We start from the raw sequence: 52,816 nt of genomic DNA, 5'->3' as shown, positions 1-52,816 counted from the left end.
TAATTATTAGTAAGTTACAGGGTAATGTATTAATAATTTTTAAAGTGATATTAGTGAAATAAAAAAACCGGCTTTAGTCGGTTTTTTTATGTCTAATTTTTATGGCGTTTGATTTTATATTCAATACTGTACATTGAGTAGCGTGATAACGCCCTCACAGTATTATGAAAGCGTTAATAACAGGTAGAAGGGGAAAGTGAATCGTTTTATTTGCTTTGTACAGTTGGTGAGAGCATCGCCATACTTTCATCTGCGAAACCAACACCCGCTTCGTTATAAAAGTTAAATACTTTATCAATACCGTAAGCTTGTAACTTTTCACGCTCATCATCAAATCGAGCAATAGCGGCTATTTTTCCTGGATAATTAGCCAGTTTCAACTGCGCAGTAATATGCATACTGTCTTGAACTGAGGGCAGGGCTAATAACACTAGTTCTAATTTAGATAAATCAATACTCTCCCAGAAATAAGCATCTTCCGCGTCGCCGTAATAGGCTTTTACGCCTTCTTTGTTTAGCCAGAGAACTTTTTCTTTATCAGCATCAATTCCCCAAACTTGTTTTTCTAAATGGTTATTTAACGCATGATAAGCCCCCATTCCTACACGGCCCATGCCAATAACCATAATGCTCGCATTACAAGGTTGCATGAAATTGTCTTCGGCTAATACAATTGGGTTTTCAAAGCGTTTGAAAAACTCTTTTTTATTGGTGAATATTTTGTGAGCATAACGATAGAGCACGTTTGTAAGAATAAAAGAAAATGAGACAGATAACGCTAAGATGACTAACCATTGATTACTTAGCCAACCTGCTTTTACGCTAATGGCGGCAACAATTAGACCAAACTCACTATAGTTGCTTAACGTTAAAGCTGTTAAATAAGCGGTACGACACCTTAGCTTTAATAAACTGAATAAAGCAAAAAACAGCATAAATTTTATAGGCAATAATACAATTAATAAAAGAGCTAACCCCACCATTTGCCAATCTGGCAATGCAGTAAAACCAATTGATAAGAAAAAACCTATTAAAAATAGATCTTTAAAACTCATTAAAGATTTATTAATTTCACTAGCTTTGCTATGTGAAGCTAGAAACATTCCCATGAGTAATGCACCCAAGTCACCTTTTATGCTAACAAGTTCAAAGAGTTCATAACTACCTATCGCAAGAAAAAATCCCATTAAAGGGATTAGCTCTCCATGACCTGCATGTTGTACTATTTTATTAATAACAGGTTTTAATAAAAATAAGCCGAGTAATGCAAAAGCCCATAAAGAAGGTGTTTTACCTGTGGCAGCAACTAAAAATGCAACAGCAATGATGTCTTGAATGACTAAAATACCAATAGAAAGTTTACCGTGTCGTGTTCGCATTTCGCCATTGTCTTCAAGTAATTTCACCACACAAACGGTACTGGAAAAACTTAAAGCAAAAGCAATAAGTGCGGCAGTTGATAAGTCTAAATCCGTGAAAAATGCAATAGAGGCAATGGCAAGCCCTTTAATAAATAATAAAGAAAAAACTAACCAGAGACTGGTGTGAAGTAAACTTCCTAGCCAGACTTCAGTTTTAATTAAATCTTTAATATTAAGCTTTAAGCCAATGGTGAAAAGCATTAAAGTGATGCCTAAATCGGCAAGCGCTTGCAAGTTGTCGTTAGATTGATACCCTAAAAAGTGAAGAACAAATCCTGCAACTAAATAGCCAATAGATGGGGGTAAATTAAAACTTTTAGCGCCAAGGCCACAAACAAATGCAAATAGTATCCAAGAAAATTCCATTATATCAACTCATTTTAAAGGGGGAAGTGGGTAAACGTCTTATAATACAATAAGATTAGCTGCTTTATCCATCGGACAAGATTTCTTTTAACTGCTTGCCTACAATTTCAACGATGAATGGTTGCGCTTTTTTATTAGGGTGAATGCCATCCGCTTGCATTAAGTTAGGTTGGGTGATGATTTCTTCCATAAAAAACGGGATGAGTCGAATATTTTTTTCAGCGGCGACGTCAATAAATACCTGTTCAAACATTTGGTTATATCTAGGACCATAATTTGGTGTTATTCTTATTTTCATTAACGTTACTTCAATGTTTTTTGCTTGAGCAAGGGTAATTGTTTGTAACAAATTATTTTTTATTAACTTAGGTGAGAACCCTCTAAGACCGTCATTACCACCTAACTCGATAATTAAATGATCAATTTTATTGGTGGCTAATATTTCAGGTAACCTTGATAAACCGCCCCCTGTAGTCTCGCCACTTATACTTGCATTATGAATAAAATAAGTGGATTTTTGGGCTTTGAGTTTATTGTTAAGAAGGTGAACCCAGCCTTCATTTTGTTTCATACCATAACTTGCACTAACACTATCACCTAGTAGTAGAATAGAGGTAATTGCCCAAGCAGGTGTAAAAGTCATCAGACTGCAACATATAATAAGTAAAGAAATCAAAATTGGATGTTTTTTCATGAATGTAGAACCCGAAAATATTTTAAAAGTACGCGCATTAACTAAATCTGTTCAGTTAGAAGATAAAACTTTAGCACTTCTACAACCGATAGACTTAGAGGTAAACATGGGGGACACCCTTGCTATTGTTGGCTCATCAGGTTCTGGAAAAACAACTTTGTTATCTTTGCTTGCCGGACTTGATTTACCAACCTCAGGGGAAGTCTATCTTAAAAACCATGCACTACACCAGTTTAATGAAGAAGAACGTAGCCAAGTAAGAGCACATCATGTGGGGTTTATTTTTCAGCAGTTCTTATTAATAAACAGTTTAACAGCTCTTGAGAATGTTATGTTACCTGCGGAGTTAGCTAATGTTAAAGATGCTCAAGAACGCGGTAAAGCACTACTTGCTCAAGTAGGTTTAGCCGATAGAGTTAACCATTACCCTTCACAACTTTCTGGTGGTGAACAACAACGAGTTGCTATAGCTAGGGCTTTTATTTCTCAACCTGATATCTTATTTGCCGATGAGCCAACCGGCAATTTAGACAGTAAGACAGGGCAACATATTGCTGATTTATTATTTGACTTAAATGCGAAACAAGGAACAACTTTGGTGTTGGTTACCCATGATCAAAAGTTAGCAAATCGTTGTATGCGACAAGTTGAAATGGACAGTGGCAACTTAACTGAAAAAGAAGAGCATACTAATAAGCCGAAAGACGCTCATATTGAAAAAGTAGGGTAACCATGTCATTAAATTCTTCAATAAATAGTCAAAAAGAACATGGAACTAAAACCAATAACGTGTGGGTTAAGCAATCACTACGATTGCTTGAACATGAATTTCGTCGTGGTGAGTTAACCATTATATGTTTAGCTATTGTTTTAGCTGTTGCTACCGTATTTTCATTATCTGGCTTTTCTGGTCAAATAAAACAAGCCTTACTCACAAGCAGTTCTTCTTACATTGCGGCAGACAGAGTATTACGAACAAGCCGTGTTATTGAACCTGAAATATTACTAAAGAGTGAGCAACTCCAATTAAAAGTCGCCGAAAAAGTTGAAACAGAGTCTATGGTTTTTGCTGGGGAGCGGATGTTGTTATCAGAGTTGAGCGTAATTTCTGATCTTTATCCTTTACGCGGACAGTTAAAAGTTAAACATTCTGTAGCACAACAGATAGCCACTGTTGAGCATGCTCCTCCTCAAGGCAGTGTATGGGTTGAACCAAGTGTTTTAAATCGCTTAAGTGTAAAACTTGGCGATCAAATTGATGTGGGTTTGGCATCATTTGTAATTGCAGGGATTATTACTGATATTCCAGATAGGTCATATCGCGCTTTTATTGCTGGTCCAACGATTATTGTTAATATTAAAGATTTACCCAAAACACAGCTTGTACAACCAGGGAGTCGATTAACGTATAAATATTTATTCGCAGGAGACAACGAAGCCGTTCAAGCATTTGAATCTTGGGTACAACCTAAATTAAATGATGCCCAGCGATTTTATGATGCTAAACAAGCTCAATCAAGATTGTCTAACACCTTAACAACAGCTGAAAAATTTCTCTCTCTTGCAAGTATGTTGGGTATTGTATTAGCTGCTGTTGCCGTTGCTGTGGCAAGCCGTCGTTACGGTCAGCGTCACCAACCTATGGTCGCTGTGTTTAAGGCGTTAGGCGCTGAGTTATCTCATATTAGAAAGCTTTATTACTTGCACTGGTCTTTATTAAGTTTTATTAGTATCAGTATAGGATTAGCCGTCGGTTATGCTTTACTGGTTTTAGGCGTGAACGCCATCGACAGTTACTTGTCTTTGGACAATACTCAATTAGGTTACCAGCCATTCGGCATTGCGGTTATTACCGGTTTATTGTGTGCGGTAGCATTTGCGTTAGAGCCGTTGAAAAAACTAGTTAACACTTCACCACTTAACGTTATTCGGGGCTTTAATGAAGAGGAATCGGCACGTTTTGGGTTACATCAATTGGTGCCATTGTTAGCGTTATTCACTTTGTTGATGCTTTTTAGTCAAGATTTACGGATGAGTTTATCGCTATTAGCCGGTGGAATTGTTGTGTCAGTTGTTCTATTAGCCTTTGGACGCGGACTAATGAGTGCAGGGCGAAGTGTCGGAAGTCAAGCAGGTAAGTCATGGCATTTAGCGTTAGCTAATTTAAAGCGCAGAGCAAGTGAGAACAGCGTTCAACTGGTTAGCTTTACTATAGCCATTAAGTTACTTTTGTTAATCACCGTAATGAAAACGTCAATCATATCTGAGTGGCAACAACAGTTTCCCGAAAATACTCCTAATCATTATGTAATGAATATTGCCCAAGAGCAGCTAGCGGATATTAATAATTTTGTTGATCAAAATAACATTCAAAGCCAAGGGTTTTATCAAGTCTTTAGAGGTCGTTTAGCTGAAATCAACTCAGAAAAATTAATTAGTCGAGCAGAGTTTAAGGATGCAGAGAAGCAACGTAAAGAAACAGATGAAGATAATGATGAAACACGACAAGCCAGACAAGGGGTTGGGCGAGAGTTAGGTTTAACCTGGCATGATGATATACCTTATCAAAATAAGGTAGTTGAGGGTCAATGGTGGAAGTCTAATGATAAAGAAGGACAAGTTTCTGTAGAAAGTGGGATGGCTGAACGTCTTTCCATTAAATTGGGTGATAAACTAACATTTGATCTTGGCGGCCAACGATTTACTGTACCTGTAACTAGCATTCGAGAAGTCAATTGGCAGTCTAGACAACTTAATTTTATTATGGTGTTTAATAAACCTGTTTTAGAGGCATTTCCTGCAACATTTATCTCAGCATGGATGGTACCAGAGAATCAAGATATTGATTTGTCGCAATTTTTCAAACAATTTCCAACAGTTACTATGATGGATTTTGGAGCTATTTTAAAACAATTATTTCAAGTGATAGATCAAGTTAGTGTCGCAATCGAGTTGATTTTGATTTTGGTGGTACTTGCCGGCTCGTTAGTCTTAATTGCGCAAGTTCAAGCGAGTATGGAAGAAAGAGAACGAGAGCTAGCAATATTACGCACCTTAGGTGCAAAAGGAGCTTTACTACGTAACAGCATATTGTTTGAGTTTGTTGCTTTAGGAGCCATTGCAGGTTTAATGGCAAGCTTTGCCATGGAAATTGCCGTCTACTTTTTACAAACTCAAGTGTTTGACATGCCTGCTAACTTTCACTTTAGTTACTGGTTATTGGGGGTAGGGGCTGGTGCAGCTTTTGTAGGAAGCATTGGCTTAATTAGTTGCTGGCGATTATTAAAACTTTCAAGTGTTACTTTGATCAGAAGAACAATGTAGATTCTCGACATTACACTCAACTAACTTTTAGCGTATAGTTCAGTCAGTTATATACAATTTAATTTTTTCACTGTTTGTTAATGTTGCAAACAGTGAAAATTTATTTAAAAGGATTGCTCAATGGAAGTGAAAGTAAGCGGTAATGTTGCATTAAAAATGTTACTTATGGTTGCCAGTGTTTTTATTATTTTAGCAGGGTTAAAAACTGCAACAAATATTCTTGTGCCATTTCTTCTCTCTGTGTTTATTGCAATTATCTGCAACCCCTTAATCGACAAAGCAAGCCAATTTAAAGTTCCTCGTTTTATCTCTGTTATTTTAGTTATCGCTATATTTGTTACTATCGCTTTATCTCTAGCTGGGTTAGTCAGTAATTCGTTAAATGAGTTGTTGGAGTTGATTCCTCAATACCGAGAACAACTGATTGAAGAATTTACTTGGGTAACGGCAAAGTTAGCCGAGTTTAACATTCAAATATCTTCACAAATTTTACTCCAATATTTTGATCCCGCAGCTGCAATGGGGTTAGCGGCTAATATGCTGAGTGGGTTTGGTAGTGTAATGGCTAATCTTTTTTTGATTATATTGACAGTAGTCTTTATGTTATTCGAAGCACCGTCACTACCGAGTAAGTTACATCTTGCACTTGCCGACCCTACCAGACGGATGAAGCAAATCGATCAGTTTTTAACTTCTGTTAATCATTATATTGCTATTAAAACTATGGTGAGTATTGCTACAGGGTTGATCGTATCTTTCATGCTATGGTGCTTTGGTTTAGATTTTTTTCTCTTATGGGGAGTGTTAGCTTTTTTATTGAATTACATTCCTAATATTGGTTCGATAATTGCGGCTGTTCCTGCAATGTCGTTAGCCGTATTACAACTTGGTTTAGCAGAAGCAGGCTTAATTGGCATCGGTTATTTAATTATTAATACTGTAATGGGCAATGTGGTAGAGCCACGCTATTTAGGTCGCGGGCTAGGCTTATCTACACTAGTGGTCTTCTTGTCTTTGATCTTTTGGGGGTGGTTATTAGGCACCGTCGGTATGTTGTTGTCGGTACCTTTAACGATGATTATAAAAATAGGCTTAGAGAGCTCAACAGAGGGACGCTGGTTTGCTGTATTGCTTTCTGGTGATGAAATACTAGATAAATCCTTAGAGATAACAGATAAGTCATAAGCTTATGTTACAAAAGCCACTGCAAAGTGGCTTTTTTTATTCGTTTAACTGGGTCAATTCTTTAATGCGAGTTAAACTTACATTTATATAGCACTTTTTATAAGCTGAACCAGCTCCAGTACCTGGTGAAAGTGCTAGGTATTGCCAACGGCAGTTATTTTCACGAAATGTTATAAAATTACTTTGTGAACGTTTAAACATCATTAACGCCGAGCCTCTTCCCGTGGATAATTCTATTTCTTCTAAAATAAAGTTTTGATTGTTTACCCACGTTTGTAGTTCTCGGTCAACAGCACTTTTAACACCATCTAAACATTGAGAAAGCTCAATGTTAGTCGCACTAGTTTCTTCACAGAGCTTAATATTTTTTGATGCTTGAGCTATCGGGCTAGCGAAGACAAAAAATAAGGCTGATAATGTGATTATATTCTTGATCATATTAAGCAGGTAAAACTTTTTTATAAGGTTTAACGGTAACTTTTTGATAAACACCCGCGGCAATATAAGGATCGTTATCTGCCCAAGTTTGAGCATCATCTAAAGAATTAAATTCAGCAATAATTAATGAACCAGTAAAGCCAGCATCTCCTGGATTTTCAGAGTCAATTGCTGGACAGGGGCCTGCAACTAATAATCGGCCTTGATTTTGTAATTCAGATAATCGCGCTAAATGTTGTTCTCTAACGCCGAGTCTTAAAGGTAAGCTGTTTTCTACATCTTCGCTGTATACAAGGTAATACATATTCTATTTCCAATTATAAAAATTTATTTTTCCGGATTGTCCAATTTAGTGTTGGTCGTTTCGTCTTGTGGAAGGTACTTGTAGAGCACCATAATTGAAGCTATCGCAAAAATAAACATTAATGCGGTTAGACCAAACACTTTAAAATATACCCAAGTTTGCTGTTCAAAATTATAGGCAATGTACAGGTTTAATATGGCACAAAATGTAAAAAACAAAGCCCATGACCAATTAAGTTTCGTCCATACGTTTTCAGGTAAAGTGAGCGCTTCTCCTAAAAAGTTTTTCATTAAGTTTTTATTAAAAAACTTATTACTGATCAGCAATACCAATGCAAAAAGTAAATTGATAATAGTAACTTTCCATTTTATGAACAGATCGTCATGAAGAAAAATAGTGAGGCCGCCAAAAATGGCGATAATCGCAAAAAACACCCAGCTTTTGGTAGGAACTGGCTCTCGTTTAGCGACAAAGTATAATATTTGTAATGCCGAAGTTACGATGAGAGAAGCGGTAGCCCAATAAATGTCAACTAAGCTATAAACAGCAAAAAATATGACAAGAGGTATATATTCGAAAAATGCGTGCATGAAGTATCACAAAAAATTTATTATGATTTATTCTAACTAAACTTGCACTAATAGCCAAATAATTATCGCTTATTGATTTAAAAGCCCGACAGAGATCGGGCTTTTAAAGGGGATAAAAAGTTAAGCTTCGTAACCAAACGGATCATCAATAGAATGAGACGGCTCTGTAAACCATTTAGGTCCTGATTCTGTCATATAAAAGTGATCTTCTAGTCTGATACCAAACTCATCAGGTATAACTAACATTGGCTCATTTGAAAAGGCCATGCCTTTTGCAAGAGGTGTTCTGTCACTTCTGACTAAGTATGGCCATTCATGAATATCTAAACCAACACCGTGCCCTGTTCTGTGGGGACAGCCTGGAGTTTGATAGTCAGGACCCATATCTTTACTGGCTAAATACTCTCTTGCTGCTACGTCTACATCACCACAAGGTGTACCTATTTGAGCTGCATTAAAAGCAGCAAGTTGTGCAGATTTTTCTAAGTTCCACATTTCGCGTTGCCTTTGATTAGCTTCCCCAAATACATAGGTACGAGTAATGTCTGAAATATAACCTTCTACTTGGCAACCAGTATCAATTAATACGATATCGTTAAGCTCGAGCGGTTTAGGTGCTGGAACACCATGAGGGAAGGAAGAATCTTTGCCAAAAAGTACGATACAGAAGTAAGAGCCGCTGGGAGCGCCTAATTTAATATGCGCTTGATTGATAAAGTCAGTAACTTCAGGAACAGTAATTCCTTCATATAGTATTTTGGCAACAGCTTTATGGACTACAATGGTCATGTCTTTAGCACGTTGCAATAGAGCTATTTCATGATCTGATTTTTGAATACGGCAACCAGCTGTAATCGCTTTTGAGTCTTGTAAATTAAAGTGTGGGCCACAGGCTTTTATACCTTCAGCAACAAAAAACTGTGTTGACTCGTCAATGGCAATATTTCCTGAAGTGATCCCTGCGTCTGCTAAAACATCAACAAACAACTGATAAGGGCTTTCATGTTCTTGCCAACCATGTATTTTCCCTTCTACTTTCATAAACTGATTAATAGTATCAATCTCGAAGAATGGGGCGATGTATTGAACTTCACCTTGTTGAGGTATTATAGCGCCAACCATGCGTTCACTTGCATACCAACGAGTTCCAGTATAATAATATAAATTTGTGCCAGCGTTCACATACGTAGCGGCAATATCATGCTCTTGCATTAACTGTTGAGCTTTTTTAATACGTTGCTCAAATTCACTTAATGAAATAGGAGATATTTCTGTTGTCATATCACTAAGTTTTGCTAATTCAATTTCTGCGGTTGAGCCGCCAACGCCTATTGTCATGTGAACACCTTTATTCAATTTAGTTTCACCAAATTATACACAGTTAATGATGTAATTAAAATTATTTATACAATATACATTTTGTTTTATGTCTCAAGTGTTATTGATGATGCTTTGCCACAACAGTAAAATAAATAATACTATCATTATTAGTGTACGTAATATTCGGTATTTTTAGTATGTGGCTAATGATAAATTTGTCATATATTTTAATTATCTAGGAAGTGTTATCAAAGATTGATAACTTTGCTATATTTAATTTATAGTAAGTTTGTTACTTTAAGTTGATATCGTAATTATCTAATTGATAGTAGATAAGTTATTTAACTTTCGTGGTGATTAGTGTGCAATTTAGTGATTCTATGCAAATAATAGTCACAACTATTCGTCCAGTTCTCGCTAAGTATCTACATACGTGTAGGTAGAATAACCAACAGATTGTTGTAAAAGTAAGCTAGAAAGATCAACAAACTCTACACTTTTAACTAATGAATAATTTTAGCGTATTAAAGCTAATGGTGGGAAAATGGAACTAGACAATAAATACACTATATTAGCGGTAGATGACGCTAAAGATACATTAATGTTACTTGATTTTGATCTCAGTGCAGAAGGGTATCAAGTAATAACGGCAACTTCTGGCGAAGAGTGTTTAGCGACTGTCTTAAAAGGTAATAGCGAAGAGTGGAGTCCGAGTATTGCTAATGCATCTGGAATTGATCTAATCCTTTTAGATCTTTATATGCCCTCTATGTCAGGATTACAAACATTAGAGGTAATTAAAGAAAATCCAAGTACCCATGATATCCCCGTAATTATGCTTTCTGCTTCAAATGATGAAGATGAAATCGTTGATGCATTAGAACTTGGTGCTGATGACTATGTAACTAAACCTTATATTGCTAAGGTTTTATTAGCTCGAATTAAAACGTCATTACGCTTAATGACTAAAAGTCGAGAATTAGAGATTTTAGCCAAAACCGATTTTCTGACCAAATTAAATAATCGGGCAAGTTTTTATGAGCTAAGCACGAAAGCGATAAATCAAAGTAGACGTAATTCACAAAGCCTTGTGGTAGCTATGTTTGATATCGACTTTTTTAAACAGGTTAATGACAATTATGGTCACGATGTTGGTGATAAAGTGTTAGTAGAGTTTGCTCAAATATTGCTTTCATCTTTTAGAAATTATGATGTTGTTTCGCGTATAGGCGGGGAAGAGTTTGCTGTTTGTATGCCTTGCACTAAAATTGATGAAGCGATAATTGTTTGCGAACGATTAAGAAAAAGAATTGAAGCGCATAAAATACACATAGAAACGGATCCAGAACACCCGCTTTCCATAACGGTTAGTATTGGGTTAACGCCTGAGTTATTCGAAGACTCTTCACAGTCTAGTGTTGATACCGATAGTTTATTGAAACTTGCCGATCAAGCACTATATCAAGCAAAATCTAGTGGTAGAAATACCATTGTAAATTCTGATGATGTTCAAATAAATACTATTGAAATTGCACCATCAGAAGATGTCGTTAATGAGCAAAATCAACTTGAATCAAACTTGAATTTTGGAGAAGCGGATAAAAATTTTCCAGGTATTGATTTCTCGGTAGGGCTTGTCAACGTCCTTAATGATGAAGCGTTACTAAAAGAGATATTAGTTCTCTTTTACGAAGATCATAATCAAGATGGAGAGAAATTAACTGTTGCTTTGAACGAAAGTGACTTTAAAGAAGTTAAGCACCTTGCTCACACGTTAAAAGGAGTCGCTTGTTCAATTGGTGCGATGACATTGTTTGAACACACTAAAATATTAGATAATGCGATTAATGAAGGAGAGTTTGAAAAAATTGAAGGACTCTTTAAAGAGGGAGTAGAGCCAGAGTTAGTAAAAGTTATTGCCGGTATTAAAGCTTACATCGATCAGCAAACTGCTAGTTAGTAGTCAGTATGTATAATGTAAGACTGGCTTGAAAAGCAAGCTAGTCTATTTCTAAGGTAATATTAGTTACAGGTATACAACAGCAAGTTAGTATTTCTCCCTCCCCAATGTAGGCAAGTGGCTCGCCATTAGGGTAACTGATATCTCCTTCAATTAAACTCACTCGACAGGCACCACAAAATCCATCCCGGCAATGATAATGAACTTCTACGTTTGCTTGCTCTAAGCATTCTAATAATGTTTGTTTTGGGTTAGTAAAGTCAATAACCTTTTCGTTTACGGTAATTTTAGCACTCACGATAACACCTAGTTAAGAAGATATTTGGAGTGCTAAAATAAAGAAAAACAAAATAGATAATCGGTTTAGAGATCAAAGTCGTCAAAATCATCACTAGAAACAGAAGAGTCAACTTGGCCAACTAAATAGCTAGATATCTCTGTTTCTTGAGGAGCGACTTGCACATTGTCACTAACTAAGTAGGCATTCATCCAAGGTAACGGATTACTTTTTACATCAAATGGGGCGCTAAAACCAATCGCTAATAAGCGTTGATTACTAATATACTCAATGTATTGGTTTAAAATTTCTGCGTTTAAGCCGATCATTGAGCCATCTTTAAATAAGTATTGAGCCCATTCTTTTTCTTGTTCAACTACATCTAAAAATATTTGGCGTCCTTGTTCAGCAAGATCATCAACAATTTCTTTCATTTCAGGATCATCTTTACCTGAACGCCAGTTGTTAAGAATATGCTGGGTACCAGTTAAATGTAACGCTTCATCACGAGCGATTAGCTTTTATTCCGTCAAGTTATACCCACATAAAAATATACAAATAAGACTTAAATTAAAAATATAATCAAGTTTAATGTAAAATTTAATGTGAATACTAATAAATAATGTTAGTGTGTTTCGGTAAGTTCCGTCACCACACATAACAACACAAATAATCTTAGAAGAATGAAATGAAAAACAACTTAGGTTCACGTAGTCATTATATACGTTATGTCAGAACAAAGGAATTTGAAAGAGATTTTCCACTTGTTTATCTGGTAGACGGCAAGGTTTCTTTCTCTTTATTGTCATTTACTAAAGAGCAGATGGATATTGGAAGAGGGAAAGATGCAGCGCTGAGAAGAATATTCAAAGTAGTAGCAGATATTTATCAATTTTACTTAGCCAATGAGGATAAACATCAGGCTTATTTGGATAGTGGGCATGAGCTTATTATCGATTACTTTAGTGCAAAATTGCATGGAACTATAAAAAACGGTGTGTGTGATTTAGGCTTGTTCTGGAAGAAAACTAAATATGCAGATGTCCGTAAAAGTATTACTCAATTTCAAAAGTATCAGTCTTACTGTAAAACTTATCTAAATGTCACAGAACTCGTTAGTGATGACATGATTCATCAAATGACGGTTAGATACAGTGCTTTTGAAAAGAAAACTAATTTTAAGTTGTTAGAACATGTTTCTTCAGTTAACGATGCGATGGCCGATGATCGTAATCAAACAGGATTAGATTATGATAATGAATTTTTTGATCAAGGTAATTCGAAAATCATTAAGTACTTTCCACCCAAAAAATTAAAAGAGTTTATCGATAGTGAAGAAAATATTAACTACCAAGCCGCATTTTTATTAAGTGGCTTCACTGGGTTAAGAGAGTCAGAAAATTTACATATTTTTGTATCAGATATCGTTTATCAAGGGAGTTTGGCTGAAGTTATTATTTCAGACCCTAATAAAGGAAAAACATTTTCACCTGAAAAGAATAAGCTCGTTCCTAGAATAGGAATTTTAAAGTCGTGTTTACGTCAACATAAAGCCATCTCTGATTTAGATGATATTAATATAGATTACCTATCACGACTTCCAGTACGAACCAATCTTCATACACGACATCGATATCACGCAGGCTGGAAAGGTGTTCAACTACGTGATCCGAATGAAAAATATGGTCACTTACTTGAGTGGACCTGTGGATACGCTCAAGAATTATTTACTCGTCTTGTTCCCAAGCTTTTAATGCAATCAAGACGTTCTCATCCATATTTATTATGTAATACAGATAATGATATGCCGATGACAGTTGATGCTTATGAAAGTCGTTTTAGAAGACATTCTGCAAAGATAACAGGGAAAGAGTTGTATTCACATGTCATGAGGCACTTTACGGGGTTTTATTGTGCAAATGTCTTAAAAGTTAGCCAAAAGGATGCACAGAAAATTCTTCGTCATAAAAGGGAAACTAGTACAGATATTTATTACAACTTATCGCCAGAAGAAGTAAAAAGACAAATAGCAATGAAAGAAACATCCATATGGGATGAGTTAGATTTTAGTGATTGGGGTAAAAAATGAGAAAGTTTAGTTTAGAAGAACAATTTGATAAATGGTCAAAGTTTGAAGGAGTTTGTAAAATTGACTTTTCACTTTCAAAATTAAGCTCTGGTTTAGGCTTTATATCTAATCGGCCAGTTAGTTATAACGCAACATTAGATACAATTGTTGTTGATCGTAATAAATTAGAACAAATTGGTGATTTAGCCCACTTTTTAGAAAATAAAGTTAAAACTAGATTTATAGCATCAGTGTTTGAAAAATTTGATAAATATTTAGTTGGATTTGACGAGCGAAATTTATCTTCTAAGCAAATTATTCAGTCCCCTTTTACTTTATTCCACTTTAAGTTTTTGACAGACATAGCTATTGATGAACGTAAAGAAAAAGCCTATGAGTTCATAAAGTTTACAGTAGAGAACAATTTCGAAAACTTAAATGTAGGTTTTCACCCACAAAAATCCTCAGCTAGCTCTTTGAATATTATGGAAACATTCAAAGGAATAGATAATGATTCACTTATTAAGTTTATTTATTATTTGGCTCAACGCGTTGGATATAATTTTTCTTCTGACGGTAGAACAATAAAAAAATATAAAGTAAACGGTTTTGTTGATGTTAATAGTATTATGGACACACCATTACTCATGCTGCTACCAAGGATTGTTTTCAACTTGGAGCCTAGCGTAGATGTTAAAGATTTTACACTTTTTGAGAGTGAATTTTTTTGTTTAGGTGAAAAAGGTCAAAAAACGAGAACGTTATTTTCAAATACCGTTGAAAGAATATCATTGATAACAAAAGAGCTATTATTCGAACTTGCTGACAGTAAAATTATAGTACTGCCATTTAGTTTTAAAAAAGAAAGCTTGCTTCATGATGTCGTTAGTTATTTGCCAGATTGTAAATTGAAATCCGACTTGATGGGAGCAAAATTGTTAGAAACGAAAGACAAACAGCAAAAGCGTTCATTGAAGGATTTTTGTTCGTCTTTATATCTATCTTCAACTTGTCAATCAATGGCCGATTTTCCTGAGTCATTAGCTAGGGACGTTTCTGAAACAATGAGAGGGAAGTATAGGGACAATGATTATAATACTTCTAAACACCTTCCTTATAAAATTTTAAGAGAGCTTTTTGACGAGCTTGAGACTGATTCGAGTTGGATTGAACAAGACGGTTTTAAGAAATTTGATCGTTCTTATCTTAGCGCGACGAGTATGAGGCGGATTTTAAATAGCGGAAATGAAAGAAAGTCATTAAATTTAGGATGGGCAAAAGGATTAATTCCAGATTCATTATTCGATGAAATTAGCACTTATACTGCATCTAACTGTAACAAAAAGACAATTAATCGTATTAATCATTTTGTCGATTGGTATATATCTCTTTCTGATGAGTACAAAAGTGAGATCAGTAGAATAGTTGATTTTAATGTCATTATGTTCAAAGACCCCTTGTTTAAATTTTCAGATAAAACGTTTTATGATTATTTGAATGCAGTTGAAGCTGGAGATGGAACTGTTCGAAACATTTGGTCAACAGTTCATCAGATGTTTGAGCATGTCACTAATGCCAGTCGATTATCAGATAATAAAGCTTATACAAACCCATTTCCTGAATCCAAAAAGGTTTTCCCTGCAACCCCTGTTAATAGCCAAACTACTAGAGCCGCTATGCCATCTGTTATTCATAAGATGGCTTTGGATATTTTAAAGAAAGATGACTATCAATTTGCAAAGGATAATTTACCTAGAAGTACTTTATCATTGCTAAATAAAGAAACGGGCATTCGAGATAGTGTTTTTGCATATAACATCCCTTACATTCTTCATATTTTATTAATTCTCCCTTTGAGGCTCCATCAAGTGAGATGGTTGGATGAAGGATTGTTGGACAAACTAATTTGGGATATTACTTCGGGAGCGTTTATTAAAAATACTCATCCATTGGCAGGGTTTAGATATCCTGATGGTGAAACACATACAAAAAAATATACCCAAACGGGTGTGTTTTCTTCAGAACAGGCGCAAGGAAATGAGAGTTTAAATTTATATATCAACACAAATAAAACCAAAGGGTATTCACTACAAAAGAAGGGATATACCGGATATACAATTCCTTGGCCATATGATTGCGATATTGAAGATGTAGTTGATGTTTACAACATACTTGAAAAACAAAGGGTATTTAATAATACCTACTCTCCATTGGATATTGAGCCTGTCAAAGTTATTGATGAAGATTCGGGTAAGTATGATCCTAAGATTTGGGTAAATCTCCCATATTTCACGCCACTCTTTAGAGATTTATCAATGCCTAGGGTTTCTGATGCAGATACCAGTCGAACTAACTTATATCTGCCTACTAAGGCTGATAATGTCAGAACGTTATTCAAATTATTAATGAAAGAAGCTGAAAAACAGTATAAAGAAACTTATCCGCAATATGCTGATCACATTGTCGTTTTTGATGAAGGTGAAAATTGTTTATTTGATGTTCATACGCTTAGAGTATTTGGAATAACTGATTTACTAGATCGGGGTCTTGATAAAGAGATTGTTAAGATTTTGGTTGGGCATAACACTTCGATTATGACGTTGTATTACCATAAACGAACAGAAGCGATGTACCGAAAACTACTGTTAGAAAGCAAGAAGAAAGCCGGAGTTGCTACAGAGAATGAGTTGCTTTATTTAGAATTTGGATTACGAGATGGAGAGACTTTAATAGATCTTTTTAGTTTAGTTCCTGAATGGCAAAGTGAGAAATTTCCGCGTCCTGACATGACAAAAGGCGGAAAGCCAAAAGTAATGAAAGGGGGTGTCTGTGATAGTTTTGATTGTGAAACTGGTGGAATAAATATTAAGTACACTCGTCAAATGGAAGTATTTGAAATTTCATCCGTTGAAGGTGGTTCGCTTCGGTGTGGTAACTGTAGATATTGGAAAACAGGCCCCAGGTTTCTTCTTGAGCAAATATATTATTTGAATGAAGTTGCAAGTGAGGTTGAGGAATTAGTTAGCCAACGCATTGATTTTTTAACTAAGTCACAAGAGGCTTTCAATCATTCAGACTATCAAAGAGCTGAAATAATTTCAGAAAAATTTTCACAAAAGGCTGATGAAGTTACAGCCCTTTTGGCTCATCGGGTTCAAGAACTAAAAAGACGGGATTTAATGTTGAGGAAAACTATCGAAGTAGCCAAGTTAGACTCAAAAAATAAGCAACTGCCGATTGAGTTTGGCACAATAACCGATCCTAATGATTTAAAGTGGGAATCAATGGGGGTATTTGATGCTGCTATGGAAAGAACAACTCAAGCAGCCGTACTAGGGATTGTTGGAGAAGAAAATACAATATCAATGATACAATTAGAAAAGTTTTGCACTAAGTTTGCATCGTTATCTAAAAACACTAACCCTTTGCTATTTGTGCCTAATGATGAAGTTAAACGGGCGGCAATATTGTATAAATTGTCAAGCATAACAAAAGAGCTTGGTCGCTCATTTGATGATGATGAATTTGATGATCCAAGAGTCCTATTATCAAATTTAGGAGAGGAAAAGTTCATGCAACTAGGACAATCATTGACTTCTCTTGAAGCTGATTTATTAAAAATAGAGGAGAAGAAATAATGGACTTTTTATTTGCAGACAGTGAAGCAGAAAAAATGATCGAAGAGGCTAAAGATAAAAGGTTAAAGAAAGGTTTAACAAATGTATCTAAAGCCTGTCGAGCCTTGCTCCTCAATAATAAGAAGCTTACTTATGAAGAAATTGGTGGCTATTGTGTTGAAAATTTCAAAACGCCAGGAAAAGGAGCATTTGGCAATGGTAGCGACAGCAGTAAAAAATATAAAGATCTAATAGGCTTTTACAAATCTTTGATTAAAGTTGAACGCAAAGATGATGAGGATGAGCTTTCAGAATTGCCAATAGGAGTGAAGGCGTATATCAGCCAATTAGAACAACGAAATAATCTATTAGAGAAAGTGCAAAAAGAAATTGATGGTAAATCTCTAAGGACAGAAGTCATATCGTTGACCGATACGATAAAATCACACAACTTTAAGTCTGATCATGCTAATACGGTTGTAGCTCAAGGGGTATTGACTAATGAACAAAAGAAATCCTTAAGAATTTTGTTATTTGAATTCCCTGAATACGCTAGTGATGAGTTTGAAGTGCGAGGGGGAGGAGAAATGGTTTATATATTCTCTAAGTCAAAGGGAGGGACATTATTAAACTCTCGTCAGTACAACGGCTTGAAGGATTTATTAAAGTAGTTAGGTGCTATTGTTCCGGCCTTTTTTGAATTAATAAATCCCTTGAGACAGGCTCAATAAATCTCTATTTCTGAGCCTGTTAATTTGACAAGGAGCTTGTATGTCAAGTGGTGTATTTAGCTCAACTACGGAAGGTCTGTTGGGGCTGTAGCCGATAATGAATCCAAAGCCCACTTGAGATCGATATATTCCGACACACTTGTTTTCAGTGTGTGAGTAAGTCTGTAAAGCAATTTACTGTCTTTTTTGGAAAAACTAATCAAAACGTTATTAGTAACAGAGTATCAATTTTATTGGTTACCTTGATAGCTATGTTTTTATTAATTAAACAGAGACAAATAATATTTTCGAATATTTGTTTTTTAGTATAGATTTCAATCTGTTAGTTGTGTAAAAATGATTGTCAGGAGTTAATTGATAGGAGATGGCATAAAAAATAATATTAAGGTAACAAAATGAGCGTAAATTGTTTTTATAAAAGTGAATTAAAAGAAGAGTTGAAAAAAGAGCTACTTAGCAATAAGAATTTTAGCAATAAAGATCGGGAAATCCTGCACTTTATGTTATTTGAAATACTAAAAGAGTACGAGTTTTCAAAAATTTTAATTAAGCAAAATGTAAGTGTTGCTGGTGACGAAGGCATCGAATATTTATATTTTATTGACGGTCAGTACTTACCATTTCAACAAAGAAAAGATTTCGCAAGGTATGTTTTCAACAAATCTAAATTTGCGACAGATTTAAAAATGTCTTATCAATATCACAATCACAATCACAATGGCGAAGTCCTTATTAAATTTCTAGAAGCTGCGACAGCAGCATTAGTTGATTATGCTATTTCAGGTGTATTTAAAGATATAGTAAGTAATGGAGGGCTATTTGTTACGGCTCCAATGGAAACGGCTTAATGTGCTTCAATCCTCCTAATTATGGACGCTGCTCGTATTAAAGTTCCCCTCATCGAGAAAAATCTTTTAGCCATGATATGTATTACCTTGATGAATAATATCAATGCAGTAAAAACTGTTTATCATATTACTTAAAGTGGAATTTAGTGTAATAATAGACATGGCTTTGTATGTTTAATCTTGTAAAGTCAGGCCGTATCAAAGAGGCCAGTTCCCACATTAGCGGACGAAATGGATTTACTTTGATTAGTTAGTTAATTCGCATAGCGGATCATTTTCCAATAAAAATTTATTCAACAAGAAGTGCAGTGGGCTTTTTGTTGCGTATTTTTGTATTGGTGAAAACATGTTGCTTAATAATGAAGACTTGCTTAACAATGTTAAAAGGCAAGCCAAAAGGCTTTCGAAAAAATTATCTATTCCGCTTGGCCAAAGCCAAGAAATGTTGTCCTATGTTGTTTATGGCTGTGATAGTTATGGACAGTTAATTTCATTGCTGAAGTCTGACTCCTTTGAAAATAAAAATTTGATATTAGCGGCTTTACACCCTAAAGCAGAAGACTTCCTTCTGAAATTTCTCAATACTGATATGAATAATATTTTGTCTCGTTTTAATGAAAGGGTTGAAAAAATAAAAATAAACGAAAATAGCGTTGTTGAAATTTTCGGTATTGAACCAACTGATTTTAAAAGTAAAATAAAATAAAACCCTTTTAAATTATACAGATATGTATAATCCTGTTCTGTTTACAATCGTTTTACTCTCATATATATTAGCAAAAAAGGCTGAACGGACAGCCTATGCCTACACATATTTAGCTGATATTTAAATATGAACGATGAAGCAGAGCATCCGTAAAAATTTGGTTTTCATAATTAACAAACTGGCGTTAGTAGGCTGTTGTTTGTTTTAATTTATGGATAACTAAATGATCACATCAGACACATTAACCTTAAAGTTAACACTCCAAGCTAAACTTCTTGCAAAATCTCTAAATTTACCTGAATCATTTGGTTATGATTTATTAGCAAAAACTATCTACCAACATATAGACTTTGAAGATTTATGCGACTCAATAGCTGAATTTAATTATGCATCAAGTTTTGGGGCTTTATCTGAATATCAAAAGTTAAAATATCTTTTGATTTGTGAAGTGGAAGATAAAGAGTTAATTGAAGATCTCTATTTAGAAATAGAACAAATGGCGATTCGACTAGAATCGAAGGCAGTAATAAATATTTCTAATATTGATTTGATTTCAAATTTATATAAATTATTTGGTCTCGAAAATGAGTCAAAATTTATAATAGATGCCGAACATCTCGAATTAAAGTGGCAACCAATTTTCGAATCATTGCAAGATCATCAAGCTGTTTTAAGCACTGATCTGTTAATCAATGAAATACCGTTTCGTATGATAGCAACAAAAGTTCAATTTGATGAGTTCTCAGTTGATAACGTAAAGCATTCTCTTCATACAAATCTAGCACAAACAGATATCTCATCTGCTCAAGAAAACGAAGAAAGAATAAAAATAGATGAACATATTAAATGGGTAGCTGATAGCTGTGACTGCTTATCAAATTTTGAATCAGATACTCCTGACCGAAATCCTTGTTATTTTAAAATAAATAACCAAAACTATCTGGTATATGGTTTCCCATTATCACCGCATTTGTCAATCACTGACATTGGACACGCCTCCAATATTAATATTCGGATAAAAGATACTGAAGAAAAGCAGGTGTTTATTTTAAATTTAGGAAGTGAAAGATTAACTCTTGAGTGCATTTTTCTGAACAAAATCGAGGACGGTGAAAAGTGCTATTCATCGAAAAACCAATGGATTAATGATTCACTTTTATCTCGTAAAGATGCATGTAAATTTCGAATTGTTTTCAATAACTCCTATTACTTAATGATCTTGCGACCTTTTGCTCACGTGGATTGGCTGGTGAATGCACTATGAAAACATTCTTAAAAGAAGCAACAGTATTGAGTGTTTTTGATTTCCATAATGGTGAGAAAATATTTCTTGGGGAAATGTTATTCGGTATTGTTCATTCAGATCAAACGTATCGATTTCCCGCAGGTCAACGAATAATAACATCACTAATTCAATTACAAAATAATTTTGAATTTATTACAAAAAGTGATAATTGCTATGTCACTGAAGATAAACCCGAAAGTTTTGAGTTGAGATTATCTGAATTTGTAGTCATGAGACATTTGTTGCTTTCACCTGCTGAAGTAATTGAAGCAAGAGAGAAATTAGAGCGTGAAGATGCAAAACGATTACATTGAACGGTGGTCAAATGAAACATAATCAAAGGGCAACAATAACCTCAGTCGATCATCTCAATGAAAATTTTGAAGTCAAAGTAAATAGGTGCCCAACTGCATTTGAAGATGATTCAGATAGCAGTGTATTATTTTCACTGCCAAAAGATAAATTAAGTGATTATTTTGAGGTTGGTGATGTTATTGAATTCAAAAGCCTGGGTAGTTCCAGCCTAGAAATTGCCAACTTAAGCTGCAAGGTGCTTAGGCCAGCTAAGTTTAAACGCGAGCTAAACTCAATATTGAGGCGGTTAGATGATCATCATCATCCGTTAAAACGATGCATTTTATTAACCGAAGATAGCCTTGTTTTATTGTCTATAGACAAGAACACTGAAGAGTTAATGCTATTAAAGAATCAGCAAAAAATTTAGAGTAATCATGAAAAATTTTGAAGATAAAGTTGTTAAAGTGATCTCTAAACTAACTTGTGATGGTTGTGGAGAACAAGCAACTCAAGATGACTACGAATTTCATGAGTTTATAAGTATTGATCATAAATGTGGCTATGGAAGTATTCACGGTGATGGCAATCAAATCAGTATTGATCTCTGCCAGAAGTGCTTTGCTGATATGTGCGGTGATAGTTTAACAGTTATTGAGCCTAATGATGAAAAGCATGATAGTGGTTCACGAATTGATGTAAAAGATATCTTGTCAGCAAATAAAATAAATAATCAGGAATAGTTAACGTCTGCGTTAAAGTGGCTTGATCAGCTCTGGGATGCTCAACATCTTTCAGAATCTGGAGGTGAGTTTCATCAACTAGTTGACTTGATTACTGCTTTTGAAGGAAAAAGTTGGGATTCATATTTTGAAACAGTTGATGTTGCATCAGATGATTTTATGTCGGAGCGTGCAATTACTGTTGGTAAATCTTAACAAAGTGGTATTAACAGTAGTAGGTATTAACGATTTATATTCTGCCTGCATAGCCTTAAAAAGATTAACTATCTAGTGACTTAATGATCCCACATGCTTCAATAGTATTGTTTGAGCCACAAGCACTTGCCATCTGTTGTAACTCTGCTTTAAGCGCTCTTAATTCTTTCATACGCTTATTCACTAATGCGAGTTGCTGATCAATTAATGCATTAACGCTAGAGCAGCTTTCTTCTGGCTTATTTTTTAATTCGATAAGACGTTTAATATCATTGAGTGATATATCTAGGCTGCGACAATGTTTTACGAATTCCAATTGTTTTAGTGCTTTACTATCATACAGCCTAAAATTACCTTCTGAACGGTTTGGATTTAACAGCAATCCTTCTCTTTCATAATATCTAATTGTCTGTATTGAACAACCTGATTTTTTTGAGAACTCGCCTATTTTCATAAAATTCCCTAACAAACTTGACTCTATAGTTACTATAGGATTTATAGTAATAATATACAAGTTAACCGGAGTATAAAATGGCTGAGAAATATTTAAATAATACGAATGTTGTTAATTTTGAACACAAGAATATCCAATCTCTTATTAATAAACGAGGGTGGAAAAATTTGGATGATTTCAACAAAATTGGTGCCGCTTATCAGTTTGTAAAAGATGAGATTCTCTTCGGCTATAATGAAAGCGATGATATTGCAGCAAGCGATGTGCTAGCAGATGGTTATGGGCAATGTAATACTAAGGGTAATCTATTAATGGCACTCTTGCGTGGATTAGGTATCCAGTGTCGTTTCCATGGTTTTACCATTGATCAGCAATTACAAAAAGGTGCCATTCCCAGCTATATATTTTGGCTAGCACCTAAATATATTATCCATAGTTGGGTAGAAGTTTATTTTGATGGGCACTGGATTAATTTAGAAGGTTTCATATTAGATGAACAATACTTAAACTCTCTACAACAGAAATTTGACCAAGAAAAAGATGATTTTTGTGGCTATGGTGTTGCAACAAAGTGCTTTTCATCACCAGATACAGATTGGCGTGGAGAGGATACCTATATTCAAAAAGAAGGTATTCATGACGACTTTGGGCTTTATGATTCCCCTGATGAGTTCTATCTCGAAAAAGGGACTAACTTGTCGGGGGTCAAACGTTGGATATATCAACGCGTGATACGTCACTTGATTAATATGAATGTATCAAAACTAAGAAATAAAAAAGTACTAGAGGTACAAAATGCACAACCATAGTCACAGTCACAGTCATCAACATGGTAAAGATGACCGTATTGGTTGGGCATTTTTCCTTAATGTGACATTCACTATTATCGAATTTATAGGTGGTTGGCTCACTAACAGTACGGCGATAATGGCTGATGCAGTTCACGATCTTGGTGATAGTCTTTCAATAGGTTTTGCGTGGATTTTAAGTCGTTTTTCAGATAAAGAAGCATCAGACAAATTCAGTTATGGTTATCGCCGACTTACACTTTTTGGTGCATTGGTAAATAGTATCGTTTTGATTATTGGTTCTATTTGGGTTTTATTTGAAGCAATACCGAGGTTGTCCAATCCTGAAATGCCTGTAGTTGAGGGGATGCTGGGACTTGCCATACTCGGTGTTGTCGTTAACGGATATGCGGTATTTAAATTAAAAGCGGGTGAAACACTAAATGAAAAAGTGCTGACATGGCATCTACTTGAAGATGTACTTGGCTGGGTTGCTGTTCTTATTGTTTCTGTCGTACTTTTTTTTGTTGAACTGCCAATTTTAGACCCTTTATTATCAATTGGCTTCACGCTATTTATCTTATTTAACGTTTTTAGAAACTTGAAATCAACGTTGGTACTTTTTCTTCAAGCGGCACCAGAAAAAGAGACCCAAGAACGTATTAAACAATCATTAATGGAATTTCCAGAAGTTAATGGTATCCATCACATGCACTTTTGGTCACTAGATGGTGAAAGTCACGTTTTAACAGCTCATCTTGAGCTGAGTGACAACTTTGAAGTTGAAAACTTAATTAGACTTAAACAAGAAGTTGCAACTAAATTAGCTTCCTATCATTTATCGCATACGACGATAGAGTTTGAGTTTTTAAATGAAAGTTGCCGAGACGATGCGAATTAAACTTTAAAAGTTGAAATAAAAAAGATTAAATATAAAAGCAGCTTAAACATAAATTAAGCTGCTTTTGGGGCATTAAATTTCGTCAGATTGCTGTTTACTAATCTCTGAGCCATGCGCCCACTGATATAAAACAGGTAATACAAACAAAGTTAAAATGGTAGAAGATACAATACCGCCGATAACAACTGTTGCTAGTGGTCGTTGTACTTCTGCTCCAATTCCAGTGTTTAGCGCCATTGGAATAAAACCTAAACTTGCAACTAGTGCCGTCATTAAAATAGGTCTTAAACGAATGATGGCACCTTCAATGATCGCTAAGTAAAGATCGCCTTTTTCATGCCAAAGGTCTCGAATAAAAGCCAACATAACCAAGCCATTTAATACGGCAACACCTGACAATGCAATGAAGCCGACACCTGCCGAAATAGATAAAGGCATGTCTCTTAAATAAAGAGAGAATACGCCCCCAGTTAATGCTAAAGGCACGCCACTGAAAATGATCAATGCATCTTTTAATGAACCAAATGCAATAACCAAAATACCTAAGATAACAACTAATGTGATCGGCACAACTAAGCTTAATCTTTTACTCGCTGACTCTAGCTGTTCAAAGGTTCCGCCATAATCAAGCCAGTATCCTGCTGGAATTTCTCCTTCCTGATTAATTTTAGCTTTCACTTCTTTGACAAAACCGCCTAAATCTCTACCACGAACATTGACGGTAACCACAACTCTTCTTTTACCGTTCTCACGGCTAATTTGAGCGGGTAAAGACTCTGATTTAAGCTCTGCAACTTCTTCAAGTGGCACATAGTTACCATTCTCAAGTGGAAGCGGCAGAAATTTCAAACCATCAATATCCGTTCTAGTTTGCTCCGGTAGACGAACAACTAACTCAAATCGTCTGTCTCCTTCATAAATGATCCCCGCAGATTCCCCCCCTATTGCAGTGGCAACCCAGTCTTGCAATTCGGTAACGTTCAATCCATACCTACCAAGCGCTTCGCGTTTAGGGATTACCGATAAAGATGGAACACCTGTGACTTGTTCCATTCGGGCATCTGCTGCACCATCGACGGTTTTCACAATATTTAGAATATCTTTTGCGGTCAGTAATAACCGATCCAAATCATCGCCAAATACTTTGATACCTATGTCTGCTCTAACACCTGAAATCAATTCATTGAAACGCATTTGAATAGGTTGAGTGAATTCATAGTTGTTGCCAGGAATGTTTTTCAATACCTCTTCCATTTCTTCAACTAATTCACTCTTCGGTTTTGAAGGTTCATTCCAATCTTTGCGTGGTTTTAATATAACAAAGATATCAGCAATACTCGGTGGCATTGGGTCAGTCGCAACTTCTGGAGTACCGATGCGCGAAAATACTTTATCAACCTCAGGAAATGCTTTAATACGTTTTTCAAGTACTTCTTGCATTTCTACTGATTGCTCTAGGCCAGTCGAAGGAATTCTTAACGCCTGTAGTGCAATATCACCTTCATTTAATTGTGGAACAAATTCTGTCCCAAGCGTAGTTGCTAACCAAAGGCTATACCCCATTAACAGCGTTGCAAATGAAACAATAATCCAACGAAATTTCATTGCCATAATTAGCAATGGTTTATAGATAGACTTGGTTGAACGAATAACAACACTTTCTTTTTCGCTGATTTTACCTTTCATAAATATCGCAACAGCAGCAGGAACCAGTGTAACTGAAAGGATCATGGCTGATATTAACGCCATTACGACAGTTGCCGCCATAGGATGGAACATTTTCCCTTCAACACCAGTTAGGGTGAAAATGGGTATGTATACCACTGTGATAATGGCTACACCAAACAGGCTTGGACGTATGACTTCTGAAGTGGCTTCAAAAACAGTATTTAGTCGTTCCCTTAGGTCTTGCCTATGACCGTTGTGTTGCGCCTCAGCTAACCGACGAACAGAGTTTTCAACGATGATGACAGCCCCGTCCACTATCAAACCAAAGTCCAATGCACCAAGGCTCATTAAGTTAGCAGATACTCCTGCTTGTACCATACCTGTAATTGTCATTAACATTGATAGTGGTATTACGGCGGCTGTTATTAATGCGGCGCGTAAATTTCCAAGCAACAAGAAAAGTACAACGATAACTAATAGCGCACCTTCAACGAGGTTTTTGGTAACGGTTGCAATCGCTTTATCTACTAACGTTGTTCTATCATAAACAGGCTCTGCGATAATGCCTTTTGGAAGAGATTTTTGTATTTCACTGAGTTTCTGTTCTACATCTAAGGCAACGGTACGAGAATTCTCACCAATCAGCATCATGGTTGTACCAAGCACTGTCTCAATGCCATTACGAGTAGCAGCCCCTGTTCTAAGTTCTTTTCCTATAGCAACATTGGCAACATCACTTATTTTTACAGGAATACCATCGTTCTTTTTGATGATGACATTGAGGATTTCATCCATTGTCGCTAGTTGCCCAATGGAGCGTACTAACACTTGCTGTCCGTTTTGCTCTATATAACCCGCGCCACGGTTATCATTGTTTTTACGCAATGCATCAGATATTTCTTCAAAGCTTACACGATGAAAAAGTAATTTTTCAGGTTTCGGCGTGATGTGATATTGCTTGTTGTAGCCGCCGATGCTGTTGACCTCAATGACGCCTTTAACCTGAGCCAATTGCGGTTTAATGATCCAGTCTTGAATTTCCCTCAGGGCAATAGCGGTATAAGGTTCTCCATTAGACATTTTAGCGTCAGGAGAAGCTTGCACTGTATACATAAATATTTCGCCAAGCCCTGTAGAAATAGGACCCATTTCTGGCTCTAAGCCAGAGGGAATAACGCCTTTTATCGCAGCTAGTCTGGCATTGATTAAGTTGCGTGCGAAATAAATATCTGTTCCCTCTTCAAAAATAACGGTTACTTGGGATAAACCATATCTTGACAGGGAACGGGTGTGAGACAGTTTTGGTAGTCCAGCTAACGCGGTTTCTACAGGAAAGGTTACCCTTTGCTCTGCTTCTAAAGGTGAATAACCGGGAGCAGAAGTATTTATTTGTACCTGTACGTTTGTTATATCTGGAACTGCATCAATGGGAAGTTTTTGATAACTCCACATACCAACGCCGATGATTACCATCAGCAAGCTTAATACTAAGTAGCGCCTATTTATTGCAAGACGCAAAATTGATTCAATCATATTGCGTCTCCTAATCGTCGTCTTCTACTTCAGATTTCAATATATCTGCTTTAATCAGATAACTGTTTTTGTTTACATATTCAGCGTCTTTACTGAGGCCATCAATGACCTCGATATAGTTTTTGTCTGAACGACCGAGGACAAGTGGTGCAAACTCATACTCTTCATCTTCTTTTACAAAGACACCAAATTGTCCTCCCAGTTCTTGTATGGCAACTTTCTCGACGGCTAAATCCACCTCAAATCGGTTTATCTTTACGCTACCCATTAATAATTGGCCTGAGGTTAGGTTTAGCTCAGTGTTATTTAAACGTACACGTGCTAAAACATATGACTGATCTATAGCTGGAATTATATTGGTGATGGTTGAGTTGAATGCTTGTTCACCATGCTCAATATCAACAGACTGACCGACTCTGATTTGATTATACTGGCTAGTAAAAACCTTAAATTCGGCCCACAACGTGTCAAAATTGACGATTTCAAACAAGCTGGTGTTTTGTGTGATACCGCCAATATTTCCATTTCTCTGTAAAACAGTCCCAGAAACAGGGGAAATTATCTTATAGGTATTTAAGCTTTCGTTAGATTCAATAACGGCTAATAGATCGCCTTTTTTTACCTTATCACCAACAGTGGAGTTTATTGTCTTTATAACGCCATTATATCTAGCGCCAACTTGAAATAATTGTTCAGCGCCTATCGTCGTAGCGCCGTATACAGGGATAGTTTGGTTCAACGTTTTTGAAGCTAAATAGGCTGTTTCAACACCAACCCTTTTTGCCATGTTATTGTTAATTTTGCTAATGCCTTCTTCGCCTTCATGTTCATCTTCACTAGCGAAAGCACTTTGAATGGGTGATAAATGCCCGATAAAAATCAATAGTGCGAGTAAATAGTTTTTCATTTTTAATTCCTAAACGATTCAGTTAATAACTGAATCAATAAATTGTTATTAATCTTAAAGTGATGTTTATTTAGAGTGACAGCGCTTCGTTTGTTAGTTTTTCTATCTCTGCGCCGTAAATCAGGGCAGCAGATGCCGCGTCAATAAGGGTTCGCCGAGCATTTAACAACTCTTGTCTAGCCGATACATAATCAAGGTAGCCATATCTACCTTTTTGATAGGCGTCTTGAGTATCTTCCAGTGCATCTTCAAGCATTGGAATAACTGACTGCTTTAATGAATTTGCCGTTAGTATGGCTTGTTTTCTATTGGAGTATGCTCGCAGTAAGTGATTTCTAAATCTTAACTTAGTCGCTTCTTTCTCTATAGCAACTTGATCACGCTCTGCTAAGGCACTAGCGATTGCGCCAGAATTTCGCTTTTCAGCAAACAAAGGTAAGCTAAAACCAGCGACCAGTGCCGTATCATTAGCTTCTTGAGAGCGCCTAACACCGACAGACCATTTGATATTGGCAGTTGACTCTGTTTTAGCTAACTGTATTTCAGCCTCTTTTAGTCGTTGTTCGCTTGCATAGATTTGAATCGCTGGATTTTTTTCTAACTTCGCAAAAAGGCTGTTAAAGTCACTGTTATTGCCAAACTGAAAAAGATCACCTTGTACTTCAGAGAAGGTTACAGAGTTTTCTCCCCAGAAAGCTGCTAAAGAAAGTTTTAAATATTCCAAGCGCTTTTGTTCCGATTGAACAGTTAGATTTGCCTGAGCAATAACTGCTTTTGAGCGTTTCACTTCAGCCTCAGGAGTTGCACCTGCGCGGTTACGTTGAGATACAATCTCTAACGTTTCTTGTGCTAACTTCAGTGCATTATCTGCCAATATAACTCTTTGTTGGGCTGCAAGTACTTCCACGTACTTTTCAGTGACTTGAGCCATCAAGTTTAGTGCTGCTACCTCTTTTTCAGCAGTGAGCAATGCTCTTGAGTTTGAAACAAGCCCAATTCGCGCTGAGCGTTTATCTCCCATTTCAATAACCGAAGATAGAGCGACAGTTAATTCTGCGCTGTCGAATGCATTAAATTCACCTGAGCCTGCAAAGTTCTCGGCTTCAAGTTCTAGTTCATAAGCGGGATTTAAACTTGCTGTTTGTTCTCGTCCTATTAATGCGGTTTGTTTGAAATCAAATATTTTGAGTTCAGGATTTTGTTTAAGCGTTCGCTGTATTGCCTCTTGAAGATTTAACTGCTTTTCAAATGCATAAACATTAAATGTAAAAAGTGACAAAGCGAGAAACGCGATATATTTGAGCCGAGGTGTTACACACCTCAAAATTTCTATCTTGCGATGCACACAGGTATAAAGTGCCATATATACTTTCCTATAAATTTATATTGTTATTTAGGTCAATAATGTTGACCTTTTTAAATTTGATATAAAAATTAGGCGTATTTAGGGGGACGAAATGGCACCGACATATAGCCTTTTAGCTCGGGAGAAACTAAGGCGTAGGTAGGAAAATGATCTATTGCTTGTAAAATATTACAAGAAGAATCTGCATTTAAAAACAAGTGACAACAGCAACAAAAATTACAATTTTCAATTGAACTGTTGCTATTATTTACTTCAAATATATTGGAGGTTTCTGAAGCTTTTAGTGGGGTAGTTGACTCAGTTAGTGATGTGTTAAAAGAACTTTCTATCAAGTTTATTTCAAGCTCTTCTAGCGAAAAAAACACAGACTGCACCGCGATTAAAATCATTATCACGTATGATATATATGGTTTAAAATATGATGGGTGCATTAGGTTCATTGTTATCTAGTTCGCTTCAATCAGTCTGATAGTTCCCAAAGGCGTTGGGACTATGTTTAAATCTGAAACATGAGTAAACCCTGATTCAACCACCAAAGAGGGAATAACTCCATCTACATTATCTTTTGTAGTTTCGAAACCATCTAATAATTGAACGACAAAGAACAATATCCGTTGAAATATTGAAGTAGGCTTTCCCCAGTCTGCAATTATTAAAGTACCGTCCGGTTTCAGTACCCGACGAATTTCAGTTAATGTCGCGAGCTTAGCGGAACTGTTTAAGTGGTGAAAAAACAAACTTGAAACTACGATGTCAAAAGAGTTTTCATCAAAAGGCATTTTTTGTCCAAAGCCCTGTCTAAAAGAAATATTAAGATCTTTGCCTATAACTTTTTTCTGTGAAATATCTAGAGCTGTTTGGTCTGCATCTAAGCCTATTACGGTATGTTTAGGTGATTTTTCAGCTATTAATTTTGTGAGCGTTCCTGTTCCACAACCAACATCAAGTAGATTGTTTCCTTTGACGTTGGCAACTTTATCAACAATCAGTTTTTTAAAAAATGCTTCTCTCGTGGTGATAGCAACGAGGCTGTCATAAAAACTCGTTAACCAATGAAATCGTAGTGGTGGAATGTAGGTATTGTTTTTCATAAGTTCATTTACCTTTAGCTGTTCACGGCTAGCGCATTTTAATCCCAGATTCTAACAGGGTTGAGCGATAATCATCGTCAAGCCCTGCCATTTTCTTTTTCCTAGCCATACTGGCTGACTTGGATGTATCTCGTTTAAAGAGTGCCATTGCTATCTTTCGCATCACATTAAAAACAAGTGGTCCCTGCTTTTTACGTATTCTCGATTCATCTTCTCTAAAGTTCATATCCAACATCCAATGCATGCTTTCAACCTGCCAATGGCTGTTTGAGCCAGACTTAAAATAGCTATACAGGTGTCAATAATGGTTTTAAAATTTAAATAAATGGTCATGATTAATTTCAGTTAATACTTTAGCTGTAAGATGCGGCGAGCACCGTTTAAAACGACAAGGGCAATTATCAAACCAATCACTAAATCTGGATAACGGCTGCTTGTTACTGTAACTAATAAGCCAGCTAAGATTACGCCAATGTTTGCGATAACGTCATTTGCGGAAAAAATCCAACTCGCTTTCATATGAGCGCCGTCTTCTTTATTGCCAAATATTAAAAACAGACAAGCAATGTTAGCGATTAGTGCTATTCCACCAAATATCATCATTAAAGATGACATAGGCTCACTACCATAAATAAAGCGTCTTACGACTTCACTCAAAGCACCTAGCGCTAAAATAATCTGAAGCACACCAGAGATATGTGCCGCTCTAAGTTTCATGCTGATACTTTTACCTACCGCATAAATAGCCAAACCATATACGGCAGCGTCAGCAAACATATCTAATGAGTCTGCAATAAGGCCAGCAGACTGTGCAATAATCCCAGCAATTATTTCTACAAAAAACATGATCCCGTTAATAGCCAGCAACCATTTTAGCGTTGACGCTTCTTTCATCTCATTTTTTTGGGCTAGATTTTTTGCTTTTGCAGCTTCTGTGCTGCAACTTTTTTTTGTTGATTCTAATTGAGAACCTAAATTTAGTGATTGAAGTTTATTTGTGATCTCTTCTAAATTGTCATCATGGAAAACTTTAACCAATCGATTAGGGATATCAAATTGCAACCCAACGGAAGGCTTAATAGAGTCAAGCGCTAACCTAATCAATCTCTCTTCTGAAGGACAGTCCATTTGAGGCACTTTATATGTACTGACAAACGCGCCACCATAGTTATCTAATTGTGTATCAATTTTTACGTCTTCGTTGGTAGGAGATGATTGACACTGACCACTACATTTTTCTGACATATTTAACATTCCGTAACAATATTTCGTTGAGTATAAAATCTATAGCAACTATAGAGTCAATAGGTTTTATAATCTTTATTGGTGAGTTTCCGACATTAAGTATTAAGACGATTTAACTCTTCTAATAACATCCCAGTTTTAAGATTAGCTAGTAAAATAACTGCTCTTAATTAAGTTAGTGGTGATGCTCAATGAATGATTACTAACTACTGTGTAAATTATGAGGCATTGCGATTCCTTGAACGATACATATACAGTGAAAATAATATCAGAATGGTCACCTGAGCTGTTATACCTTGCCAAGTAGAACCTATACCGAACCATGTAACTTCCACATTAATAGGTAACGGAGTGATTCCTATAATCGCAGCCTCTTGAAGAGCTGAGATGGCTTTACCCATTAATATGAATGATAGAACTAAAAGCAAGTAAGTTGTTGTAGAAAAGAAACGAGCAATTGGCAATTTAACAGAATATCTAAACATTCCCCATGCAAGAATCGATAACACAGCTACCCCGAATAAAAATCCACTGATAACAAATGAGTATTGAGTTGTTGAGGCTTGTGTTACAAGTGATTGATAGAATAAGACTGTTTCAAAAACCTCTCGATAAACAGCAATAAATGAGAGCACTGCTAGTCCCCACAGTGTACCCGCTTCTAATTGTGAATTAATGTGCTTTTGAATATATGCCTGCCAATGTTCAGCATTCGTTTTGCTATGCATCCAGATCCCAACATAAAACAACATTACTGCTGCAACCATTGCAGCAATACCTTCCATGACTTCCCGACTCGCACCACTGATATTGATAATTGACTGTGCTACCGCCCAAGTAGCAAAACCTGCTAATAGCGCACTGAACCAACCAAAATGGACATATTTTAAGGCATCATGACGTTTAGTTCGAATTAATACTGTTATTAAAGCCAGTACAACTAGCAACGCTTCTAAACCTTCTCTTAGTAAGATAACTAAGCTTGCAGTGAAAAGAGCTTCATTTGACAAAGTGGTTTCTGTCAACAATTCTTCCGCATCATGGAGTTGCCCCACAGTAATCTCCATAAGGCTTTCAAATTGATTAACCTGTTGCGCGTTACTTAAAACTTGACGAAGCTTAATCAAGTTTCCTTCGATGCTTTTTCGTAAATCTTTGTCTCGTGCATCCAAACTATTTTCAATTAATTCAAAACCATCTAGATAAGCACTCACAGCAAGTGTCTTAGCCTTCTCGTACTCCTCATTTTTATACGCATTGCTTGCGGCAGCTAATTGAGTTTTGGTTATAGCGATAGGACTACTTTGATTGGTAAACAATAATGTAGGATTAGCCCTTAATCCTTCAATTTCATTTTTAGTTAATCCGTCAGTTTCTGTCGATAACTTTAATGGACTATAATTTATCCAATTTTGTAATGAAATTGATTGTGATGGTTTTGTTAATTCACTTGATGATTTAAATGCCAAACCACCTACATAAAATGCAAGGGACCATTTCTGCTGTTCTTTTAATTGTGTAAATGCAGGCATGGCAGTGTCATCAAGCCCATTAGATATGGCATCAAATAAGCCTAAAAGTGAACGGTTTTCTGCACGTGTTTTATCGGTAAAATCGGTAGGAGCAGGCTCTAATCCCGATGCCAAAACACCATTTCCTTGACCTGAAATACCATGACAACTCGCACAGTTATTTTCAAATAAAGAAAACGTCGCTTCTTTAGAAAGTAACCTTTTAGGGAGAGGTAGCTCTGGCATCATAGCCAATAATGAAATTCGTAACTCAGATGTAATTTTCCTGACAATATTTGCATTTTGCTTAGTTGAAATAGCTGTTTGTAAAGCTAATGCTTTCTCATTGAGTGAACGCATATAATTATTATTAATTGACGTTTTTTCAACTATCAACTTGGAGAATTCAAGCATTTCTTGATATTCATCATCGTTAATAACTTGGCCGTCCTTAATAGCCGACTCATAATCAACACCTACATATTCTGCTAATTGTATAATTTGTCGATGCTGCGAAAACTCTTCCAAATTGGAAGCTATACAAAATTTTGAAAAAAATGCTGTGACTAGCAAGATCAAATAAGCTAGCGGCTTTAAATAGTTATAGTATTGGCTTTCCTGTTTTACTTTTGGGGAAAAGGGCATAAAATGAGTTCCACAGTTCAAATCTAAATGATATTTATTATCACATTGTAAAATCTATAGTGGCTATAGAGTCAAATAAAAAGTTATTTAATGTAAAAGCGTGGAAACTGACTGGGAAAGCTAGTTTAAGTAAATAGTTTCTGCTAGTATTTTAATTACTATATTTACTAGGTAATAACTTTGAACCTTAATGTTGTACTAAAAATGCTATTGGTTGTTTCGATTGTTTTACAATCGTTAACTGCTGTCGCATCTTCAACATCTGAGAATCACCAGATTGATATAGAACATCTTCAAACTCAACATGATCATGCCGATGACCGAAATGCCTTAAACGATAATACAGATGATGAGCAGCATAATGAAAAAGATTGTCATCACTGCGGTCATTGCAGTGGCAGTCACTTATCTTGGATTTTAGTCAGTAATTCAAATACCACGGGCAAACTAAACATTATCAATAAAACGCCATATCAAATTGATCAAACAAATACCTACCTTGAGGCGATACTTCGTCCACCCATTTCTTAATTAGATTGATTTTTAATGACCTATTTATCCTTTAATAATGGATAAAGGGTTCGTGTTTATTAATTTTAAAATTAAGAATTTTTATGTATATATATTTAAAAAATACAGGGTTAGTCCTGTCTTTATGCATGGCTGTGAGTTTTTCAGTTGTCAGTTATGGCAAACAGAAAAATATTTCATGGCTAGATAGTCAAATAAATAAAGATCCCGAAGTTGTTGCGGCTAAAGAGTTACTTAATGCAAGTAATCATAGAGCAAAAAGCTTAACTCAAGCCGTATATAACCCAGAGCTTGAAGCAAGCTATGAAAAAGAGGGGGATTTTGATAATTACTCTATTGGTATCAGTCAAACGATTGATTTTTGGGATAAGCAATCAGCAAATAAAAGCATTGGTGAAATTGATGTTTATGCAAACCAGCAACAGTTGTTATCTCTACTCGATTCTAAAAAGGCTAACGCTTTAACTGCAATAGTTAATTGGCAAGCAGCAAAAAAGGCGGCTCAGTTACTTTCAGAAAGAGAAAATCAATTACAAACGCTCGTTGGAATTGTTGAAGATAAGCGAAAAGCAGGACTTCTAGAGCCACTTGACGCTGAACTGGTCTATTTAAACTTGTCCCAAATTTTCAGTGAAATATCTGAGTCGCAAATTGCTTTGAAAAATGCAGAGGTAAAGGTTCAGGAGTTATTGCCTGATTGGACGTCTAATACTGCCAATTTGTTTTCATTTACTTTTGGAGCAACAAGCTATTCATTTAACTCTCAGTGGGTTGAAGATCATCCAAAAGTTAAACTCGCTAAAGCGCAATGGAAGGGACAACAAACTAAAGCTCAGCTAACCACTATGGAATCTAAAGCTAATCCAACCATTGGAATTAGCGCAGGGAGAAGTGGAGATGAAGACTTGGTTGGTTTGACTTTCTCAGTTCCTTTAAACATCAGAAATAACTATTCAGATACTGTTAAAGCCGCTTATTCAGAAGCAATTGCAGCAGAGGCTAACTTTCGGTCGGTTTATCGAAAGCAGTCTTTTGAAGCAAAAGCTAATTATGAATCGTTTAATGTAAGTAAAAAATACTATGAGCAATGGCGAAAACTCACACAAGGCAGATTAGATAGCAGCGCAAATTTATTAAATAAGCGCTGGGAAGCTGGTGACATCAATACTTCTGACTACCTACTTGCATTGAATCAACGTGCTGAAGGTCTTCACGCAGGAATACGTTTGGAAAATCAATTCAAGCTTGCAGAAATATCTTTCGTTTTAAGTATGGGTCAGTTATCAAAATTTGAGATTTGAACGTTTACTTTTTCAGTAGCGAAAAACGAAATCTTAAATTTATCAAAAATATAGGTTACAAAAATGAATACAATATTTAGTAAAAAATTATTAGCCGTAGTAATTAGCAGCCTGTTAGTTGGGCTTACTACAAATCATCATGCTTTTGCACAGTCGTCAGATGGTACTGGTTCTGTCGCAAAGGTTTCGAAGCAAGATGTAAAAGAACATAAAGATGATCATGACGATCACGAAAAGGGACATGAAGAAGAAAAAGATGGTCATGATGAGCACGGCCATGAAGGTGATAATAAAGAGGAAGAAGAGCATGAAGAAGGTATCACTATTGATCCAAAGAAGATGTCGCTTGCTAACATCAAAGTGGAAAGTGTTAAGCCTGAATATCAATTTAGCACCGTGTATGCACCTGGCGAAATAAAAGCTAATGGCTATAAAAGTTATGTGGTATCCCCACGTACAGAGTCAGTTATTATCAGTCGCCATGCAGCGCTTGGCGAACATGTAGATAAGGGACAAAAACTGGTCACTCTATTTAGTGAGTCCATGTCACAAGCGCAAGCGGACTATCTAATCGCTTCAACGGAATGGCAACGTATTAAAAAACTAGGTAATAAAACAGTAAGTGAAAGCCGCTTATTACAAGCTGAAACGACTTACAACGCTTCATACGGAAAACTCATTGCTTTAGGGTTAACTGAAAAAGCAATTAAAAGTATTTCTAATAAGGATATTAAGGCATTCGGGCAATATACGTTAACGGCACAGCGTGAAGGAGTAGTGCTTCAAGACGACTTTATCCAAGGGCAACGTGTTGATGCTGGGGATACCGTTATGTTGCTAGCTGATGAAAAACAATTATGGGTTGAAGCAAAAGTTTCTCCAAATAAAAAGCTTAATTTATCAATTGACTCTCCTGCGGTACTTAAATTAGAAGGCCAGAGTTACAATGCCAAAGTTATCCAAGAAGCCCATACAATTGACCCTATTACTCGTACTCGAATTATTAGATTAGGAGTAGAAAATTCGGATGATAACCTCCATTCAGGCATGTTTGTAAAAGTTTACTTTCAGTTCGCCACAAAGCAGAAAGTGATGGCTGTGCCAGAAGAGGCATTGATCCGTAGTGCCGATGGTGATTGGACCGTATTTGTCGAAGACCACCCTGGAGAATTTAAAGCTGTAGAAGTAGAACTAGGCCGAGCCTTAGGTGGTTTTAGAGAAATCATTGGCCTTGATAGTGGAACGCGAATTGTAACCAAAGGTGCATTTTTTGTTGCGTCTGAAATCGCTAAAGGCGGATTCGATCCGCATAACCACTAAGGGGCAAAACTATGTTTAATAAAATAATAGATTGGTCTGTTAATAATAGACTCCTGATTTTGATTGCGCTGTTTGCCACCATGGTTGGCGCAATTATGGTTATTCCAAAACTAAATTTGGATGCCTTCCCTGATGTTACTAATGTTCAAGTTGCTGTGAATACTGAAGCGCCAGGACTGGCTGCTGAAGAAGTTGAACAGCTCATTACGTACCCCATTGAAGCGGTAATGTATGCCTTACCTGATGTAGAACAAGTGCGCTCAATTTCTAAAACAGGCTTGTCTGGCGTAACGGTTGTTTTCAAAGAAGGCACCGACATTTACTTTGCAAGACAACTCGTATTTGAGCGTCTTCAAGCCGCAAAAGAACTGATACCTGAAGGTGTTGGGACACCCGAAATGGGGCCAAACACCTCAGGGCTGGGCCAAGTATTTCAGTACCTTCTTATTTCTGATAAAGATGCAGGCTATGATGCTATGGCGCTTCGAAGTCTTAACGATTGGATTGTGAAGTTACTCGTTATGCCTGTCGATGGTGTTACTGATGTACTCTCCTTTGGAGGTATTGTTAGGCAGTACCAAGTAAATGTAGATCCATCTAAGCTTCTTTCTTATAAATTAACCCAAGAAGACGTTGTTGGTGCCCTAGATAACAACAATGCCAATGTTGGCGGATGGTATATGAATCGTGGGCAAGAGCAGCTTGTTATTAGAGGTACAGGTTGGTTTGAAAGTGGTGACGCTGGAATAAGTAATATTAAACAAGTTCCCGTCAAAACAGTTGATGGGACGGTTGTGACGGTTTCGGATATTGCTAAAGTTGAAATGGGCAGTGAAATTCGTCAAGGTGCTGTCACTATGACGCGAAAATCACCCAATGGTAAAGTAGAGAACTTAGGTGAAGTTGTCTCTGGTATTGTCTTAAAACGCATGGGGTCAAATACTAAAGCTACCATTGATGGTATCAATGCAAGAATCCCATTGATTAATCAAGCATTACCTAAAGGTGTTCGCTTTGAGCCATTTTATGATCAGGCTGATTTGATTGAAAAAGCCGTTGATACGGTAGTTGTTGCACTTTCACTAGCATTTATTTTCATATGTATTGTATTGGCTCTATTCTTAATGAATTTACGTGCAACCTTCTTGGTATTAATTTCAATTCCAATTTCTATTGGTATTGCGTTAATGATCATGGCTTGGTGGGGGATATCTGCTAACTTAATGTCGCTAGGCGGAATAGCTGTCGCTATTGGTATGCTAGTTGATGGTTCAGTCGTGATGGTTGAAAATATGTTTAAGCATTTAAATAGACCAGACTCTACCCATTTAAAAACTGTAAAAGAAAGAGTGCCTAGTGCTGATACTGATCCACATGATGTAGAACAAGATGAGCATGGTATTAAATTACGGCTTCAAAATGCTGGTAAAGAAGTGGCTCGTCCCGTCTTTTTTGCAGCCTCTATTATTTTAGTCGTATTTACGCCTTTATTTAGCTTTGAAGGTGTTGAGGCAAAGTTATTCCAACCTATGGCAATAAGCATCATTTTAGCTGTTATATCTGCTATTGTGGTTGCGTTGTTTATAGTACCAGCACTGGCAACTTATCTATTTAAATCTGGTGTGAAAGAGAGGGAAAGCTTTGTTCTTAAACCATTAGATAAACTCTATAGAAAGGGTCTAACATTCGCTTTAAAACATACCAAGTTAATTATCTCAACCTCTTTGTTATTGGTTGTGTCGGCTTTTGCGTTGGTTCCCTACATTGGTACTGAGTTCGTTCCAGAATTAGAAGAAGGGACGATTAACTTAAGGGTAACCCTTGCACCTTCTTCTAGTTTAGATACTGCGCTCACTGTGGCTCCAATTCTAGAAGAAAAATTAATGGCCTTTCCTGAAGTAACCTATGCCCTGAGTCGAATTGGACGAGCAGAAATAGGTGGAGATCCAGAGCCTGTTAATAACATAGAAATTTACATAGGGTTGAAGCCAGTTTCCGAGTGGACAAGTGCATCTAATCGATATGAACTTCAAGAAAAAATGGAGAGATCTTTAGAAGAATTCCCAGGGTTGCTACTCAACTTTTCTCAACCTATCGCAACGCGTGTTGATGAGCTACTATCTGGCGTAAAAGCTCAGTTGGCGATAAAGTTATTTGGTCCTGAGTTAGAAGTTTTAGCAACTAAAGGGCAAGAGATCGAAGCAGCTATAAAGAGTGTTGATGGTGCAAGAGATGTTGCGCTTGAGCAAATTGCAGGTGAAGCGCAACTTGTCGTAAAACCTAATAGGCAAGAGCTATCGCGCTTTGGACTTTCAGTTGTTGATATAATGGAAGTTGTGCGAGATGGTATTGGAGGGGTTGAAGCTGGACAAATCATCAATGGTAACGAGCGATATGATATTTATGTGCGTATTGAAGAAGAATATCGACGAAATAAGGAAGCTATTTCAGATATTCGAATTCAGTCACCAACAGGTGCCTGGGTACGCTTAGGTGATGTTGCAACTGTTTCATTTGAATCAGGTCCTCCTCAAGTAAGGCGCGATGATGTTCAAAGGCGTGTCGTTATACAAGCAAACGTTCAGAATAGAGATATGGGCAGTGTAGTAGCCGACATCAGAAAAGTTATTGCTGAGAAAGTTGACCTACCTTCAGGCTACTCGGTAGCAATAGGTGGCCAATTCGAAAGCCAGCAGCGTGCTCAAAACAGACTAGCTATCGTTGTACCTCTGTCTTTAGCGCTAATTGCATTGTTACTTTACTTTGCTTTTGGCTCTGTTGGTCAAGCTATGCTGATTTTAGTGAATGTGCCACTAGCCGTAATTGGCGGTGTTTTTTCCCTGTATATATCTGGCCAATATTTATCTGTACCAAGCTCAGTAGGCTTTATTACCTTATTCGGTGTAGCGGTATTAAATGGGGTTGTAATGGTAGAAAGCATCAACCAACGAATAAAAGATGGCTTAGAGGCTTCCAAGGCAGTTTTTGAAGGAGCAACGTCAAGATTAAGACCTGTACTTATGACAGCAATTACATCTGCATTAGGATTAATCCCAATGCTAATGTCAAATGGTGTAGGTGCTGAAATCCAGCGCCCACTTGCCAGTGTTATTGTAGGTGGCTTGGTAACGGCCACGCTGTTAACACTGTTTGTATTACCTGTTTTATATCGCTGGTTTTCAAGGAAAAAAATTGAGGAGTTGTCTCGTTAACTAAGATAGCCTAACTTAGATTATTCCGTATTAGGTACGTAGCTGATGCGGAATAATTTTATAATGTTAAGTGGTAAGAGATGGGTCATTGTCTTGCAGGAAAAATAGATGGTTTGAATAACTGCTATAGTAAAGAAGCTATTTTATTATTCAGCTCTTTAGCTTGTGCGTGATTTAAATTATTTGCTGACTTATTTTGACCAATAGTTTAAGTGACACTTACAGCCTCGTTAGAGGTTTGTTCGATATCTTTTGTGGTTTTTGCTCCATTATCTTTATGCAAGCGTTCAATACCAAAACGAGAGATATTGACCGAATCACTAGTAAGTACGTTAAGATTTGATTTCGTTACGGTATTTAAAAACGGCAGAACACTACTAGCGAAATTAACATTCGCTATATCTGTATTGATAGTCAATGGGTTCATAATCAACATTACGCATTTCCCCTAGTGTCCAATTAAAGTACCTAGTTTGGGAAATCGCCATTTTCTGTATGAGATAACAACACTTGTGATCAGGGAAGAACAAGCTTTTAATGGGCACTTCAGCTTTAAGCTCATTATTTGTGTATATTAGGTAATAGTAGAGGGCGAACTTCTTCCATATTGTTTTGATTAACCAGCACAGCATGAAAGCTCAGATACATCTTTATTAAAGGTTTGAGCACACAGCTTTAACCCTTCAACCATAGTTAGGTATGGAAACAATTGGTTTGCCAAATCTGTAACGGTCATTCGATTGCTAATAGCTAATGCAGCACTTTGTATTAACTCTCCACCTTCATGCGCTAATATCTGTGCCCCAATAATACGCTCACTTTTACTCTCAGCAACTAACTTAATAAAGCCATCAGTTTCAAAGTTAGCTAATGCCCTTGGCACGTTTTCCATATCCAAAACTCGACTAATAACATCAAGCCCTTTAGATATGGCTTGCTCTTCAGTTAAACCTACAGTTGCAACTTGTGGGTCAGTGAAAATCACAGCAGGCATGGTAGATAAATCAAGTATAGCATCACCACCTGTCATATTTATTCCTGCTCTACTTCCTGCTGCCGCTGCTACATAAACAAATTGAGGCATGTTAGAGCAATCACCTGCTGCATAGATATTCGCTATTGATGTCTCCATGCGTTTATTGACTTTGATCGCTCCATTCATTTCTGTTTCAACACCAATACTGTCCAAGCCAAGTTTACCTGTATTAGCAAAGCGACCTGTGGATATTAGTAATTTTCTGGCTGTTAATGTTCCCTCATTAGTACCTAATGAGAATAGACTTCCATCATGGCTTACATTATTAGCCTGCGTATTATCTAGGATTTTGATACCTTCATTTTCAAAGCATCCTTTAAGTTTTTCACCTAATAACGGATCTTCACAATACAATAGCGTATGTCGTGCTAACACGGTTACACGAGTCCCTAAACGAGCGTAGGCTTGAGCTATCTCTAGCGCAACAACTGAAGAGCCAATTACTATTAGGCTTTCAGGTAACTCTTGTTCGAATAGTGCTTCTGTAGAAGTCCAGTAAGGGGTATCTTCCAATCCCTTAATTGGCGGAATTGACGGAGTTGAGCCAGTGGCTATCAATATCCGATCGGCAAGTAGTTCTTCATTAGAGCCATCTGATTTTTGGATGGTCAATGTATTTTCGTTTTTAAAACTTGCATAGCCTTTAATCAAAGATAATGCCGAGTTTTTCTTTAGAATACCTTCATATTTAGCTTCACGCAGCTCCTCAACACGAGAATTTTGTTGATGAGCTAGCAGAGCACGGCTTATTTGAGGGTTATTATTCTCAAGTCCATCAAATGGGTTTCTTCGTTGTTGGTGCGCTAATTGTGCAGCACGAATTAAAATTTTTGATGGAACGCATCCTACGTTGACACAGCAGCCGCCAATAACATCTGATCCTTCAATAATTGTGACTCTAGCACCATTTTCTGCGGCTTTTATCGCACAAGCAAAGGCACCAGAGCCGCTACCAATAATTGCAACATGTAGCTGGTCGCTTTCACTCTTAGAGCAACAACTTGTTGAGCATTGATCCGAAGACATAATAATTCCTTAATTTTTTTACTGCTATTGAAATTCAGTGCCTTTGTTTTGGCTAAATGTATTAACAAGCAGTCTTATGCCAAATCTTACTTGGTAGTTCTTACTTTTGCTGGGTAGCCAATATTTGTAGACGCTAATGCAATCGTTTCAATGCTGGCCTTGTTAGGATCAAATAAAACAGTTGCTGTTTTTGCATCATAATCAACAGTAGCCTTTACAACACCATCCACTTTTTCCATCGCCTTACGTATCGTTATATTGCACGTCTTGCAGGTCATTTTCTCAATCGAGAAAACTTTTGTAGACATTTCTTGAGTAGCTACATTACTGGTAGCTTCTGTGACAGTTGTTGCTACAGCATTGCCAAACATAAATATTGAGCTTAATAGTATTGAAACGTTAACTAGTTTTTTCATTGTTGTGCCTCTTTTTAATATCTGTTTAAAATTAACTGGATTTGTTAAATCGTATTCTCATCAGTCAGTTTTTGTTAATCACTTTTCTATTAAGTAATAATGTAATCTGCGTAATAGGGAAAGCTCATCATCACGATAAGAATTATGCTTACAAGCCAAAATATAATGCGCTGATTCTTCAATACTTTAGGGTTTTCGCAAACTGAACCTTCCTCACATTTTTGAGGAACTATATATAATTTATAAAAAACTACGCCTAAAACAATAAGGGTAATCGCGGTAAAGTACCCGCTATAAGGTTCCATTGCAGTGAGGTTACCTACCCAAGCACCACCCAAGCCAAGTGATAGCAATAACAGAGGTCCAATACAGCATGCAGACGCGCCTAAACCAGCGACAATTGCTAATAGTAAAGAACGATTTGGAGTTGAAGAACTCGACATAATTAAATCTCATATAAGGTTAATATAAGATAGTTTACACTCTGGGGTATGGCACAGAGTCAAGAGCTTAATAAATAATTTTATGAGAAAGGTAGAAGTGTTATTTTTCTAAAAAGCCTTTTTGAGATAATCCATCGATGAAGCCACAGTGACTAGTATCATCAGTATGACAAGATGATATTAAGTCGTCCAATGCTGTTTGAATAGTGAGTAAGCCAGCGATTTTCTGTTGGATTTCATTCCGTTTTTCTTTTGCTAAGCTTTGAACATCACGACAATGTTGATCACCCAAGATTAGCAACTGTTTTATTTCCTCTAATGAAAAGCCAAGTTGCTGAGCACGTTTTATAAATCGAATTCGATCTACACTTGTATCTGGGTAATGACGAAAACCGCCTAGAGGCTTTTCAGGCTCGATTATCAAACCTTTGCGCTGATAATGCCTTATTGTCTCAATATTAACATTAGCAGCTTTTGCGAGTCGGCCAATGGTTAATGGTGGATTGTTTCTAGTCATTTATACTGCCTTTAAATTAGTTTGTATTTATAGTGCAGAATTGAAAAAGGTATTTAGTAGTAAACGTACTATAAACTTTTTTTCATATTACCAAAAGTGGGATTTAGTTTAATAATAGGCAAGTATTTGTGTGCTTGGTCATGTGGAGTAAGGTCGTATCAAAGGGCCAGCTCTTACGATTACGAACGAAAAAGAATGTCCTTTGAATAGATAGTAAATTCGCGTAGCGAATGTGTACAAATAAAATTTACTCGATAAAAAGGCTTTCGAAAAAATTATCTATTTCGCTTGGCCAAAGCCAAGAAATGTTGTCTTATGTTGTTTATGGCTGTGATAGTTATGGACAGTTAATGTCTCTAGTGAAGTCTGACCTCCTTGAAAATCTAAACCTGATATTAGCAATTTTACACTCAAAAGCAGAAGGCTGCCTTCTAAAATTTCTCAACACTGATATGAATAATATTTTGTCTCGCTTTAATGAAAGGGTTAAAAATATAAAAATAAATGAAAATACTGTTGTTGAAATTTTCGGTATTGAACTAACTGATTTCAAAAGGAAAACAAAATAAAATCCTTTTAAATTATACAGATATGTATAATTACGCCCTGTTTACAACAACATTTTACTCATTTATATTGGTAATGAAGGCTGAACGGACAGCCTATGCCTACACATATTTAATTTATATTTAAGTATGAACGATGAAGCAGAGCATCCGTAAAAATTTGGTTTTCATAATGAATAAACAAGGCGTTAGTAGGCTGTTGTTTGTTTTAATTTATGGATAACTAGATGATTTCAGCTCTTACCTTAAGTCACAAATTGAGACTTCAATCGAAATTTCTCGCTAACTCACTCAATATACCTCAGGCTCATGGTAAGGATTTATTAGCTAGGGCAATCTATTGCACACTAAATTATGATTCTTTAACTGAAATACTCTTTCAAGAGATGTGCGGTACGAAAATATTTGGGACAATTCAACATCATTGGTTAAAGTACCTTCTGATCTGTGAATGTGAGGATCAATTGCTTATTGATGATCTACATAAAAGCATTGAGTTTATGGCAAAACGCCTTGAAGGAATGGTAGTAATTAATGTAAGCAAGGTTCGATTAATTTCTATTCTTTATGAGCTATTCGGTTTAGCAGATGAATCGAAATACATTATTGCTGCGCCAAGTGAGTTTAGTCTTGACTGGAAACCTTATTTTAAAACATTGGACAATAATGAAGCCATTCTTTATTGTGATTTCAAAATTAATCAAATTGCATATCGACTAATTGCGACTACTTTTTATCCGAAAAATTTTAGAGAAAATAATTTTGATGAATCATTAGTCAAAAATCTAGAACAGGATAATGAAGATTCAGACATTGCCATAGCTGAAAGTCCATTTATAGACGAGCATAAAAGCTGGTTTTTAAATACGGTTAACTTTTTTACCAATTTTGATTCATTTTGTGATGATGAAGTTCCTTATGTATTTCACATTGAAGGAAAAAGGTACGCGGTATATGGTTTTCCTTTATCCCCAAGTTTAACAGAAGAAATCAACAGTAATTTACCAACACTCAAAATATCAATTAAAAATATTTCAGAGAAGCAGGTTTTTATATTTTATTTTGAGCAGCAAAGGCTGATATTCGAATGTATTCATGTTGAAACTCCAGCTATGTCTATGATCAATTATTGTGAATTTAGTAATGGCGTTAAAGAAACACTGCTAAACCACAAAGACGCACGAAAATTCCCAATCATTCTTCATCAATCATATTTCTCCGCAAGTATTCGACCATTTTGTGATATGGATTACTTGGAGAATTCTATATGAATGAATCATTGTATTAGCAAACGATTATTGTAAGCGATTTGGTAAGTGAGTTTGACGACAAATATTAGATAGGGTGCCAAGATTGTTACTTGAGTCAGATCACACCAGATATTTTTAATAAGTTATTAAAGAATACCAATGCAACTGATGATTATGTAGAACAATTTAAGCAATTAGTCGATTTAAGAGAGGGGGATTAATACAGTAAGAACACTTTATAAAGGTGTGAGTAACACAGGATGTGATTGATTTATATCAAGAAAATATAAATAATACTATAAATGATATTGATTCGTATTTGCAGTGATGTTCTAATGTCTTCATTAATTGTTGTTACCAAACATGAAGGCTTCCTTAGATGAAAAAAGTATTTAAACCCACCTTATTGAGTATAGCGATATCAGTCGTTACGTCTCCTCTTGCCATTGCTAACGATAGTGCTGATGATACATCCGTTGTTGAGCAATTAACTATTTTTGGTAGTGAACAGACAGTAAATGATATACCAGGCAGTGCTCATTTACTGTCACAGGAAGATTTAGAGAAATTTAATTATTCAGATATTATGCGCACATTAACTTCTGTGCCTGGTGTGTATGTTCTAGAAGAGGATGGATATGGATTACGCCCTAATATTGGTATGCGTGGTACAGGTCAAAATCGAAGTGAAAAAGTCACTATTATGGAAGATAATGTCTTAGCTGCTCCTGCTCCATACTCTGCTCCTTCAGCATATTACTTTCCGACAGCCGGACGAATGCAACAAGTAGAAGTTTTAAAAGGAACTTCTAGTGCTATGTACGGGCCTCGAACAACTGGCGGGGTAGTTAATATGTTGTCTCGTCAAATTCCAGAAGAAAGCATGGCAGGTCAATTGGCTGTACAGATTGGTCAAGATGGCTTTGCAAAGGTTCATGGATATGTTGGTACAAAAGGAGAAAATATAGGGACATTGTTTGAAGTTTATCGTTATCAAGCTGATGGTTTTAAAAGCATTAATCATAGTGATAACGAAACAGGTTTTGTTAAAAATGACATTCTAGGTAAAGTTCGTTTCACTAGTGATGCGAGTGCTACTTATTATCAAGAGTTAGAGCTTAAGCTAAAGTATTCCGACGAAGACTCTGATGACACTTATATGGGGCTAACAAAAGGGGATTATACTAACTCTCCTTATACCCGTTATTCAGCATCTCAGAAAGATAACATGTCTACAGAGCACATGCAGGTGCAATTAAATCACTTAATCGACTTATCAGAGAGATTCTCATTGGGGACAAGTGTTTACTATAATGATTTTAGTCGTAACTGGTATAAAACAAGCAAGATAAATGGTGATAGTTTAGGTAAAGGTGGAATTGAAGCTGCTGCGGCATATGATAAATCAGCTAGTGACTCTTCTTTAGAAGTGGATGTTAAAGCAAATAATCGTGATTATTTATCTCAAGGTATTCAAACGGTTTTAGATGTAGACTTTAATGCGCATCAAGTAAAGTTCGGCTTACGCTTTCATAAAGATGAAATGGATCGGTATCAGTGGGTTGACGGTTATGAACTTGATTCAAATTACAATATGAACTTAGTTAACAAAGGTGTTGCTGGAACAGACTCTAACCGCATAGATAGCGCAGAAGCTATCGCGTTATTTATGCATGACGAATGGACAATTGGTGACTTAATCATTAATGCAGGCTTGCGTTACGAAGATATGAAAATTGAGCGCAATGATTGGGGCAAAACAGACCCTGAGCGTTTAGGAACTCCTAGTCACAAAGTAAATGAGCTTGATGTTGTTCTACCTTCCTTGGCATTGACTTATCGAATGACTGATGAATTGGTCTTGTTGGGTGGCGTACAAAAAGGATTTGCTCCCCCTGCGCCAGGTAATGAAGATGCTACGAATGAAGAAAGTATGAATTATGAGCTTGGAGCTAGATTTAATAATGATAACGTCAATATAGAGGCTATTTTATTTCTATCAGATTATGACAATATGCATGGTAACTGTACTGCGAGCCAGAATTGTGACGATGAAAATATTGGCGATCAATATAATGCGGGTGAAGTAAAAGTATACGGAATTGAAATGAAAGCAGGTTACTTGGTTAATTTTGGAAATATAACCATGCCAATAGACTTTACCTACACTCGTTCCCAAAGTGAATTTTTGAATACATTCGAATCGGATTTCTGGGGGGATGTACAGTCTGGTGATGAATTTCCTTATGTTCCAGAAAATCAGTTTCAGTTTGTTATTGGTTTAGAAGGGGAGCAATGGCAGTCAAATTTGTTAGTTCGTTATACTGGAGAAATGAGGACAGTGGCTGGTCGAGGTGCTATTAATGAAGGTATTGATGCACATACTGTCGTTGATTTTGTTGTAAATTATGATTTAACTAAAAACCAACAAGTGAATTTCACCGTCGATAATTTATTAGATGAAAGCTATATGACATCACGCACTCATGGTTCAATTATGGTTGGAAAACCTCTAACTTTGAGTTTAGGCTACAAATACAGCTTTTAAGTGTCATCGCTATTTTAAACCTGTATTTAGAATAGATATTAGTTGTAAATTGGTTTTTCTTATGCAATTATTGTATTAATTGAAATATTTTGTTGGTTAACTGTGAATTCTAATTTCTCTAAAACATTAATGGTACTGCTAGTCTGTTTGACCTTTGTTAGTCAAGCGGTTGCGTCTACTGTTATGTCTTATCATATGATGAGTATGAAGGGAGATAGTGTGCAAGGACAAATGCAAAATATGTCAATGATGGGCCATAGTGACCATTCAATGATGAGTCATTCTTCTGATGACTCAGATGAAGCAAAAGAGGACTGTTGTGTTAAAAGTTGTAGTTGTTTTACTGGAGGTTGCTCAAGTATCGCTACACTAATGAAAGACACAGATGACAGTCTATTTATTGATTTATCATCAAAAATATTATCATATTCAAACTTGGCTCAAAGTCAATCATCATCATCTCTATATAGACCTCCAATACTAAGCTAAATACAGAATAATTGTGCCTAAAATTTGGCTCACTTATATGAAAATTATCTGTATTAGGCTTTTTGATCTCTGCGTTTAAGTATTTTTAAGCAAAATCAAGAATAACCTAATCAATTCAAATATTAATTGATATCCCTTTGGGGGGGTTATGTTTTCCAAAAAATTCACGTTAAAGGCTGTTGCAGCCTTTACTTTAGTCATTGCTATTGCAAGTTGTTCAAAAGAAGAAGTTTCAGTGACTTCATCTAAAACACAAAATGCTAAACCTCATCCTATTCTTTTAGAGGTTTATAAGAGTCCTACATGTGGTTGCTGCAAAAAATGGGTTAGCCATATAAATGAGCAAGGGTTCGAATCAAAAGTTCATAATTATCAAAACTTTACAGCGGTTAAAGAAGAGAAAGGAATAGAGCCTCGATACCGTTCTTGTCATACCGCTATATCAAAAGATGGTTATGCATTTGAAGGGCATGTTCCTGCCAAATTTATTCATAAATTTTTAAAAGAAAAACACTCTGACGATGTTATTGGATTATCTGTTCCTGCAATGCCAGCGGGAACTCCCGGTATGGAAGTAGGTGATAAATTTCAACCTTATAAAGTGTTATTACTTAAGAAAGGGGGCGCTTATGAGGTCTATGCTAGCGTTCAATCTTATGAGGAGCAGTTTTAATGAATAAATTTAAAAATATCAGAAGTTTAAGCGTGAAATACTGTGCGGGTATGTTAGCTCTTACAGTGCTAACTGCAAATTCTGCTGATATTCCTACTATTACTTCTAGTTCAGCCTTAACTTTTGAGAAAGCTATCAAGTCTGCGCAGAAGAATGATCCATGGTTAACGGGAAATGTTCATAAGCAAAATGCTATTGAAGCGATGAGTACAGCCGTAGGCACGTTACCAGATCCGAAAGTATCTATAGGGTTAGCCAATTTACCTACAGATGGCTTTGATTTTGGACAAGAGGGAATGACACAAGCGAAAGTTGGCATATCTCAAATGTTTCCTCGTGGGGATACATTGTTGATTAAACGAGAACAACTCAAGATTGAAAGTGAATCATTCCCGTATCAACGAAAAGATCGAGAGTCCAAAGTAGCTGTTACTGTTGGTAGCCTTTGGTTGGATGCATACAGAGTTCAAGAAAGTATTGCTTTAATTGAAAAAAACAGAACACTTTTTGAACAGTTAGCGGATGTTGCTGAAGCAAGTTATTCGTCTACTTTAGGTAAAACAAGGCAGCAAGATATTGTAAGAGCGCAATTGGAGCTTACAAGATTAGAAGATCGTTTAGATGTCTTAGGACAACAACAAAACCGCTTTGAAGGTATGTTGTCTCAATGGTTAACAGAGTTTTCTATAGAGAAAAGTTCTCAAAGTGAAACTTATGTAGACGATGATTTTAACCTTCATAATATCGTTTTGACTAAGCAATTACCTCAAATTGACCTAGTAAATAGCAATATAGTTCTTACAGATAGCTGGTTACGCCCTAGTGAACTGGCAAAGTATATTGCTAACCACCCTTCACTTGTCGCAGTTGAAAAGAAAATTAAATCAACAAAAACTGGAATTAAATTGGCAAAGCAAAAATACAAACCTGAGTGGGGAGTTAATGCTAGTTATGGTTACCGTGATGATGATCCAATGGGAAATAGTCGAGCGGACTTGTTCTCTGTAGGGGTTACTTTTGACTTGCCGCTTTTTACAGATAATAGACAGGACAAAGAAGTTAAGTCAGCTATTTCAAAAACAGAAGCTATAAAAACTGAAAAATTATTATTGATGAGGAAATTGCTCGCATCATACTCCAGTGCAAAAGGGCGCTTACTTCGATTGAAAGATAGACAGAACTTATACAAAGACAAGCTACTGCCTCAAATCCATGATCAAGCTGAAGCTTCGCTAACAGCCTACACCAATGATGATGGTGACTTTGCCGAAGTAGTTCGCTCACGAATCGCTGTATTAAATGCGGAAATAGATGAGTTAACGCTTAATGTCGAAGAGCAGAAATTATTACTAGAACTTAATTACCTTTTTATAGGCAGCATAGATCCTGTCGTTAGTAACAATAATATGAATTTATCAAATAATAGTGGTTTCACTGTTATTTCGGGAGAAGAATAATGAACAACAATATTAAGCCAATAGTAATTGGCATGGTTATCGGTGGCTTTTTAACATTTGGGGTTTATAGTTTTATGGCCCCGACAAATAGTGGGGAAGCAAGCTCTGTTGTAACGGCTGAAAAGAAGCCGCTTTATTGGGTAGCTCCAATGGACGCGAACTACAAAAGAGATAAGCCAGGGAAGTCACCAATGGGTATGGATTTAGTACCTGTTTACGACGATGGTGGTAAAGGACCTGATGAAGGTCCCGGAACAATTCGTATCTCTCCTGATGTTGTAAATAACCTCGGTGTAAGAACAGCAATAGTTAGTTATAAATCATTGCACACTGAAATAAATACAGTCGGTTATGTTGCTTATGATGAAGATAAGTTAGTTCATATCCATCCACGAGTACAAGGATGGATTGAAAAGCTATATGTTAAGGCTATTGGAGATCCTGTTAAGAAGGGGCAACCCCTTTATGAAATTTATTCCCCAGAATTAGTTAATGCCCAAGAAGAATTATTATTGGCATTAGATCGTAAAAATAGCCGATTAATTAGTGCGGCTGAAAATCGATTGTCAGCATTACAACTTCCAAAATCATCAATAGTAAAACTTAAGAAAACAAAGAAAGTACAGCAAACAATTACTTTTTATTCTCCACAAAATGGCGTGGTGGAAAATTTAAAAATACGTGAAGGATTTTTTGTTAAGCCTGGCTCTACTTTAATGTCAATTGGTGATTTATCGGAAGTGTGGGTTGAAGCTGAAGTCTTTGAACGCCAAGCGGGTCAAGTCAAAACAGGCACCCCAGTAACCATGACTCTTGATTACTTACCAGGAAAAACATGGCAAGGAAAAGTTGATTATATTTACCCAACACTAGATGCAAAAACTCGTACTGTGAAAGTACGTCTTCGTTTTAAAAATGAAGAAGGCGAATTCAAACCAAATATGTTTGCTCAAATTGCGATTCACACAACAGGTGACGAACAAGCTTTATTAATCCCTAAAGAAGCACTTATTAGAACAGGAAACCAAGATAGAGTTGTTCTCGCCTTAGGTGAGGGGAGTTTTAAATCGGTTGCAGTATCTGTAGGTCGATACGATAGCGAAAGTGTTGAGATACTTGAAGGGGTGCGTGATGGGGAAAAAGTTGTTAGTTCTGCACAGTTCTTATTAGATTCAGAATCGAGTAAGTCTTCAGACTTCAAGCGAATGAATAGCGATGTTGATGAAGCGGATGCTTCAATGCCTTCTTCTGTTTGGGTTCAAGCTAGTATCGAGAGCATGATGGCAGATCATAAAATGTTAACTTTAGCTCATGAGGCGATACCTGAATGGGAATGGCCAGAAATGACGATGGATTTCATCGCATCGGACAGTGTCGATTTCTCATTACTTAGTGAAGGGATGAGTTTACATGTTGAAGTGACAAAAGAAGATAATGGTGATTATAAAATTAGCAACATCCATGTTCCTGACGACATGAGTGAAAGTGATACAAGCCAAGTAACTGAAGAAGTGGCAGATGACTCGTCAGCGACAGTTACTGGAACAATTAACTCG

Annotated in this window: 46 protein-coding genes and 2 pseudogenes (1 of these 48 only partly in view); 26 read left to right on the top strand and 22 right to left on the bottom strand. The window is 36.3% G+C overall.

Translation table 11 applies throughout. From position 1 onward, the window contains the following. Positions 1-206 precede the first annotated feature (206 nt). Both AC27G3_RS11790 and AC27G3_RS11785 read right to left on the bottom strand, forming a co-directional pair. Entirely contained in the window at positions 207-1,787 is a 1,581-nt protein-coding gene (locus AC27G3_RS11790) for a cation:proton antiporter domain-containing protein (protein ID WP_487121754.1), read from the bottom strand. Positions 1,788-1,851: 64 nt separating this feature from the next. Continuing rightward, entirely contained in the window at positions 1,852-2,430 is a 579-nt protein-coding gene (locus AC27G3_RS11785; protein WP_487121753.1) for an arylesterase, read from the bottom strand. 49 nt (positions 2,431-2,479) lie between these two features. Here AC27G3_RS11785 and AC27G3_RS11780 point away from each other — a divergent pair, with 49 nt between their 5' ends. From AC27G3_RS11780 to AC27G3_RS11770, 3 genes are all read left to right on the top strand, one after another. After that, positions 2,480-3,211: an ABC transporter ATP-binding protein gene (locus AC27G3_RS11780; protein WP_487121751.1), complete on the top strand. Its 732-nt coding sequence runs from the start codon at positions 2,480-2,482 to the stop codon at positions 3,209-3,211. Positions 3,212-3,213: 2 nt separating this feature from the next. Beyond that, entirely contained in the window at positions 3,214-5,805 is a 2,592-nt protein-coding gene (locus tag AC27G3_RS11775; RefSeq protein ID WP_487121749.1) for an ABC transporter permease, read from the top strand. Between the two features lie 120 nt (positions 5,806-5,925). After that, entirely contained in the window at positions 5,926-6,990 is a 1,065-nt protein-coding gene (locus tag AC27G3_RS11770; RefSeq protein ID WP_487121747.1) for an AI-2E family transporter, read from the top strand. Between the two features lie 36 nt (positions 6,991-7,026). Here AC27G3_RS11770 and AC27G3_RS11765 read toward each other — a convergent pair whose 3' ends face one another. From AC27G3_RS11765 to AC27G3_RS11750, 4 genes are all read right to left on the bottom strand, one after another. Continuing rightward, complete coding sequence (locus AC27G3_RS11765; protein ID WP_487121745.1) at positions 7,027-7,428, bottom strand: lysozyme inhibitor LprI family protein; 402 nt, start codon at positions 7,426-7,428, stop codon at positions 7,027-7,029. A gap of 1 nt (position 7,429) precedes the next feature. Then, entirely contained in the window at positions 7,430-7,732 is a 303-nt protein-coding gene (locus AC27G3_RS11760) for a YciI family protein (protein ID WP_487121743.1), read from the bottom strand. Positions 7,733-7,755: 23 nt separating this feature from the next. Beyond that, positions 7,756-8,322 (bottom strand): septation protein A, encoded by a 567-nt coding sequence (locus AC27G3_RS11755; RefSeq protein WP_487121741.1) that lies wholly within the window; start codon positions 8,320-8,322, stop codon positions 7,756-7,758. A gap of 120 nt (positions 8,323-8,442) precedes the next feature. Next, the gene (locus tag AC27G3_RS11750) at positions 8,443-9,660 is read right to left on the bottom strand and encodes a M24 family metallopeptidase (protein ID WP_487121739.1); all 1,218 of its coding nucleotides are present in this window, start codon (positions 9,658-9,660) and stop codon (positions 8,443-8,445) included. Between the two features lie 526 nt (positions 9,661-10,186). Here AC27G3_RS11750 and AC27G3_RS11745 point away from each other — a divergent pair. Beyond that, complete coding sequence (locus AC27G3_RS11745; RefSeq protein WP_487121738.1) at positions 10,187-11,602, top strand: diguanylate cyclase; 1,416 nt, start codon at positions 10,187-10,189, stop codon at positions 11,600-11,602. 40 nt (positions 11,603-11,642) lie between these two features. Here AC27G3_RS11745 and yfaE read toward each other — a convergent pair whose 3' ends face one another. Beyond that, complete coding sequence (gene yfaE, locus AC27G3_RS11740; RefSeq protein ID WP_487121736.1) at positions 11,643-11,900, bottom strand: class I ribonucleotide reductase maintenance protein YfaE; 258 nt, start codon at positions 11,898-11,900, stop codon at positions 11,643-11,645. Between the two features lie 65 nt (positions 11,901-11,965). Continuing rightward, positions 11,966-12,400, bottom strand: a pseudogene (locus AC27G3_RS11735) (ribonucleotide-diphosphate reductase subunit beta); the annotation flags it as partial. A gap of 167 nt (positions 12,401-12,567) precedes the next feature. On the opposite strand from AC27G3_RS11735, the gene AC27G3_RS11730 reads away from it, so the two are divergent. The 9 genes from AC27G3_RS11730 (at position 12,568) to AC27G3_RS11690 (ending at position 22,171) form a co-directional block, all read left to right on the top strand. Further along, positions 12,568-13,968 carry a hypothetical protein gene (locus AC27G3_RS11730; RefSeq protein WP_487121734.1) on the top strand — a complete coding sequence of 467 codons (1,401 nt, stop codon included), beginning with the start codon at positions 12,568-12,570 and terminating at the stop codon, positions 13,966-13,968. Next, positions 13,965-17,585, top strand: coding sequence for a VPA1269 family protein (locus tag AC27G3_RS11725; protein ID WP_487121733.1), 3,621 nt, complete (start codon positions 13,965-13,967; stop codon positions 17,583-17,585). Before AC27G3_RS11730 ends, AC27G3_RS11725 begins: the two co-directional genes overlap by 4 nt. Next, positions 17,585-18,235, top strand: coding sequence for a hypothetical protein (locus AC27G3_RS11720; protein ID WP_487121731.1), 651 nt, complete (start codon positions 17,585-17,587; stop codon positions 18,233-18,235). Before AC27G3_RS11725 ends, AC27G3_RS11720 begins: the two co-directional genes overlap by 1 nt. 455 nt (positions 18,236-18,690) lie before the next feature. After that, complete coding sequence (locus AC27G3_RS11715) at positions 18,691-19,143, top strand: hypothetical protein (RefSeq protein ID WP_487121729.1); 453 nt, start codon at positions 18,691-18,693, stop codon at positions 19,141-19,143. Positions 19,144-19,489: 346 nt separating this feature from the next. Further along, positions 19,490-19,849 (top strand): hypothetical protein, encoded by a 360-nt coding sequence (locus AC27G3_RS11710; protein ID WP_008113112.1) that lies wholly within the window; start codon positions 19,490-19,492, stop codon positions 19,847-19,849. Positions 19,850-20,072: 223 nt separating this feature from the next. Continuing rightward, the gene (locus tag AC27G3_RS11705; RefSeq protein WP_487121727.1) at positions 20,073-21,113 is read left to right on the top strand and encodes a hypothetical protein; all 1,041 of its coding nucleotides are present in this window, start codon (positions 20,073-20,075) and stop codon (positions 21,111-21,113) included. Beyond that, a complete protein-coding gene (locus tag AC27G3_RS11700) occupies positions 21,110-21,448 on the top strand; it encodes a hypothetical protein (RefSeq protein WP_487121725.1) in 339 nt (112 codons plus the stop codon). The genes AC27G3_RS11705 and AC27G3_RS11700 overlap by 4 nt, the downstream gene beginning before the upstream one ends. A gap of 11 nt (positions 21,449-21,459) precedes the next feature. Continuing rightward, positions 21,460-21,858 carry a hypothetical protein gene (locus AC27G3_RS11695; protein WP_487121723.1) on the top strand — a complete coding sequence of 133 codons (399 nt, stop codon included), beginning with the start codon at positions 21,460-21,462 and terminating at the stop codon, positions 21,856-21,858. Between the two features lie 7 nt (positions 21,859-21,865). Continuing rightward, the gene (locus tag AC27G3_RS11690) at positions 21,866-22,171 is read left to right on the top strand and encodes a hypothetical protein (RefSeq protein WP_487121721.1); all 306 of its coding nucleotides are present in this window, start codon (positions 21,866-21,868) and stop codon (positions 22,169-22,171) included. Positions 22,172-22,430: 259 nt separating this feature from the next. On the opposite strand, the gene cadR is transcribed toward AC27G3_RS11690, so the two are convergent. Then, positions 22,431-22,820, bottom strand: coding sequence for a Cd(II)/Pb(II)-responsive transcriptional regulator (cadR, locus tag AC27G3_RS11685; RefSeq protein WP_036985255.1), 390 nt, complete (start codon positions 22,818-22,820; stop codon positions 22,431-22,433). A 77-nt stretch (positions 22,821-22,897) separates the two neighbouring features. On the opposite strand from cadR, the gene AC27G3_RS11680 reads away from it, so the two are divergent. Both AC27G3_RS11680 and AC27G3_RS11675 read left to right on the top strand, forming a co-directional pair. Then, positions 22,898-23,629, top strand: a complete 732-nt coding sequence (locus AC27G3_RS11680) for a transglutaminase-like domain-containing protein (RefSeq protein ID WP_487121719.1) — start codon at positions 22,898-22,900, stop codon at positions 23,627-23,629. Continuing rightward, complete coding sequence (locus AC27G3_RS11675) at positions 23,616-24,509, top strand: cation diffusion facilitator family transporter (protein WP_487121717.1); 894 nt, start codon at positions 23,616-23,618, stop codon at positions 24,507-24,509. Before AC27G3_RS11680 ends, AC27G3_RS11675 begins: the two co-directional genes overlap by 14 nt. A gap of 72 nt (positions 24,510-24,581) precedes the next feature. Here the strand turns inward: AC27G3_RS11675 and AC27G3_RS11670 are convergent, their stop codons facing one another. The 8 genes and pseudogenes from AC27G3_RS11670 to AC27G3_RS11635 all read right to left on the bottom strand — a co-directional run bounded on the left by AC27G3_RS11670 (position 24,582) and on the right by AC27G3_RS11635 (position 34,475). Beyond that, a complete protein-coding gene (locus AC27G3_RS11670) occupies positions 24,582-27,710 on the bottom strand; it encodes an efflux RND transporter permease subunit (protein ID WP_487121715.1) in 3,129 nt (1,042 codons plus the stop codon). 10 nt (positions 27,711-27,720) lie between these two features. Then, positions 27,721-28,617: an efflux RND transporter periplasmic adaptor subunit gene (locus AC27G3_RS11665; RefSeq protein WP_008114330.1), complete on the bottom strand. Its 897-nt coding sequence runs from the start codon at positions 28,615-28,617 to the stop codon at positions 27,721-27,723. 70 nt (positions 28,618-28,687) lie between these two features. Further along, the gene (locus tag AC27G3_RS11660; protein ID WP_077283683.1) at positions 28,688-29,980 is read right to left on the bottom strand and encodes a TolC family protein; all 1,293 of its coding nucleotides are present in this window, start codon (positions 29,978-29,980) and stop codon (positions 28,688-28,690) included. 71 nt (positions 29,981-30,051) lie between these two features. Continuing rightward, positions 30,052-30,348, bottom strand: coding sequence for a hypothetical protein (locus AC27G3_RS11655; RefSeq protein ID WP_233131303.1), 297 nt, complete (start codon positions 30,346-30,348; stop codon positions 30,052-30,054). 81 nt (positions 30,349-30,429) lie between these two features. Then, positions 30,430-31,074, bottom strand: a complete 645-nt coding sequence (locus AC27G3_RS11650; RefSeq protein WP_077283681.1) for a class I SAM-dependent methyltransferase — start codon at positions 31,072-31,074, stop codon at positions 30,430-30,432. A gap of 28 nt (positions 31,075-31,102) precedes the next feature. Continuing rightward, positions 31,103-31,339 (bottom strand): annotated as a pseudogene (locus AC27G3_RS11645) (transposase); the annotation flags it as partial. Positions 31,340-31,419: 80 nt separating this feature from the next. Then, on the bottom strand, positions 31,420-32,319 hold the full coding sequence (locus AC27G3_RS11640) for a cation efflux transmembrane domain-containing protein (protein WP_303451131.1): 900 nt from the start codon (positions 32,317-32,319) through the stop codon (positions 31,420-31,422). A 218-nt stretch (positions 32,320-32,537) separates the two neighbouring features. After that, on the bottom strand, positions 32,538-34,475 hold the full coding sequence (locus AC27G3_RS11635) for a cytochrome c/FTR1 family iron permease (RefSeq protein WP_077283677.1): 1,938 nt from the start codon (positions 34,473-34,475) through the stop codon (positions 32,538-32,540). A gap of 180 nt (positions 34,476-34,655) precedes the next feature. Between AC27G3_RS11635 and AC27G3_RS11630 the strand changes: the two genes are divergently transcribed. The 4 genes from AC27G3_RS11630 to AC27G3_RS11615 all read left to right on the top strand — a co-directional run bounded on the left by AC27G3_RS11630 (position 34,656) and on the right by AC27G3_RS11615 (position 40,839). Further along, a complete protein-coding gene (locus tag AC27G3_RS11630; protein WP_303451138.1) occupies positions 34,656-35,006 on the top strand; it encodes a hypothetical protein in 351 nt (116 codons plus the stop codon). A gap of 83 nt (positions 35,007-35,089) precedes the next feature. Further along, positions 35,090-36,307 carry a TolC family protein gene (locus tag AC27G3_RS11625; RefSeq protein ID WP_303451140.1) on the top strand — a complete coding sequence of 406 codons (1,218 nt, stop codon included), beginning with the start codon at positions 35,090-35,092 and terminating at the stop codon, positions 36,305-36,307. A gap of 63 nt (positions 36,308-36,370) precedes the next feature. Further along, the gene (locus AC27G3_RS11620) at positions 36,371-37,627 is read left to right on the top strand and encodes an efflux RND transporter periplasmic adaptor subunit (RefSeq protein ID WP_487121711.1); all 1,257 of its coding nucleotides are present in this window, start codon (positions 36,371-36,373) and stop codon (positions 37,625-37,627) included. Positions 37,628-37,638: 11 nt separating this feature from the next. Next, the gene (locus AC27G3_RS11615) at positions 37,639-40,839 is read left to right on the top strand and encodes an efflux RND transporter permease subunit (RefSeq protein WP_487121709.1); all 3,201 of its coding nucleotides are present in this window, start codon (positions 37,639-37,641) and stop codon (positions 40,837-40,839) included. A gap of 208 nt (positions 40,840-41,047) precedes the next feature. Here the strand turns inward: AC27G3_RS11615 and AC27G3_RS11610 are convergent, their stop codons facing one another. The 5 genes from AC27G3_RS11610 to merR all read right to left on the bottom strand — a co-directional run bounded on the left by AC27G3_RS11610 (position 41,048) and on the right by merR (position 44,277). Then, on the bottom strand, positions 41,048-41,275 hold the full coding sequence (locus AC27G3_RS11610; RefSeq protein WP_008131218.1) for a hypothetical protein: 228 nt from the start codon (positions 41,273-41,275) through the stop codon (positions 41,048-41,050). Between the two features lie 180 nt (positions 41,276-41,455). Continuing rightward, positions 41,456-42,901 (bottom strand): mercury(II) reductase, encoded by a 1,446-nt coding sequence (merA, locus tag AC27G3_RS11605; RefSeq protein ID WP_487050177.1) that lies wholly within the window; start codon positions 42,899-42,901, stop codon positions 41,456-41,458. Between the two features lie 86 nt (positions 42,902-42,987). After that, entirely contained in the window at positions 42,988-43,317 is a 330-nt protein-coding gene (locus AC27G3_RS11600; protein ID WP_033025674.1) for a heavy-metal-associated domain-containing protein, read from the bottom strand. Positions 43,318-43,406: 89 nt separating this feature from the next. Next, positions 43,407-43,760, bottom strand: a complete 354-nt coding sequence (locus AC27G3_RS11595) for a mercuric transporter MerT family protein (protein ID WP_008131225.1) — start codon at positions 43,758-43,760, stop codon at positions 43,407-43,409. A gap of 100 nt (positions 43,761-43,860) precedes the next feature. Continuing rightward, positions 43,861-44,277 (bottom strand): mercury resistance transcriptional regulator MerR, encoded by a 417-nt coding sequence (gene merR, locus AC27G3_RS11590; RefSeq protein ID WP_008131228.1) that lies wholly within the window; start codon positions 44,275-44,277, stop codon positions 43,861-43,863. A 230-nt stretch (positions 44,278-44,507) separates the two neighbouring features. On the opposite strand from merR, the gene AC27G3_RS11585 reads away from it, so the two are divergent. From AC27G3_RS11585 to AC27G3_RS11555, 7 genes are all read left to right on the top strand, one after another. Beyond that, a complete protein-coding gene (locus AC27G3_RS11585) occupies positions 44,508-44,846 on the top strand; it encodes a hypothetical protein (RefSeq protein ID WP_138741177.1) in 339 nt (112 codons plus the stop codon). 224 nt (positions 44,847-45,070) lie between these two features. After that, on the top strand, positions 45,071-46,114 hold the full coding sequence (locus AC27G3_RS11580) for a hypothetical protein (protein WP_487121707.1): 1,044 nt from the start codon (positions 45,071-45,073) through the stop codon (positions 46,112-46,114). A 358-nt stretch (positions 46,115-46,472) separates the two neighbouring features. Next, on the top strand, positions 46,473-48,641 hold the full coding sequence (locus AC27G3_RS11575; RefSeq protein WP_487121705.1) for a TonB-dependent receptor family protein: 2,169 nt from the start codon (positions 46,473-46,475) through the stop codon (positions 48,639-48,641). A gap of 129 nt (positions 48,642-48,770) precedes the next feature. After that, positions 48,771-49,130: a hypothetical protein gene (locus AC27G3_RS11570; RefSeq protein ID WP_487121703.1), complete on the top strand. Its 360-nt coding sequence runs from the start codon at positions 48,771-48,773 to the stop codon at positions 49,128-49,130. Positions 49,131-49,278: 148 nt separating this feature from the next. Next, a complete protein-coding gene (locus tag AC27G3_RS11565; protein ID WP_085301222.1) occupies positions 49,279-49,803 on the top strand; it encodes a DUF411 domain-containing protein in 525 nt (174 codons plus the stop codon). Further along, positions 49,803-51,260, top strand: coding sequence for a TolC family protein (locus tag AC27G3_RS11560; protein ID WP_008113913.1), 1,458 nt, complete (start codon positions 49,803-49,805; stop codon positions 51,258-51,260). The genes AC27G3_RS11565 and AC27G3_RS11560 overlap by 1 nt, the downstream gene beginning before the upstream one ends. After that, positions 51,260-52,816 carry the 5' portion of an efflux RND transporter periplasmic adaptor subunit gene (locus AC27G3_RS11555; RefSeq protein ID WP_008128605.1) on the top strand. Its footprint extends 258 nt past the window's final position, so 1,557 of the gene's 1,815 nt are visible here — the first part of the coding sequence; its start codon is at positions 51,260-51,262; its stop codon lies beyond the right edge, outside the window. Before AC27G3_RS11560 ends, AC27G3_RS11555 begins: the two co-directional genes overlap by 1 nt.

The organism is Colwellia sp. SU-HH01217 (genome assembly GCF_057543495.1).
Note: the sequence above shows the minus strand (reverse complement) of the source record. Positions and strands in the feature narration are given on the sequence as shown.

Excerpts from the sequence above, each read along its gene's own strand:
- AC27G3_RS11790 (WP_487121754.1), bottom strand. The coding sequence starts at position 1,787 with ATGGAATTTTCTTGGATACTATTTGCATTTGTTTGTGGCCTTGGCGCT.
- AC27G3_RS11785 (WP_487121753.1), bottom strand. The coding sequence starts at position 2,430 with ATGACTTTTACACCTGCTTGGGCAATTACCTCTATTCTACTACTAGGT.
- AC27G3_RS11780 (WP_487121751.1), top strand. The coding sequence starts at position 2,480 with ATGAATGTAGAACCCGAAAATATTTTAAAAGTACGCGCATTAACTAAA.
- AC27G3_RS11775 (WP_487121749.1), top strand. The coding sequence starts at position 3,214 with ATGTCATTAAATTCTTCAATAAATAGTCAAAAAGAACATGGAACTAAA.
- AC27G3_RS11770 (WP_487121747.1), top strand. The coding sequence starts at position 5,926 with ATGGAAGTGAAAGTAAGCGGTAATGTTGCATTAAAAATGTTACTTATG.
- AC27G3_RS11765 (WP_487121745.1), bottom strand. The coding sequence starts at position 7,428 with ATGATCAAGAATATAATCACATTATCAGCCTTATTTTTTGTCTTCGCT.
- AC27G3_RS11760 (WP_487121743.1), bottom strand. The coding sequence starts at position 7,732 with ATGTATTACCTTGTATACAGCGAAGATGTAGAAAACAGCTTACCTTTA.
- AC27G3_RS11755 (WP_487121741.1), bottom strand. The coding sequence starts at position 8,322 with ATGCACGCATTTTTCGAATATATACCTCTTGTCATATTTTTTGCTGTT.
- AC27G3_RS11750 (WP_487121739.1), bottom strand. The coding sequence starts at position 9,660 with ATGACAATAGGCGTTGGCGGCTCAACCGCAGAAATTGAATTAGCAAAA.
- AC27G3_RS11745 (WP_487121738.1), top strand. The coding sequence starts at position 10,187 with ATGGAACTAGACAATAAATACACTATATTAGCGGTAGATGACGCTAAA.
- AC27G3_RS11730 (WP_487121734.1), top strand. The coding sequence starts at position 12,568 with ATGAAAAACAACTTAGGTTCACGTAGTCATTATATACGTTATGTCAGA.
- AC27G3_RS11725 (WP_487121733.1), top strand. The coding sequence starts at position 13,965 with ATGAGAAAGTTTAGTTTAGAAGAACAATTTGATAAATGGTCAAAGTTT.
- AC27G3_RS11720 (WP_487121731.1), top strand. The coding sequence starts at position 17,585 with ATGGACTTTTTATTTGCAGACAGTGAAGCAGAAAAAATGATCGAAGAG.
- AC27G3_RS11715 (WP_487121729.1), top strand. The coding sequence starts at position 18,691 with ATGAGCGTAAATTGTTTTTATAAAAGTGAATTAAAAGAAGAGTTGAAA.
- AC27G3_RS11710 (WP_008113112.1), top strand. The coding sequence starts at position 19,490 with ATGTTGCTTAATAATGAAGACTTGCTTAACAATGTTAAAAGGCAAGCC.
- AC27G3_RS11705 (WP_487121727.1), top strand. The coding sequence starts at position 20,073 with ATGATCACATCAGACACATTAACCTTAAAGTTAACACTCCAAGCTAAA.
- AC27G3_RS11700 (WP_487121725.1), top strand. The coding sequence starts at position 21,110 with ATGAAAACATTCTTAAAAGAAGCAACAGTATTGAGTGTTTTTGATTTC.
- AC27G3_RS11695 (WP_487121723.1), top strand. The coding sequence starts at position 21,460 with ATGAAACATAATCAAAGGGCAACAATAACCTCAGTCGATCATCTCAAT.
- AC27G3_RS11690 (WP_487121721.1), top strand. The coding sequence starts at position 21,866 with ATGAAAAATTTTGAAGATAAAGTTGTTAAAGTGATCTCTAAACTAACT.
- cadR (WP_036985255.1), bottom strand. The coding sequence starts at position 22,820 with ATGAAAATAGGCGAGTTCTCAAAAAAATCAGGTTGTTCAATACAGACA.
- AC27G3_RS11680 (WP_487121719.1), top strand. The coding sequence starts at position 22,898 with ATGGCTGAGAAATATTTAAATAATACGAATGTTGTTAATTTTGAACAC.
- AC27G3_RS11675 (WP_487121717.1), top strand. The coding sequence starts at position 23,616 with ATGCACAACCATAGTCACAGTCACAGTCATCAACATGGTAAAGATGAC.
- AC27G3_RS11670 (WP_487121715.1), bottom strand. The coding sequence starts at position 27,710 with ATGATTGAATCAATTTTGCGTCTTGCAATAAATAGGCGCTACTTAGTA.
- AC27G3_RS11665 (WP_008114330.1), bottom strand. The coding sequence starts at position 28,617 with ATGAAAAACTATTTACTCGCACTATTGATTTTTATCGGGCATTTATCA.
- AC27G3_RS11660 (WP_077283683.1), bottom strand. The coding sequence starts at position 29,980 with ATGGCACTTTATACCTGTGTGCATCGCAAGATAGAAATTTTGAGGTGT.
- AC27G3_RS11650 (WP_077283681.1), bottom strand. The coding sequence starts at position 31,074 with ATGAAAAACAATACCTACATTCCACCACTACGATTTCATTGGTTAACG.
- AC27G3_RS11640 (WP_303451131.1), bottom strand. The coding sequence starts at position 32,319 with ATGTCAGAAAAATGTAGTGGTCAGTGTCAATCATCTCCTACCAACGAA.
- AC27G3_RS11635 (WP_077283677.1), bottom strand. The coding sequence starts at position 34,475 with ATGCCCTTTTCCCCAAAAGTAAAACAGGAAAGCCAATACTATAACTAT.
- AC27G3_RS11625 (WP_303451140.1), top strand. The coding sequence starts at position 35,090 with ATGTATATATATTTAAAAAATACAGGGTTAGTCCTGTCTTTATGCATG.
- AC27G3_RS11620 (WP_487121711.1), top strand. The coding sequence starts at position 36,371 with ATGAATACAATATTTAGTAAAAAATTATTAGCCGTAGTAATTAGCAGC.
- AC27G3_RS11615 (WP_487121709.1), top strand. The coding sequence starts at position 37,639 with ATGTTTAATAAAATAATAGATTGGTCTGTTAATAATAGACTCCTGATT.
- AC27G3_RS11610 (WP_008131218.1), bottom strand. The coding sequence starts at position 41,275 with ATGTTGATTATGAACCCATTGACTATCAATACAGATATAGCGAATGTT.
- merA (WP_487050177.1), bottom strand. The coding sequence starts at position 42,901 with ATGTCTTCGGATCAATGCTCAACAAGTTGTTGCTCTAAGAGTGAAAGC.
- AC27G3_RS11600 (WP_033025674.1), bottom strand. The coding sequence starts at position 43,317 with ATGAAAAAACTAGTTAACGTTTCAATACTATTAAGCTCAATATTTATG.
- AC27G3_RS11595 (WP_008131225.1), bottom strand. The coding sequence starts at position 43,760 with ATGTCGAGTTCTTCAACTCCAAATCGTTCTTTACTATTAGCAATTGTC.
- merR (WP_008131228.1), bottom strand. The coding sequence starts at position 44,277 with ATGACTAGAAACAATCCACCATTAACCATTGGCCGACTCGCAAAAGCT.
- AC27G3_RS11585 (WP_138741177.1), top strand. The coding sequence starts at position 44,508 with ATGTGTACAAATAAAATTTACTCGATAAAAAGGCTTTCGAAAAAATTA.
- AC27G3_RS11580 (WP_487121707.1), top strand. The coding sequence starts at position 45,071 with ATGATTTCAGCTCTTACCTTAAGTCACAAATTGAGACTTCAATCGAAA.
- AC27G3_RS11575 (WP_487121705.1), top strand. The coding sequence starts at position 46,473 with ATGAAAAAAGTATTTAAACCCACCTTATTGAGTATAGCGATATCAGTC.
- AC27G3_RS11570 (WP_487121703.1), top strand. The coding sequence starts at position 48,771 with ATGGTACTGCTAGTCTGTTTGACCTTTGTTAGTCAAGCGGTTGCGTCT.
- AC27G3_RS11565 (WP_085301222.1), top strand. The coding sequence starts at position 49,279 with ATGTTTTCCAAAAAATTCACGTTAAAGGCTGTTGCAGCCTTTACTTTA.
- AC27G3_RS11560 (WP_008113913.1), top strand. The coding sequence starts at position 49,803 with ATGAATAAATTTAAAAATATCAGAAGTTTAAGCGTGAAATACTGTGCG.